Annotated in this window: 61 protein-coding genes, 1 tRNA gene and 16 pseudogenes; 49 read left to right on the forward strand and 29 right to left on the reverse strand. The window is 44.5% G+C overall.

What is annotated here, in order from left to right; genetic code table 11:
- From V3224_RS10250 to V3224_RS10260, 3 genes and pseudogenes are all read left to right on the forward strand, one after another.
- Window positions 1-674, forward strand: a pseudogene (locus V3224_RS10250) (hypothetical protein); the annotation flags it as partial.
- A 9-nt stretch (window positions 675-683) separates the two neighbouring features.
- The gene (locus V3224_RS10255) at window positions 684-2,033 is read left to right on the forward strand and encodes a DNA circularization protein (RefSeq protein WP_334469518.1); all 1,350 of its coding nucleotides are present in this window, start codon (window positions 684-686) and stop codon (window positions 2,031-2,033) included.
- Window positions 2,026-3,141, forward strand: coding sequence for a phage baseplate assembly protein (locus V3224_RS10260; RefSeq protein ID WP_334469516.1), 1,116 nt, complete (start codon window positions 2,026-2,028; stop codon window positions 3,139-3,141). Before V3224_RS10255 ends, V3224_RS10260 begins: the two co-directional genes overlap by 8 nt.
- Here V3224_RS10260 and V3224_RS10265 read toward each other — a convergent pair.
- Entirely contained in the window at window positions 3,113-3,310 is a 198-nt protein-coding gene (locus V3224_RS10265; protein ID WP_334470380.1) for a hypothetical protein, read from the reverse strand. The genes V3224_RS10260 and V3224_RS10265 overlap by 29 nt on opposite strands.
- On the opposite strand from V3224_RS10265, the gene V3224_RS10270 reads away from it, so the two are divergent.
- The 24 genes and pseudogenes from V3224_RS10270 to V3224_RS10385 all read left to right on the forward strand — a co-directional run.
- Window positions 3,230-3,739, forward strand: coding sequence for a phage baseplate assembly protein V (locus tag V3224_RS10270; RefSeq protein ID WP_334470336.1), 510 nt, complete (start codon window positions 3,230-3,232; stop codon window positions 3,737-3,739). The genes V3224_RS10265 and V3224_RS10270 overlap by 81 nt on opposite strands.
- On the forward strand, window positions 3,736-4,173 hold the full coding sequence (locus tag V3224_RS10275) for a phage GP46 family protein (RefSeq protein ID WP_334469514.1): 438 nt from the start codon (window positions 3,736-3,738) through the stop codon (window positions 4,171-4,173). The genes V3224_RS10270 and V3224_RS10275 overlap by 4 nt, the downstream gene beginning before the upstream one ends.
- Window positions 4,174-5,253, forward strand: a complete 1,080-nt coding sequence (locus tag V3224_RS10280; protein WP_334469513.1) for a baseplate J/gp47 family protein — start codon at window positions 4,174-4,176, stop codon at window positions 5,251-5,253. It abuts the gene before it with no gap.
- The gene (locus V3224_RS10285) at window positions 5,244-5,795 is read left to right on the forward strand and encodes a YmfQ family protein (RefSeq protein ID WP_334469511.1); all 552 of its coding nucleotides are present in this window, start codon (window positions 5,244-5,246) and stop codon (window positions 5,793-5,795) included. The genes V3224_RS10280 and V3224_RS10285 overlap by 10 nt, the downstream gene beginning before the upstream one ends.
- Complete coding sequence (locus tag V3224_RS10290; protein WP_334470386.1) at window positions 5,795-6,442, forward strand: phage tail protein; 648 nt, start codon at window positions 5,795-5,797, stop codon at window positions 6,440-6,442. Before V3224_RS10285 ends, V3224_RS10290 begins: the two co-directional genes overlap by 1 nt.
- Window positions 6,443-6,511: 69 nt before the next feature.
- Entirely contained in the window at window positions 6,512-7,102 is a 591-nt protein-coding gene (locus V3224_RS10295; RefSeq protein WP_334470387.1) for a recombinase family protein, read from the forward strand.
- A 43-nt stretch (window positions 7,103-7,145) separates the two neighbouring features.
- Entirely contained in the window at window positions 7,146-8,408 is a 1,263-nt protein-coding gene (locus V3224_RS10300; RefSeq protein ID WP_334470871.1) for a phage major capsid protein, read from the forward strand.
- Between the two features lie 63 nt (window positions 8,409-8,471).
- Window positions 8,472-8,789, forward strand: coding sequence for a head-tail connector protein (locus V3224_RS10305; protein WP_334470388.1), 318 nt, complete (start codon window positions 8,472-8,474; stop codon window positions 8,787-8,789).
- The gene (locus V3224_RS10310) at window positions 8,786-9,169 is read left to right on the forward strand and encodes a phage head closure protein (protein ID WP_334470389.1); all 384 of its coding nucleotides are present in this window, start codon (window positions 8,786-8,788) and stop codon (window positions 9,167-9,169) included. Before V3224_RS10305 ends, V3224_RS10310 begins: the two co-directional genes overlap by 4 nt.
- Before the next feature lie 186 nt (window positions 9,170-9,355).
- Window positions 9,356-9,655, forward strand: a pseudogene (locus V3224_RS10315) (hypothetical protein); the annotation flags it as partial.
- 107 nt (window positions 9,656-9,762) lie between these two features.
- A complete protein-coding gene (locus V3224_RS10320; RefSeq protein ID WP_334467716.1) occupies window positions 9,763-10,635 on the forward strand; it encodes an IS982 family transposase in 873 nt (290 codons plus the stop codon).
- An 88-nt stretch (window positions 10,636-10,723) separates the two neighbouring features.
- Window positions 10,724-10,900, forward strand: coding sequence for a hypothetical protein (locus V3224_RS10325; protein WP_334470390.1), 177 nt, complete (start codon window positions 10,724-10,726; stop codon window positions 10,898-10,900).
- Entirely contained in the window at window positions 10,897-11,340 is a 444-nt protein-coding gene (locus V3224_RS10330; RefSeq protein ID WP_442890196.1) for a phage tail terminator protein, read from the forward strand. Before V3224_RS10325 ends, V3224_RS10330 begins: the two co-directional genes overlap by 4 nt.
- 134 nt (window positions 11,341-11,474) lie before the next feature.
- The gene (locus tag V3224_RS10335) at window positions 11,475-11,633 is read left to right on the forward strand and encodes a hypothetical protein (protein WP_334470391.1); all 159 of its coding nucleotides are present in this window, start codon (window positions 11,475-11,477) and stop codon (window positions 11,631-11,633) included.
- The gene (locus tag V3224_RS10340) at window positions 11,630-11,902 is read left to right on the forward strand and encodes a DUF2635 domain-containing protein (RefSeq protein ID WP_334470392.1); all 273 of its coding nucleotides are present in this window, start codon (window positions 11,630-11,632) and stop codon (window positions 11,900-11,902) included. The genes V3224_RS10335 and V3224_RS10340 overlap by 4 nt, the downstream gene beginning before the upstream one ends.
- A complete protein-coding gene (locus V3224_RS10345; RefSeq protein WP_334470393.1) occupies window positions 11,899-13,398 on the forward strand; it encodes a phage tail sheath subtilisin-like domain-containing protein in 1,500 nt (499 codons plus the stop codon). The genes V3224_RS10340 and V3224_RS10345 overlap by 4 nt, the downstream gene beginning before the upstream one ends.
- Window positions 13,398-13,763, forward strand: coding sequence for a phage tail tube protein (locus V3224_RS10350; protein WP_334469492.1), 366 nt, complete (start codon window positions 13,398-13,400; stop codon window positions 13,761-13,763). The genes V3224_RS10345 and V3224_RS10350 overlap by 1 nt, the downstream gene beginning before the upstream one ends.
- Window positions 13,760-14,083: a phage tail assembly protein gene (locus tag V3224_RS10355; protein ID WP_334469490.1), complete on the forward strand. Its 324-nt coding sequence runs from the start codon at window positions 13,760-13,762 to the stop codon at window positions 14,081-14,083. The genes V3224_RS10350 and V3224_RS10355 overlap by 4 nt, the downstream gene beginning before the upstream one ends.
- 84 nt (window positions 14,084-14,167) lie before the next feature.
- Window positions 14,168-16,051 carry a phage tail tape measure protein gene (locus V3224_RS10360; RefSeq protein WP_334470394.1) on the forward strand — a complete coding sequence of 628 codons (1,884 nt, stop codon included), beginning with the start codon at window positions 14,168-14,170 and terminating at the stop codon, window positions 16,049-16,051.
- Between the two features lie 22 nt (window positions 16,052-16,073).
- Complete coding sequence (locus tag V3224_RS10365) at window positions 16,074-16,346, forward strand: hypothetical protein (protein ID WP_334470395.1); 273 nt, start codon at window positions 16,074-16,076, stop codon at window positions 16,344-16,346.
- Window positions 16,347-16,351: 5 nt separating this feature from the next.
- On the forward strand, window positions 16,352-16,603 hold the full coding sequence (locus V3224_RS10370; protein ID WP_334470396.1) for a hypothetical protein: 252 nt from the start codon (window positions 16,352-16,354) through the stop codon (window positions 16,601-16,603).
- Window positions 16,604-16,779: 176 nt separating this feature from the next.
- Window positions 16,780-16,947: pseudogene (locus V3224_RS29900) on the forward strand (DNA circularization N-terminal domain-containing protein); the annotation flags it as partial.
- Between the two features lie 146 nt (window positions 16,948-17,093).
- The gene (locus tag V3224_RS10380; protein WP_334470397.1) at window positions 17,094-18,167 is read left to right on the forward strand and encodes a DNA circularization protein; all 1,074 of its coding nucleotides are present in this window, start codon (window positions 17,094-17,096) and stop codon (window positions 18,165-18,167) included.
- Window positions 18,164-18,328, forward strand: a pseudogene (locus V3224_RS10385) (phage baseplate assembly protein); the annotation flags it as partial. The gene V3224_RS10380 and the pseudogene V3224_RS10385, both read left to right, overlap by 4 nt.
- Before the next feature lie 29 nt (window positions 18,329-18,357).
- Here the strand turns inward: V3224_RS10385 and V3224_RS10390 are convergent.
- Window positions 18,358-19,230, reverse strand: coding sequence for an IS982 family transposase (locus tag V3224_RS10390; protein WP_334467716.1), 873 nt, complete (start codon window positions 19,228-19,230; stop codon window positions 18,358-18,360).
- Between the two features lie 112 nt (window positions 19,231-19,342).
- Between V3224_RS10390 and V3224_RS10395 the strand changes: the two are divergent.
- Window positions 19,343-20,245, forward strand: a pseudogene (locus V3224_RS10395) (phage baseplate assembly protein); the annotation flags it as partial.
- Window positions 20,246-20,559: 314 nt separating this feature from the next.
- Here V3224_RS10395 and V3224_RS10400 read toward each other — a convergent pair.
- On the reverse strand, window positions 20,560-21,585 hold the full coding sequence (locus V3224_RS10400; protein ID WP_334470398.1) for a hypothetical protein: 1,026 nt from the start codon (window positions 21,583-21,585) through the stop codon (window positions 20,560-20,562).
- 869 nt (window positions 21,586-22,454) lie between these two features.
- On the opposite strand from V3224_RS10400, the gene V3224_RS10405 reads away from it, so the two are divergent.
- The 5 genes and pseudogenes from V3224_RS10405 (at window position 22,455) to V3224_RS10425 (ending at window position 26,139) form a co-directional block, all read left to right on the forward strand.
- Window positions 22,455-23,024 (forward strand): phage baseplate assembly protein V, encoded by a 570-nt coding sequence (locus V3224_RS10405; protein ID WP_334470399.1) that lies wholly within the window; start codon window positions 22,455-22,457, stop codon window positions 23,022-23,024.
- 1 nt (window position 23,025) lies between these two features.
- A complete protein-coding gene (locus tag V3224_RS10410) occupies window positions 23,026-23,421 on the forward strand; it encodes a phage GP46 family protein (RefSeq protein ID WP_334470400.1) in 396 nt (131 codons plus the stop codon).
- A pseudogene (locus V3224_RS10415) lies at window positions 23,411-24,476 on the forward strand (baseplate J/gp47 family protein). The gene V3224_RS10410 and the pseudogene V3224_RS10415 overlap by 11 nt, the downstream one beginning before the upstream one ends.
- Window positions 24,477-24,488: 12 nt before the next feature.
- Window positions 24,489-25,079 carry a YmfQ family protein gene (locus V3224_RS10420; protein ID WP_334470401.1) on the forward strand — a complete coding sequence of 197 codons (591 nt, stop codon included), beginning with the start codon at window positions 24,489-24,491 and terminating at the stop codon, window positions 25,077-25,079.
- Window positions 25,066-26,139 (forward strand): glycine-rich domain-containing protein, encoded by a 1,074-nt coding sequence (locus V3224_RS10425; RefSeq protein WP_334470402.1) that lies wholly within the window; start codon window positions 25,066-25,068, stop codon window positions 26,137-26,139. Before V3224_RS10420 ends, V3224_RS10425 begins: the two co-directional genes overlap by 14 nt.
- Window positions 26,140-26,447: 308 nt before the next feature.
- On the opposite strand, the pseudogene V3224_RS29905 reads toward V3224_RS10425, so the two are convergent.
- Window positions 26,448-26,670, reverse strand: a pseudogene (locus V3224_RS29905) (phage tail protein); the annotation flags it as partial.
- Window positions 26,671-26,743: 73 nt separating this feature from the next.
- Here V3224_RS29905 and V3224_RS29910 point away from each other — a divergent pair.
- Window positions 26,744-26,966: pseudogene (locus V3224_RS29910) on the forward strand (phage tail protein); the annotation flags it as partial.
- 226 nt (window positions 26,967-27,192) lie between these two features.
- Here V3224_RS29910 and V3224_RS10450 read toward each other — a convergent pair.
- On the reverse strand, window positions 27,193-27,618 hold the full coding sequence (locus V3224_RS10450; RefSeq protein WP_334470405.1) for a tail fiber assembly protein: 426 nt from the start codon (window positions 27,616-27,618) through the stop codon (window positions 27,193-27,195).
- An 11-nt stretch (window positions 27,619-27,629) separates the two neighbouring features.
- A complete protein-coding gene (locus V3224_RS10455) occupies window positions 27,630-28,292 on the reverse strand; it encodes a gp53-like domain-containing protein (RefSeq protein WP_334470406.1) in 663 nt (220 codons plus the stop codon).
- Between the two features lie 92 nt (window positions 28,293-28,384).
- On the opposite strand from V3224_RS10455, the pseudogene V3224_RS10460 reads away from it, so the two are divergent.
- The 3 genes and pseudogenes from V3224_RS10460 to V3224_RS10470 form a co-directional block, all read left to right on the forward strand.
- A pseudogene (locus V3224_RS10460) lies at window positions 28,385-28,792 on the forward strand (recombinase family protein); the annotation flags it as partial.
- Window positions 28,793-28,794: 2 nt separating this feature from the next.
- Window positions 28,795-28,983, forward strand: a pseudogene (locus V3224_RS10465) (ATP-binding protein); the annotation flags it as partial.
- Between the two features lie 69 nt (window positions 28,984-29,052).
- A complete protein-coding gene (locus V3224_RS10470) occupies window positions 29,053-29,622 on the forward strand; it encodes a plasmid pRiA4b ORF-3 family protein (RefSeq protein ID WP_334467940.1) in 570 nt (189 codons plus the stop codon).
- A 782-nt stretch (window positions 29,623-30,404) separates the two neighbouring features.
- Here V3224_RS10470 and V3224_RS10480 read toward each other — a convergent pair.
- The 8 genes and pseudogenes from V3224_RS10480 to V3224_RS10515 all read right to left on the reverse strand — a co-directional run bounded on the left by V3224_RS10480 (window position 30,405) and on the right by V3224_RS10515 (window position 34,644).
- On the reverse strand, window positions 30,405-30,596 hold the full coding sequence (locus tag V3224_RS10480) for a hypothetical protein (RefSeq protein ID WP_334470407.1): 192 nt from the start codon (window positions 30,594-30,596) through the stop codon (window positions 30,405-30,407).
- Window positions 30,596-30,988, reverse strand: a complete 393-nt coding sequence (locus V3224_RS10485; protein WP_334470408.1) for a DNA-packaging protein — start codon at window positions 30,986-30,988, stop codon at window positions 30,596-30,598. Before V3224_RS10485 ends, V3224_RS10480 begins: the two co-directional genes overlap by 1 nt.
- Window positions 30,969-31,220 (reverse strand): annotated as a pseudogene (locus V3224_RS10490) (RusA family crossover junction endodeoxyribonuclease); the annotation flags it as partial. The gene V3224_RS10485 and the pseudogene V3224_RS10490, both read right to left, overlap by 20 nt.
- 137 nt (window positions 31,221-31,357) lie before the next feature.
- Entirely contained in the window at window positions 31,358-31,570 is a 213-nt protein-coding gene (locus V3224_RS10495; RefSeq protein ID WP_334470410.1) for a hypothetical protein, read from the reverse strand.
- A gap of 265 nt (window positions 31,571-31,835) precedes the next feature.
- Window positions 31,836-32,258, reverse strand: a pseudogene (locus V3224_RS10500) (DnaB-like helicase C-terminal domain-containing protein); the annotation flags it as partial.
- Window positions 32,259-32,425: 167 nt separating this feature from the next.
- Window positions 32,426-33,433: a replicative DNA helicase gene (locus V3224_RS10505; RefSeq protein ID WP_334470411.1), complete on the reverse strand. Its 1,008-nt coding sequence runs from the start codon at window positions 33,431-33,433 to the stop codon at window positions 32,426-32,428.
- The gene (locus V3224_RS10510; protein ID WP_334470412.1) at window positions 33,414-34,484 is read right to left on the reverse strand and encodes a hypothetical protein; all 1,071 of its coding nucleotides are present in this window, start codon (window positions 34,482-34,484) and stop codon (window positions 33,414-33,416) included. The genes V3224_RS10505 and V3224_RS10510 overlap by 20 nt, the downstream gene beginning before the upstream one ends.
- Window positions 34,477-34,644 carry a hypothetical protein gene (locus V3224_RS10515; protein WP_334470413.1) on the reverse strand — a complete coding sequence of 56 codons (168 nt, stop codon included), beginning with the start codon at window positions 34,642-34,644 and terminating at the stop codon, window positions 34,477-34,479. The genes V3224_RS10510 and V3224_RS10515 overlap by 8 nt, the downstream gene beginning before the upstream one ends.
- Before the next feature lie 602 nt (window positions 34,645-35,246).
- Between V3224_RS10515 and V3224_RS10520 the strand changes: the two genes are divergently transcribed.
- Window positions 35,247-35,843 (forward strand): helix-turn-helix domain-containing protein, encoded by a 597-nt coding sequence (locus V3224_RS10520; protein ID WP_334470414.1) that lies wholly within the window; start codon window positions 35,247-35,249, stop codon window positions 35,841-35,843.
- A 15-nt stretch (window positions 35,844-35,858) separates the two neighbouring features.
- Complete coding sequence (locus V3224_RS10525) at window positions 35,859-36,062, forward strand: hypothetical protein (protein ID WP_334470415.1); 204 nt, start codon at window positions 35,859-35,861, stop codon at window positions 36,060-36,062.
- A gap of 13 nt (window positions 36,063-36,075) precedes the next feature.
- On the opposite strand, the gene V3224_RS10530 is transcribed toward V3224_RS10525, so the two are convergent.
- Both V3224_RS10530 and V3224_RS10535 read right to left on the reverse strand, forming a co-directional pair.
- Window positions 36,076-36,151 (reverse strand) — tRNA-Lys (locus tag V3224_RS10530).
- Between the two features lie 10 nt (window positions 36,152-36,161).
- Window positions 36,162-36,548: a hypothetical protein gene (locus V3224_RS10535; protein WP_334470416.1), complete on the reverse strand. Its 387-nt coding sequence runs from the start codon at window positions 36,546-36,548 to the stop codon at window positions 36,162-36,164.
- A gap of 390 nt (window positions 36,549-36,938) precedes the next feature.
- On the opposite strand from V3224_RS10535, the gene V3224_RS10540 reads away from it, so the two are divergent.
- Window positions 36,939-37,625, forward strand: a complete 687-nt coding sequence (locus tag V3224_RS10540) for a Rha family transcriptional regulator (RefSeq protein WP_334470417.1) — start codon at window positions 36,939-36,941, stop codon at window positions 37,623-37,625.
- A gap of 623 nt (window positions 37,626-38,248) precedes the next feature.
- Window positions 38,249-39,169 carry a PD-(D/E)XK nuclease-like domain-containing protein gene (locus V3224_RS10545; RefSeq protein WP_334470418.1) on the forward strand — a complete coding sequence of 307 codons (921 nt, stop codon included), beginning with the start codon at window positions 38,249-38,251 and terminating at the stop codon, window positions 39,167-39,169.
- Between the two features lie 34 nt (window positions 39,170-39,203).
- On the opposite strand, the gene V3224_RS10550 is transcribed toward V3224_RS10545, so the two are convergent.
- Window positions 39,204-39,344, reverse strand: a complete 141-nt coding sequence (locus V3224_RS10550) for a hypothetical protein (RefSeq protein WP_334470419.1) — start codon at window positions 39,342-39,344, stop codon at window positions 39,204-39,206.
- A gap of 75 nt (window positions 39,345-39,419) precedes the next feature.
- Between V3224_RS10550 and istA the strand changes: the two are divergent.
- Together istA and istB are read left to right on the forward strand one after the other, a co-directional pair.
- Window positions 39,420-40,458, forward strand: a pseudogene (istA, locus tag V3224_RS10555) (IS21 family transposase).
- Window positions 40,445-41,206 carry an IS21-like element helper ATPase IstB gene (gene istB, locus V3224_RS10560; RefSeq protein WP_334470420.1) on the forward strand — a complete coding sequence of 254 codons (762 nt, stop codon included), beginning with the start codon at window positions 40,445-40,447 and terminating at the stop codon, window positions 41,204-41,206. Before istA ends, istB begins: the two are co-directional and overlap by 14 nt.
- 69 nt (window positions 41,207-41,275) lie before the next feature.
- Here istB and V3224_RS10565 read toward each other — a convergent pair whose 3' ends face one another.
- Complete coding sequence (locus tag V3224_RS10565) at window positions 41,276-41,569, reverse strand: hypothetical protein (RefSeq protein WP_334470421.1); 294 nt, start codon at window positions 41,567-41,569, stop codon at window positions 41,276-41,278.
- Between the two features lies 1 nt (window position 41,570).
- Window positions 41,571-41,855 carry a hypothetical protein gene (locus V3224_RS10570; protein ID WP_334470422.1) on the reverse strand — a complete coding sequence of 95 codons (285 nt, stop codon included), beginning with the start codon at window positions 41,853-41,855 and terminating at the stop codon, window positions 41,571-41,573.
- Window positions 41,856-42,256: 401 nt separating this feature from the next.
- Between V3224_RS10570 and V3224_RS10575 the strand changes: the two are divergent.
- Window positions 42,257-42,940: pseudogene (locus V3224_RS10575) on the forward strand (IS701 family transposase); the annotation flags it as partial.
- A 197-nt stretch (window positions 42,941-43,137) separates the two neighbouring features.
- Window positions 43,138-43,428: pseudogene (locus V3224_RS10580) on the forward strand (transposase); the annotation flags it as partial.
- On the opposite strand, the gene V3224_RS10585 reads toward V3224_RS10580, so the two are convergent.
- The 7 genes from V3224_RS10585 to V3224_RS10615 all read right to left on the reverse strand — a co-directional run bounded on the left by V3224_RS10585 (window position 43,425) and on the right by V3224_RS10615 (window position 47,420).
- A complete protein-coding gene (locus tag V3224_RS10585; protein WP_334470424.1) occupies window positions 43,425-44,123 on the reverse strand; it encodes a KilA-N domain-containing protein in 699 nt (232 codons plus the stop codon). The pseudogene V3224_RS10580 and the gene V3224_RS10585 overlap by 4 nt on opposite strands.
- 54 nt (window positions 44,124-44,177) lie before the next feature.
- Window positions 44,178-44,546: a hypothetical protein gene (locus tag V3224_RS10590; protein WP_334470425.1), complete on the reverse strand. Its 369-nt coding sequence runs from the start codon at window positions 44,544-44,546 to the stop codon at window positions 44,178-44,180.
- 169 nt (window positions 44,547-44,715) lie between these two features.
- Window positions 44,716-44,976 (reverse strand): hypothetical protein, encoded by a 261-nt coding sequence (locus tag V3224_RS10595; RefSeq protein ID WP_334470426.1) that lies wholly within the window; start codon window positions 44,974-44,976, stop codon window positions 44,716-44,718.
- Complete coding sequence (locus V3224_RS10600; RefSeq protein WP_334470427.1) at window positions 44,973-45,635, reverse strand: ATP-binding protein; 663 nt, start codon at window positions 45,633-45,635, stop codon at window positions 44,973-44,975. Before V3224_RS10600 ends, V3224_RS10595 begins: the two co-directional genes overlap by 4 nt.
- Before the next feature lie 3 nt (window positions 45,636-45,638).
- Entirely contained in the window at window positions 45,639-46,265 is a 627-nt protein-coding gene (locus tag V3224_RS10605; protein WP_334470428.1) for a YqaJ viral recombinase family protein, read from the reverse strand.
- Window positions 46,265-46,552: a hypothetical protein gene (locus V3224_RS10610; RefSeq protein WP_334470429.1), complete on the reverse strand. Its 288-nt coding sequence runs from the start codon at window positions 46,550-46,552 to the stop codon at window positions 46,265-46,267. Before V3224_RS10610 ends, V3224_RS10605 begins: the two co-directional genes overlap by 1 nt.
- 562 nt (window positions 46,553-47,114) lie before the next feature.
- Window positions 47,115-47,420 carry a Cox family DNA-binding protein gene (locus V3224_RS10615; RefSeq protein ID WP_334470430.1) on the reverse strand — a complete coding sequence of 102 codons (306 nt, stop codon included), beginning with the start codon at window positions 47,418-47,420 and terminating at the stop codon, window positions 47,115-47,117.
- 194 nt (window positions 47,421-47,614) lie between these two features.
- Between V3224_RS10615 and V3224_RS10620 the strand changes: the two genes are divergently transcribed.
- Both V3224_RS10620 and V3224_RS10625 read left to right on the forward strand, forming a co-directional pair.
- Window positions 47,615-47,947, forward strand: coding sequence for a helix-turn-helix domain-containing protein (locus V3224_RS10620; RefSeq protein WP_334470431.1), 333 nt, complete (start codon window positions 47,615-47,617; stop codon window positions 47,945-47,947).
- Between the two features lie 137 nt (window positions 47,948-48,084).
- Window positions 48,085-48,957, forward strand: coding sequence for an IS982 family transposase (locus V3224_RS10625; RefSeq protein ID WP_334467716.1), 873 nt, complete (start codon window positions 48,085-48,087; stop codon window positions 48,955-48,957).
- 232 nt (window positions 48,958-49,189) lie between these two features.
- On the opposite strand, the gene V3224_RS10630 is transcribed toward V3224_RS10625, so the two are convergent.
- The gene (locus V3224_RS10630) at window positions 49,190-50,095 is read right to left on the reverse strand and encodes an Rpn family recombination-promoting nuclease/putative transposase (RefSeq protein WP_334470432.1); all 906 of its coding nucleotides are present in this window, start codon (window positions 50,093-50,095) and stop codon (window positions 49,190-49,192) included.
- A gap of 206 nt (window positions 50,096-50,301) precedes the next feature.
- Here V3224_RS10630 and V3224_RS10635 point away from each other — a divergent pair, with 206 nt between their 5' ends.
- Window positions 50,302-50,880 carry a metal-dependent hydrolase gene (locus V3224_RS10635; protein ID WP_334470433.1) on the forward strand — a complete coding sequence of 193 codons (579 nt, stop codon included), beginning with the start codon at window positions 50,302-50,304 and terminating at the stop codon, window positions 50,878-50,880.
- 87 nt (window positions 50,881-50,967) lie between these two features.
- Here V3224_RS10635 and V3224_RS10640 read toward each other — a convergent pair whose 3' ends face one another.
- A complete protein-coding gene (locus V3224_RS10640; protein WP_334470435.1) occupies window positions 50,968-52,356 on the reverse strand; it encodes an MFS transporter in 1,389 nt (462 codons plus the stop codon).
- 110 nt (window positions 52,357-52,466) lie between these two features.
- Window positions 52,467-53,684 carry a tyrosine-type recombinase/integrase gene (locus V3224_RS10645; RefSeq protein WP_334470436.1) on the reverse strand — a complete coding sequence of 406 codons (1,218 nt, stop codon included), beginning with the start codon at window positions 53,682-53,684 and terminating at the stop codon, window positions 52,467-52,469.
- Between the two features lie 360 nt (window positions 53,685-54,044).
- On the opposite strand from V3224_RS10645, the pseudogene V3224_RS10650 reads away from it, so the two are divergent.
- Window positions 54,045-55,254, forward strand: a pseudogene (locus V3224_RS10650) (tyrosine-type recombinase/integrase).
- The last annotated feature ends 114 nt before the right edge of the window (window positions 55,255-55,368 follow it).

The raw sequence follows: 55,368 nt of genomic DNA on the forward strand, positions 1-55,368 counted from the left end.
TGCCGCGCTCCCGTCTGGGGCGGGCGGCCTCCGCCGTCTCAGGCTTCTTTGGCGGCCTGGTCAATCGTGCAGGCACCCTGCTTGGCAGCGTGCCGGGTGTGGCTCGTGCAGGCCGGTTTATGGCCTCCATTGGCCGCCGCGCCGGCGGCTGGTTGAGTCAGGTGGGCGAGCGGGCCAGCGGCCTGTTCGGCGGCGCAATGCAGACACTGTCGGGCGCGACCGGCTGGCTGAGTAATAAGGCCGGCGCACTCGGTCGCGGTGCCCTGCGGTTTGGCAGTCGGCTCGGCGGCCCGTTACTCACGGCTTTGTCGGTTGCCCCTACGCTGCTCGATAAAGACGCGACAGCCGAAGATAAAGGCGGCGCACTGGGGTCGGCAACCGGGGCGACGGCGGGCGGACTCGTCGGCGCTATCGGCGGCCCGATTGGCGCGGTGGCCGGCTCGATGCTGGGTAGCGTACTCGGCGAAAAACTCGGCGGCTGGCTGGGCGATATCTACGCCCGGTGGGACAAGCAGGACGAGCAACAGGCAATACCGCAGGCAGTGAAAGCCCAGGCCGACATGCGTATCGCCCTGGCCCCGGGCCTGGTGCTGCAAAACAGCGCCGTCACCGACAGCAACGCCTTTGGCTTACAGCTCGATGTGTATAACGGCGACAACTACCGTATTTATTGAGGTGCGCAGATGAAAAGTACCGGTCAGGGCCGCTTTCGCGGCGTGCCTTTCTGGGTTTACAAAGAGCAGCGCAGTCGCGGCGGTCGCCGGGTGGTGCGGCGTGATTACCCGCTGCGCGAACACGGCGGGGCAGACGATTTAGGAAAAAAACTGCCTGAGCACACCTTCACCCTGTCACTGACCGGCGATGATGTGCAGGCGCAGCGGGTACGGCTGACGCAGGCGCTGAATGCGCCGGGACCGGGCGAGGTGTTGCACCCTGACTGGGGTACGCTGTCGGTGCTGGTTGAACATTTTGAAAGCCGCTACAGCGTCGATAACCAGCGTCTGGTGGAGTTTACCGTCACGGTGGTGCCGGTGGCCGATGAGACCGCCCCTGCGGTGGCGCAAGATACGGCTGGGGTGGTCAATCGCCAGGGCGACAGCACACTGGCCGCACTCTTTTCAACGCTGGCTGATGGCTGGCAGGCCTCGCTGCATGACGCGCAGGCGTTGATGGATACCGTTAGCGAGCAGGCCAACACGCTGGAAAGCGCCCTCACGGGTCTGGGGCTGCTGGCCGATATGCAGAGCTTTAGTGCCTCGTTTACCGCCCTGCGCGGCAATATCCAGGGGCTTATCAGCACCCCCGACCGCCTGGCGCTGGCCTTCAAGGGCATTTTTCAGGGCATACAGCGCCTGCCGGCTTACCCCCAACCTGAGCAGATAAAAAACCGGGCACGCGCGCCGGTCTCCCCGCAGCCCGGCGCTCTCCAACACCAGATAGTCCAGCTGGCCGACCGGCTGGACAGCGCTTTGGTCCGTCAGGATCGCCTGCGCGATAGGCAGGGGCTGCAACCTGCCACCCGCGCCACGCTGCAACTGCTGCACAATACGCTGCGCCTGGCGGTGGCGGTGGTGCAGGTACAGATGTTGTCGTCCCTGCTTACCGCCAGTCTGGCCGCGGTCGGCCAAAACGCACCGGCGCAGGTGTTGCCACACACGGTCTCGCCCGCCCCGCTGCCGCTCAGTGACAGCGCCAGCGTCTGGCTGGAAAGTACGCCGGATGTGGTGCGCGTCAGCCAGCAGGTCGCGCGCCGACTGGATGCGTGTGCCCTGACCAGCTCGGCGCTGGGCTATCAGAGCCTGGCCTTGCAGGTGCGGGCGTTAAGCCGCGCCTTTGTGGCGGATTTATCCCATCGCGGCGTGGCGTTACCCGGCCTGATCCAGGCCGCAGTGACAATCACCGAGCCGGCGCTGGTGACCCTGTACCGCATCACCGGCGATGCGCGTGACACGGCGCGCTTTATTCGTCGCAACCGGCTGCGTCATCCGCTGTTTGTGCCGGGGGGCGAGCGCGTGGAGGTGCTCGGTGGCTGAGGTGGCGTTGCGCATCGACAACCGGATTTTCACCCACTGGCTCTCGGTCAGTATTACCCGCGGGCTGTCGCGTCTGGCCGGGGATTTTACCCTCGGGATCATGATGCCCGGCCAGGCGTTGCCCGACAGCCTGCGCGCCGGCGGAACGCTCGCGCTGACCCTTGACGGGCAACCGGTCATCACCGGCTACCTGGACAGCGTATCGCACAAGATGGCGGCCGACGCGGCACAGGTGACGATAAAGGGCCGGGATAAAACCGGCGATCTGGTGGACTGTTCGGCGGTCTATCCGGGCGGGCAATGGCGTCAGCGCACCCTGCAACAGATTGCGCAAGACCTGTGCAGCCCTTTTGGCATTGCGGTGCGCTGGGCGGTGTCTGACCCCGAGGCCGCCAAACCCTTTACCTCCTTTACCCTTGAACTGTCTGAAAGCGTAGCGGATGTGCTGAGCCGGGCGGCGCGTTACCGGGGGGTTTTGGTGACCAGTGATGCCGATGGCGATCTGGTGTTTACCCAGGCGGCGAACACCGCCACTGACACCCTGCGTCTGGGTGAAAATCTGTTGTCCGCCGAGTACACCGAGGACTGGCGCGACCGCCACAGTCAGTATCGGGTTAAAGGCCACGGCGGCGGCGGTGGGCACGCCGGCGACGCCAACACCAACGCACTGCGCGCTGCCCCCAAGGGAGAAAGCGACGACCCCGCGATGGGGCGTTACCGCCCCAAAGTGATTCTGGCTGACAGCACACTGACCCCCGCCACCGCACGGGCGCGCGCCCTGCGGGAAAGTCGACGGGCATTGGCCCAGTCAGAACGCTTTACCACCGTGGTCAAGGGCTGGCGGCGCGAAAGCGGTGAACTGTGGCAGACCAATCGGCTGACCCGCGTCATTGCGCCGCGTCTGTCGATGGTCAGCCGTGACCTGTTGATTAGCCAGGTGCAGTTTGATCTCGATGCGGACCAGGGGGAACGCACAACGTTAACACTGGCCCCGCGCGAGGCGTTTATTGTGCCGGCGGAGGCCGAGCGTCAGGCGGGCGGTACTGACGGCGGCGTCGACGGTCTGGTGCGGGCCTGGCTTAACCAGGGGAATAAACTCGATGAGTAATATCGCACTGCAACGGCTGCTTGCCCCGGTGATACGCGGGATCCGGCTGTTGTTTGGGCGTGGCGTTCTGACCGGGGTCAATGACAGCCTGAAAGCGCAAAACGTCCAGTTGACGGCGCTGGACGGCGAAACCTTCGATGAGGTCGAGCGCCCGCAGCAATACGGGCATATCAGCGTGCCGTTGCCGGGGGCTGAGGTGGTGTTTGCCTGCCTGGGCGGCAGTCGTGACCAGGCGACCGTGCTAGTGGTAGAAGACCGCCGTTATCGACCCACCGGACTGCCCGCCGGGGATAGCGGCCTGTATCACTATGAGGGGCATCGTCTGCGTCTGACCCGGGACGGGCGCTGCATCATCACCTGTAAAACACTGGAAGTGGTCGCCGAGCAGGAGGCGGTGTTTAACACTCCGACAGCGCGCTTTACCGGTGATGTGGAAATAGCAAAGAGCGTGAGCGTGAAACAGAACATCACGATTGAGGGCAGTGCTGAATCTAAAGGCACCTTAACCGCACCGGAAGCCGTTATCGGCGGTGTCAAACAGAGTGCTCACCGCCATCAGGAAAATGGCCGGGGCAGTCTGACCGGGGGGCCGCAATGAGCGACGCGGCGCTACGCTGGATGAATGGCGAGGGGATGCTGGTACAAGAGGGCGCGGATTTACTCGCCGACGACAGCCTGACGACCACGGTGCTGCTGTGCCTGTTTACCGACCGGCGTGCCGAGGTCTCCGACTGTTTGCCGGATGGCGGCCATGACCGGCGCGGATGGTGGGCGGACAGTTACCGCGACCGCCCGGTTGGCGCGCGGCTGTGGCTGCTGTCACGGGAAAAGGCGCTGCCTGCGGTATTGGCGCGGGCGGAAGCCTACGCCCATGAGGCGCTGCGTGGCCTGCTGGACGCCGGGATGATAAGCCAGTTGCATTGCCAGGCGAGTGCGCCGCTGCCGGGCTGGCTGCGACTGACCGTGCGCCTGACGCTCAAGGACGGCAGTGCGCGCCCGTTTACCTTTAAAGCCCGTTTGGAGGGGATGTAAATGCCGTATCAGATACCCACGCTCGGCGAGCTTATCAGCCAGACGCAGCAGGATGTGGCGCAACGCCTGCCGGGCGCGCTACCGGCCCAGGACAGTCTGCTGGGTGCCATGGCGATGGCGCAGGCCGGGCTGTCGGCGCTGGAGCATGAGCACCTGGGCTGGATAGCCCGGCAAATCATTCCGAGCGACGCCGACGAAAGCGAACTGCTCAAACACTGTGCGTTCTGGGGCGTGGTGCGCAAACAGGCCGCACGGGCCAGCGGCCCGGTCAGGCTGTCGCTGTATGATGCCGCCAGTGTGCCGGTCGGCACACGTTTGCAACGGGCTGACGGCGCGCTTTACCGCCTGACAGACGCCGCCGAGGGCAAGGCCGGCAGCGTAACGGTCAACGTTGAGGCCGACCAGCCGGGGCTGGCGGGTGACTGCGGTGCGGGACAGTCCCTCGGTTTTGTGACCCCGGTTGCCGGGGTGGCCCAGCAGGCGCTGACGGAAGCACCGGGTATTCGGGGCGGCGCTGACCGCGAGCGCGTGGAGGAATTGCTGTCGCGCCTGCTGTATCGGGTGCAGTTTCCGCCGGGCGGCGGCACGCGCTGGGATTACGAACGCTGGGCGCGCGAGGTGCCGGGCGTCACGCGTAGCTGGTGTCTGCCCACCTGGAACGGGGCGGGCACGGTGGGCGTGACCTTCGTGATGGACCATCACCCGGATATCTTCCCCGGCCCGACCGATATTGCGCGGGTGACCGACTATCTCGCGCGCCACCGGGACCCGGCCACCGGCGAGTGGGTCGGCCAACCGGAGGGGCCGACGGTGACGGTGTTTGCGCCAGGGGCAAAAAAGGTCGATATCACGCTGCGTATCGCCCCCAATACCCCGGATAACCAGGCCCGTATCCGCGAGGCGCTCAGGCAACTGTTTTACACCGCGGCCAAACCAGGCGAAACCCTGTTGCCTTCGGCATTCTGGCGTGTGCTGTCCGGGATAAGCGGGCTGGATGATTACGCCCTGAAAAACCCGCTGACGCCGGTCAGTAGCGGAAAAACCGAGCTACTGGTGATGGGGGATATCACATGGCTTTAAAAGCACACCAGCGCGCACTGCTGCAACTGCTGCCTAATGGCCTGGCCTGGAACAAAGCGCCGGATACGCTGCTGGCGTCGCTGGCCGACGGCCTGGCCCGCAGCACAGCACGCGTCACCGAACGCGCCGAGCAATTGTTGGCCGAGCGTTTTCCGCTGACCGCCACACTGTTGCTGGCTGACTGGGAGCGTTTTTTAGGGCTACCGGACTGTGATATCGGCGACGATGCCGGTATCGATGAGCGCCAGCGCTATGCGGCCAACAAACTGCGCATGAAACCGAGCCTCAACCGGCAGTTTTACATTGACCTGGCGCGGTCTTACGGCTTTACGGTGAACATGAGCACCTTACCGGATAATCAGTGGGTCACGATGGTGACGATTGAGACCGACGTGGACTATCGCCCGATGCATGTGCTTGACCCGATCACCACGCCGCTGCGTATTTATTATGCAGGAATACTGGAATGCCTGTTAAACCGCTATAAGCCGGCGCATCAGGACTTTCGCTATGTGTATGCTGACAAAAAGGAGAAAGGCTAATGTATTTTTTAGATAACAACAGCGGCATTGCCACCATGCCGCCGCTGAAAGAAACCCAGAGCACCACGCCGTTATGGTTTACCGAGGGCGACGGCCACAAGGGCATCAGCTGGCCGGGGGAAGACTGGTTCAATATCCAGCAAGCTGAACAACTGGCCTTGCTGGACGCCGCGGGCATCCGCCCGGATAAGGGCAAGTTAAATCAGCTGACGCTGGCTATCCGGGCGATTATCGGTCAGGAGGCGTTACTGAAAACCCAGGCATTGACGGAGATTGCGGCAGCGGGTAAGACGGCGCAGGAAAAGGCCCGCACGCATCTGGGGCTGGGCAAACTGGCGACCCAGGACGGTATTCAGGAAGCCACGGTGCACCGCAAAGGGATTGTGCAGTTAAACAGTTCCCCTCGCAGCGCGGACGACACTACCGCCGCGACACCCAAGGCGGTCAATGACCGGGTGAATGCGGTTGTTGATAAAGCGCCGTCCGATTTAGATACGCTGAACAAGCTGGCCCAGGCCATCAGCAATAACCCCAAATTTGCTGAAAACGTCATGCAACTGTTGAGTCAAAAACTGGCAAAAAATGAGAATGGGGCGGACATCCTGGACAAAAATCAATTTATAAAAAACCTTGGTTTTATTAAATAGAGAATTTAGCTAATATTTTGCCCAAAACCAGCAATGACAAGGCTTTCAGAGGGAGAATAAGAGGCTAAAATGGCAAAAATAGGCTATATGAGGGTGTCAAAAAATGACCAAAACACCGATTTACAGCAAAAATCACTCATTTGTACAAATTGTGAGCAGATTTTTGAGGATAAAATCAGCGGAAAAACAGACCAGAGACCCGGATTAAAACGCGCGCTAAATGCACTGAAATCGGGTGACACCTTAGTCGTCTGGAAGCTGGATAGACTGGGTCGCAGCATTAAACATTTGATTACTTTAATATCCAAACTGGAAGATGAAGGTATTCATTTTCATAGTTTGACGGATGCCATTGATACCTCTACGTCCGCTGGCCGTTTTTTCTTTCATGTGATGAGTGCGTTGGCACAGATGGAGCGAGAACTGATTGTTGAGCGTACTAAGGCAGGTTTGGCAGCGGCAAGAAGTAGGGGGCGTATTGGCGGCAGACCTCAGTCGCTATCTTTTGCACAGCAACAGGAAGCTCAAAAATTATTGGCGAATGGTCATAGCAGAAAACAGCTTGCATTACTGTATGGGATTTCATTGACCAGCATCTACAAATATTGTCCCGCTGATCGTGCCACTCAAACAGACCAAAGTGCCTCCGATGAAAAATGACAGTGTAATTTCGTTGCACTGATGGAAACAAAAGTAGCCTGCCATTTATCGCACGTTTTGGCTTCAAATATCGCACGCCGCATCAGCCAGCAGCAAATATAGCGCTCAGGCAGAGAAAACCCTGAAGGAAGCGCAAAAATCGGGTGAGCTTTCCGCTGAAACCAAAGCGGTCGTTGATAAAATGGCGGTTGAACTGAACGCCTTACGCGAAGCAGAAAAAACCCTGAAAGCCCAGGTAGGCGAAGTTGAACAACATCTTGCCCAAATGCCGATCGCCAATGCGTTGAACGTGGTGAGTTCTATCGGTCAACAGGTGGTTGGCATGGAGGTCGTGCAGGCTTTAGGCTCGGGCATGGAATCCAGTAAGCGGGTGATAGCCCCGATTAACGCCGCACTTATTTCATCGGATGTCGCCGGAACGATTGTCGCCCCCGACCGTCAATCAGATATCTTGACCAAGCCGAAGCAACGGTTGTTTATTCGTGATTTGATTGCCAGCGGAAAGAGGCAAAGCAACACGATTTATTACGTGAAGCAGAAAGGATTTACCAATAATGCCAAGACGGTTGCGGAAAATACTGCTAAGCCATATAGCACGATTGAATTTGAAGAAGCAACAGTACCTGTTCGTACGATTGCCCATATGTTTAAGGCCTCCAAGCGAATTTTAGATGATTTTTCGCAACTGGCCTCCCTTATCGATATGGAGCTACGTTATGGCCTGAAATACGTTGAAGAGCAGCAAATTCTCTTCGGTGACGGTACCGGTTCAAACCTGAACGGGATCTTTACTCAGGCCACAACATTCAAAGCGGAATTAACACCGGCACATCGAACCGCGATTGATGATCTGCGGCTTGCCATGCTACAAGCGCAACTGGCACAGATCCCTGCGACAGGCCATGTGTTGCACTTTACTAACTGGGCACAGATTGAACTTATCAAGGATACGCTGGGGCGTTATCTCCTCTCCAATCCGGCAGCCCTGACGACACCGACATTGTGGGGCTTACCCGTTGTTGTCACAGAAGCCGCTGAGTTTAAAGATAAATTCCTGGTGGGGGCTTTCAATTTAGGTGCGCAACTGTTTGACCGTGAAGAAGCCAACGTGGTGATTAGCACCGAAAATACCGATGATTTTGAGAAGAACATGATCTCGATTCGTTGTGAAGAGCGTCTGGCACTCGCAGTTTACCGCCCCGAAGCGTTTATCAAAGGGGATTTAACCAAAATAGCGGTGTCGCCTGCCGCACCGTCAAATGCAGGGGGGGCTGGGAAAGGCGGTCAATCAGGTAGTGGTGGCTAGTCATCAACATTAAACTCGATGGCCTACCGATGTAGGCCATTTTTTTACTGGAAATAAACCAACATGTTTATTGACAAAGAACAGGTCAAACGACAATGCAGGATTGAATTAAACGATAACAGTGAAGATGTGCTGCTTGATAGTTATATCGCCGCCGTAGAGCAAAAAACCATCGCACATCTTAACCGTAATCTCTACAAAGCCTCCGTACCTAAAACTGACCCTAACGGCCTGGTTATCAATGCGGCGATTATTCAGGGTATGTTGCTATTGGTGACGGGGTTATATGAACATCGTGGGGGTATATCCGATATGGAACAGTGGTCTATTTTTCCGTTTTTTAAGTTTTTAGTTGATGACTACAGGCTTAGCGGATTATGAAACTGCATTATAGCAGACCGTATTCCCGTTTCCCCGATCCCGGGGAGTTAAATAAGCGCGTGTTGTTTTATACGCGACAGGATGAACCGATAGGCGGCAGCGGGATACAGACAGCAAATCTAGACGAGCATACCGTCTGGGGAAAATTGATCCCCGTGAGTGACACACTTCGCCTCCATTCTTTTCAAATCAACAAAACCATCACGCATAAAATCATTGTGAGATACAGACAATCGCTTTACTCAAGTGATCAAGCACTGATTAACAGTGTCGTCTACCTCATACGGGGCGTTATTGATATCGACAGTGCGGGGCGTTTTCTGTCTTTTTCCTGTGAAGAAATGAGCAGTCAACCAGAAAGGGGAAATGATTTTGGATAATCTCCATATTGACACGAGTTTCGCACAGGCATATAAAGTTCTAGAAATGGCTTAAAAGCAATGGTTAATCTGCAAGTTACTAAAACACATAAATTTTATTAAATTACAATAAGTTGTATTTAATTTATAAGGTTTTGTCTATTTATATATCATGCTGAATTAAACTTAAAAATAGCGCGTTTTTTTATTGGTGCGAAACTCGTGATTGATTTTCATCAACCCAAAGAATTTGTCTTTAATCGCGCCAGGATTCGTCGTGCTTTTGTGAAAATCGGTCAAATGCATCTGAAAGCAGCACGTCGTCAACTGATGAAGCGGGGTGGCCGTTCACGACCCGGTGAAACTCCACGATGGCAAACCGGACAATTAGCGCGATCTATCGGTTATTACGTCCCTCGCGCTTCCTCACGGCGACCTGGGTTAATGGTTAAGATCGCCCCCAATCAGAAACGGGGTGTCGGTAGTCGGCCTATTGAACCTGAGTTCGGGATAAGAAATAAAGAGAAAGTCTTGATATTCAAATAGTTGAATGAGCCTGTTTTGTTAAAATACTCTAACAGTCTGGTTAAAGAGTAGAGCATTGTTAAACAATTATGGAAAATCTTACTGAACTTTATTGCCTGATGGATGATTTTTGCAAAGACTTCGAGCCAAAAATGCATGAATATTTGCTGACTAACGGTACTAAGCGTCGTAGACGGTCTACTCAGCTTTCGTTGGCGGAAATGATGACACTGGTTGTGTTGTTTCATCAACTCCGATTCAGGCAATTCAAGGTATTTTATCTCTATTATGTCCGCTTATATCTCCGGAAGGAATTTCCTAACTTGCCATCCTATTCACGCTGTGTAGAGTTACTTCCGCGTAGTGCCTTAGCGTTAACGGCACTGTTTGAGTCAATTAAGGGAAAATGCACGGGGCTATCGGTTGCCGATTCTACTCCGATAGCGGTGTGTGATAACTTACGGATCCGCAGACATAAAGTCTTCAATGGGATAGCTGAACGGGGAAAAAATTCAACAGGTTGGTTCTTTGGTTTCAAGCTTCATGTAATTATCAATCATTTGGGGGAAATACTCAGTTTTCGACTCACACCAGGAAACACCGATGATCGGAAACCATTGCCTGAGCTGACAAAGGATCTTTCTGGTTGTTTGTACGCAGATAAAGGGTATTTATCGGCTTCACTGAAACAGCAACTCAAAACGATGGGAATTAGCCTTATAACGAATATCAAGAAGAAAATGAAGCCTATTAAACAGACTTGTTTCGACAAAGCCATCTTGCGTCATCGTTCTGTCATTGAAACGGTATTTGATGAGTTAAAAAATCTTTGTCAAATAGAGCATACGCGACATCGCTCTCCGGCTAACTTTGTAGTGAATTTATTAGGCGGACTGGTTGCATATTGTTTAATGCCATCTAAACCAAAGATACCTGTTGCAGGTACGTATCTTCAAGTATAATTGATAATGCTTATCCCGAACTCAGGTTATTGAAGGCAATTTCTACCCTGTTTTTCTGCATTACGGGGTACGTAGCGCTTCTCGCGGCATGTCTAAACAGCACAAACGACAAAAACGTCACCACCAACGCGGGGGTTGGCGCATTGAAAAACGTCAAAATTACATGGTTACCACGTTAACGCGGCTGAAAAGTTGGACGTCCTACACCCTAAAAAGAGCACTGCGTCAATCACTGCGGGCAGCGCGAAGGAAAGGAAAATCATGAAACTTAGTCCCATTATTGCGGCATTACGAACCTTGTGCCCCCGTTTTGAAAACAGAGTGGGCAGTGTCTCTCAATATGAGGATTTACCCAATTGCGGCAAACTGGCTTTACCCGCTGCTTACGTTATTCCGGGAGAAGATGTTGTCGGTGAACAACGGTCACAAACGGATTATTGGCAATCATTAACCGAAAGTTTTTATGTCGTGGTGATTTTAAATAATGCACGTAATCAACAGGGACACTATCCCTCTGTCGACACATTAAATGAAGTCAGGTCTGAAATCTGGCGGGCATTACTGGGTTGGCAGCCAGAGCCGGGTTGTGGTGCAATTAATTATGCCGGTGCAGAGGACGCCGATTCAAACCGCGCCGAATATCACTACCTCACGAGTTTCGCACCAATAAAAAAACGCTCTATTTTTAAGTTTAATTCAGCATAATATATAAATAGAAAAAATCTCATAAATTAAAAATAACTTATTGTAATTTAAGTAAATTTATACGTCTTAGCAAGTTACAGATTAATTATTGTTCTGAAGCCATTTCTAGAATTTTATATGCCGGTGCGAAACTCGTGTACCTGTTTAAATTTAATACTGAAACAGACATCAACGCCGAAGATACCCGCCACGATGCTGACCTGAACAATTTACCCGATTTGCATACCGTTGCTATTGATCTAAACGAACAGTCAGGCAACGTAAAATCGCATCTGGAGATGAAGATAAAATGATGGGGACACAACCAGAAATTGTTTTTATTAAGCCTAAGTACGGGCGAAAAGTGCCTATTCCTCAATATATGCGCGATACCCAAGAATATTTTGGGAAATATCTGCCCGAAGAAGGTTTGCAGGTTCAAAAAACGCTTTTTTGGATCAGAAGAAAACAGGACGATGATATTGAAGAAGTGAGTCAATCTGATAATCCCCCAATCGTGCAAGAAACGACTGATCCCGCAAGAACCAAATTCAAAAAAGCTAAAGAGGAGACGCAAGAATGACGATTAGCTTTAATACCGTAAACGCTAATCTGCGTGTGCCTGGTTTTTATCCCGAAATGGATAACAGCGCTGCCAATACGATGCAAACAAGTGGGCCTGCCTTGCTCATTGGTTATGCATTACCCACTGCACAAATGACTTTGAATTCACCGATGATCATGCCCTCGGCAGAAATGATGCAACAATTAGCCGGTCGTGGCAGTCAGTTACACCGCATGGTGCGAGCATATCGCCGGATTGATACTATCGGTGAACTGTTTGTCATTGCTGTACCTGAAACAACGGGCACTGAAGCAAAAGGCGACATCACGATTAGCGGGACAGCAACCGATTCTGGTGTCGTCACGCTGTATATCGGCAATCAACGTATTTTAGCTGCCGTCAAGAAATCGGATACGGCGAATACGGTTGCCGCCGCGCTTGGCAAGGCCATTAACGATAACGAGGACTTACCCGTCACCGTGACGATAGATGCTGACAAAATCAGCTTGACGGCAAAACATAAAGGGTTAACCGGCAACGATATTCCCTTGATGATGAATTACTATTCGCCGACAGGCGGGGAGACTACGCCTCACGGTCTCAATATTACCATCACTGCCATGAGTGGCGGCGCTGGCTCACCCGATATGGATAGCGTTATCAGCGCAATGGGTGACTTATTATTTGATTTTATTGGGCTGCCTTTCTCTGATGCTGCCTCTTTGCAAAAGATGGGCGCGGCGATGAACGACAAGAACGGGCGCTGGAGTCCCTATCAGCAGTTGTACGGTCATGTTTATACCGCAAAAAAAGGGACGGTCGGTGAACTGGTCGCTTTTGGCGACACGCTTAATGATCCGCATCTCACCATTGCAGGCTATGAGAAAGCGACCCAAACTGCGCTGGATGAACTGGTTGCGGCACGACTGGCACGGTGCGCGATATTTTTGCGTAATGATCCGGCCAGACCCACCCATACAGGTGAGTTAAACGGGGTGTTACCCGCACCGTCGGGCAAACGCTTCACCTTGACAGAGCAGCAATCACTGCTTTCACACGGTATCGCCACCGCCAATGTCGAAGGTGGCGTATTACGCATTCAGCGCGATGTAACGACGTATCAGAAAAACAGTTACGGCGTCGCCGATAACAGCTATCTGGACAGTGAAACACTCTATACCAGTGCCTATGTTTTGCGGCGATTAAAATCCGTCATCACCAGCAAATACGGGCGGCAAAAACTGGCTAGTGATGGTACTCGATTTGGGTCAGGGCAAGCGATTGCGACGCCAGCCGTGATTAAAGGCGAACTCTGTGCGGTTTATCGTCAGTTGGAAAAAGAAGGCATTGTCGAGAATTTTGATGCTTTTCGTAAAAATCTTATCGTTGAACGTAACGGAAATGACGCTAATCGAATTGATGTCGTCTTTCCGGCGGATTATATCAATCAATTACGTGTATTTGCGTTGGCGAATCAATTCAGGCTGCAATATAACCAAGGTGAGGTAGTGTGATGACGGGCAAAAGAAGAATAGGCGGCGTCGTGTATTTTAAGACAGATGGTAATCAATTATCAGTAAACGGTAATCTGGAAGTGCCGATGAATACCGTCATTCGAGAGGACATTGTCGGCGCTGATGGCAGTGTACATTACAAAGAAACGCACAAGGCACCGTATATTAAGGCTGAATTCAAAGTAGAACACAGTTTTCCAATCCAAAAATTAACCTCTGCTGATGAAATGACCATTACCGCCGAATTAGCTAACGGCATGGTGTACGTATTGTCTGGCGCATGGTTGTCAGGTGAATCTACCTATAACCCACTTGAAGGCACTGTCGAAATGGAGTTTCACGGAGATGAAGGATTTTATCAATGAAATCAATTACACTCAGTAAGCCAATTAAGGTACAGAACAAAGAAGTATCGGTATTGGATATTCAGGAACCTACGTTTGATCAGGTAGAAAAATTTGGTATTCCGTTTAGTTATTCCGAGCGAGGCGATACACGCCTGGATACGCGCTCAGCACTCGCTTATCTTCCTGAGCTGGCTAATATCCCACGCTCTTCAGCGCAACAGTTATCGTTACATGATGTATTTGTCGCCTCGATGACCATCGTGAGTTTTTTTACCAGTGCCCAGAACTTGGATCTCTCAGACGACGATTTTACAACGTTGCCTGGTTCTGGCGCATAAACCCCTTTGAATTACGCCAGCATCCGCTAAGCCAGTTCTTTGATCTGGAAGCGGAGGCTGTTCGCATCAACGAGGAGCGACAGGGTGGCTAATAGTTTTGAGTTAAAAGCAATCATCACTGCCGTCGATAAACTCTCTGCCCCGTTAAAGGGGATGCGGCGTGAAATGAAGTCCTTCAAGAAGGAGTTTAGCGCAGGACTGGCAGGGGCTGCTGCATTAGGGGCTGGCGTTGTTACCGCAATGGCTGGCCCTATCAAGCAAGCGATAGACTTTGAATCAACGATGGCCGATGTCCGCAAGGTGGTTGATTTTGATACGCCTGCGCAGTTTAAACAGATGTCGGAAGATATTCTTAAGCTGTCGGCAGCATTGCCGATGGCCGCAGATGGCATTGGTCAGATTGTGGCCGCAGGCGGTCAGGCAGGGATAGCGAAAGAAGAATTAATGTCCTTCGCACAATCCGCCGTAAAAATGGGTATCGCCTTTGACCAGATAGCTGAGCAATCTGGGCAGATGATGGCACAGTGGCGTACCGCCTTCCGGTTAACGCAAAATGATGTCGTCTCGCTGGCCGATAAAATCAACTACCTTGGCAATAACGGGCCAGCCAATGCCGCCAAAATCTCTGAAATTGTGACCCGCATTGGCCCGCTGGGTGAAGTAGCCGGTCTTGCCTCCGGTGAGATTGCCGCGCTGGGCGCGACCATTGCTGGGATGGGGGTTGAATCAGACGTGGCGGCAACCAGTATCAAAAACTTTATGCTGGCGTTAACCAAGGGGAAATCAGCGACAAAAGCACAAAAAATCGCACTACACACCTTAAAAATCAGTCCCAAAAAACTGGCCGCACAGATGCAGAAAGACGCGAAAGGTGCCATGTTGATGGTGCTGAAAGCCATTAAAAAAGTCCCTAAAAAAGATCAGACCGCATTATTAAATGATTTGTTTGGCTCTGAATCACTTGGAGCCATTGCCCCCCTGCTTACCAACCTTAAATTACTGGAAGTTAACCTAGATCGCGTCGCCGATAAACAAAAGTACGGCGGTTCTATGCAAAAGGAATACGCTAGCCGTGCGGCAACCACGGCAAATGCTATCCAACTGTTTAAAAATCAGATGCATGTTGCCAGCGTGAGTATTGGTAGTATTTTTCTACCTTCAATTGTTGAAGCGACAGAGAAAATCCAGCCGTTGATTGAGCAATTTCGCACCTGGTCAAAAGCCAATCCAGAACTGATTAAATCCTTCGCCAAGTGGGGCCTTTATCTATTGGGAACCGCGACAGCAGTCGGTGTTGTTACCCGTGCTTTCAGGCTTTTTAACAGTGTGATGAAAATGTCGACGCTGGGTAAGCTGGTCTCGTTAATGGTCATAGGTGGTGGACTTATCGTCGATAACTGGGAAACTATCGGCCCGATTATTAAAGCAGTCTGGCAAGATATTGATGGCGTTATTCAGGCAATCGGCGGTTGGAAAACCGTGCTCGCAGGCATTCTAATTTTTGTGACGACGAAATGGGCTGTCGATATGGTGAAATCGATTCGGCATGTCACCCGTGAGATGAAAACATTGGCTAAAAACAGTCCATCGGGTATCAAGGGCGTACTGGGAAAAGCGGGGATGATTGGGGGGATATCCATGGGCGTCGAACCGCTTGTCGACAAGGGTCTTAATGCGGTGTTTGGCGGTAATGAATGGTTTCAAAACCTCCGGACAGCGCGTGATTGGAGCGAGTTTGGTCGTTCAATGATTGGCAACAGTCATTTACTTAAAGATGACAAGGGTAACTGGCAATTTAAAGAAGAACCCAAAAATACCCTGGATTCATTCAGCAAAACTGAGCCACGAGACGGTGAAGTCAGGCTTATCTTTGAAAATACCCCACCAAGCATGCGTGTCGCCCTAGTGGGTAATGCCCTACCCTGGCTGAGTTTCGATGTCGGCTATAACCGATTTGCCAAGCAGTAAGTAAAAACAAAGGAAAAGTAATATGAGTTTTTTAACAATAGACGTTGATAATTACGACAATGGCGATGCCTACGAACCAACAAAAACGATAGGGATTAATTTTGAATCTATATATGAAATAGAAAAAGGAAGTGAGCAATATATTCAATCTGACAGGCCAAATGGTCCATACATAAGAATATCTAATGAAATTAAATATTTTAAAACAATAAAGGAACGTGATGATTATTTCGAGTATGTAGCCAGTAAATTAGAGGTAATTGATTTATCACCAAAAGAAAATAACAAGGGGTAAACATCATGAAATTTATAAGAATAAAATATCGTGAAGATAATAAAAACAAAGATGTTATTATAAGTTTATCTAAACTGAGATCTATAGATAAATATTATCCTAATAAACTAAATCCTAATCCCCCTTTTCAAATTTTGATTGATGTACGTGGCAATCTAAGGCGAATTTCCTTTTATAATAAATCCGATGCAGATAATTATTTTAATTATATAATGGAAAAACTTCGCACCGTTGAACTGAAAAACAAGCCCTGGTAATACAATAACATTTGTTGATTAAAATCACATTTATTTAAATATAGAGGGTTAGATGACGAGCTGGAAAGATAACCTGCGTCCAGCGTCTTTTCGCGGCGTACCGTTTCAGGTAGAAGGGGACGTTCGGACGGCGTGTACAGGTTCACGAATACCCGAATCGGGATAAGCCGTATACAGAAGATTTAGGACGAGCAACCCGGCGTTTTAACATTGGTGCTTATCTGGTCAGTGATGATTTTTTCGAGGCCAGAGATCGGCTTATTGCGGCTATCGACACGCCAGGGCCTGGAACGTTGGTGCATCCCTATTACGCACGAGTTTCGCACGGGCATATAAAATTCTAGAAATGGCTTCAGAACAATAATTAATCTGTAACTTGCTAAGACGTATAAATTTACTTAAATTACAATAAGTTATTTTTAATTTATGAGATTTTTTCTATTTATATATTATGCTGAATTAAACTTAAAAATAGAGCGTTTTTTTATTGGTGCGAAACTCGTGTTACGGTGAAATCGCGGTCTGTATCGATGGTGAAGTGAGAGTGAGCCATAGCGGACGTGAAGGCCGCATGTGCCGCGTCAGTTTTAGCGTGGTCGAAGCCGGTGAATTATCTTTCCCGACTGCGGGTATCGCCACGAGTCACACACTGATTTCTTCCAGTTCCACGCTCAATGATCGCATTGGGGCTGTTTTTGCTGATTTAGGGTTAAAAGGATTGGCAGATTTTAGCCAGAATGGTGTGTTAAATCAGGCTAAATCCATGATCAGCCATGTCACCAACGCTTTTGACACTATCGATAGCGGCATTACCGCAGCATCAAGACTGCTACACGGTGATATTTCGGTACTCTTAAAATCTGGCTCATCCGGTAAATGTGTTGTAGAAGCGATACAGCGTATGTGGCGTTCTGGCAGACGTACTATTCAGGATGCCGCAACACTGGCACAGCAAATCAAGACGCTATCCGGTGTAACGCTGGGGCATGATTTAGCGCCACGGGGAATATGGAAAAGCGACAGACCCAGTATTCAGTCTGAACGCATGCGCAGTAATCGTATTGCCGCTTTGTTGCGTACCACGGCCATCCATGAGGCGACGTGGCGATTAACACAACTCCCCCCACCACGTACCGCTATGTTACCGATTAATCAACGTGAGAAACGTCAAATACACGTCAATATTTCCCATCCCGCATTACACGCGTTTTCTCATACGGCAGGCAGCCATCTTGAAGGACTGGCGGCGGTAACGTGGGATAGTTTGGTCTCCGTGCGAGAAACGCTGAATCAGGCTATCGAGCACGAACAGGCGTCAACGCTTGACGATGCACTGTTCCTTGCCTTGCAACAGGTGAAAACCGATGCTAACAGGGATATTGCAACACGACTGGCGCAAGTTGAAAAAACGGTAACACGCACGCCCGAGGCAGTGCTACCGGCGCTGGTTCTGGCCGCTAAGTGGTATGACAATGCGGCACGGGAAACCGATATCACCCGCCGAAATGCCTTTAATCATCCTGGCTTTATGCCAGTGAAACCTTTGAGAGTACCTGCAAGATGAGTAATCACGTGATATTGCGCGTCAACGGGCGCGAATGGGGGGGCTGGACGCGGGTACAGATTTCAGCAGGCATAGAGCGACTCTCACGCAATTTCAATGTCGAAATCACTCGCCAATGGCCTGGTGAATCAGGAAGCGTACCACTACAGCCCAGAATTAAAAAACCTGAGTTCGGGATAAGCATTATCAATTATACTTGAAGATACGTACCTGCAACAGGTATCTTTGGTTTAGATGGCATTAAACAATATGCAACCAGTCCGCCTAATAAATTCACTACAAAGTTAGCCGGAGAGCGATGTCGCGTATGCTCTATTTGACAAAGATTTTTTAACTCATCAAATACCGTTTCAATGACAGAACGATGACGCAAGATGGCTTTGTCGAAACAAGTCTGTTTAATAGGCTTCATTTTCTTCTTGATATTCGTTATAAGGCTAATTCCCATCGTTTTGAGTTGCTGTTTCAGTGAAGCCGATAAATACCCTTTATCTGCGTACAAACAACCAGAAAGATCCTTTGTCAGCTCAGGCAATGGTTTCCGATCATCGGTGTTTCCTGGTGTGAGTCGAAAACTGAGTATTTCCCCCAAATGATTGATAATTACATGAAGCTTGAAACCAAAGAACCAACCTGTTGAATTTTTTCCCCGTTCAGCTATCCCATTGAAGACTTTATGTCTGCGGATCCGTAAGTTATCACACACCGCTATCGGAGTAGAATCGGCAACCGATAGCCCCGTGCATTTTCCCTTAATTGACTCAAACAGTGCCGTTAACGCTAAGGCACTACGCGGAAGTAACTCTACACAGCGTGAATAGGATGGCAAGTTAGGAAATTCCTTCCGGAGATATAAGCGGACATAATAGAGATAAAATACCTTGAATTGCCTGAATCGGAGTTGATGAAACAACACAACCAGTGTCATCATTTCCGCCAACGAAAGCTGAGTAGACCGTCTACGACGCTTAGTACCGTTAGTCAGCAAATATTCATGCATTTTTGGCTCGAAGTCTTTGCAAAAATCATCCATCAGGCAATAAAGTTCAGTAAGATTTTCCATAATTGTTTAACAATGCTCTACTCTTTAACCAGACTGTTAGAGTATTTTAACAAAACAGGCTCATTCAACTATTTGAATATCAAGACTTTCTCTTTATTTCTTATCCCGAACTCAGGTTAAAAAAGGTGAACTTGTCGAAGTCCTGATGGGTCAGGATAAAGTCCTCACCGGCTGGACTGAAGCCACCCCGATACGTTATGACGCTAAAAGTATCCAGGTTGGTATCAGTGGCCGGAGCAAGACAGCCGATTTGATTGATTGCGCCGCAAACTCGACGGTATTTACAGGGAAAACGCTTTATCAAATCGCGTCAGCACTGACAAAACCCTTTGGTATTAAGGTCATTAGCCAAAAGGCCCCAAAAACCCCTCTACAGGCTTTTCAGGCCGATTATGGCGAAACAGTACACGAAGTATTAAACAAGGCGCTAGGCAGCCAACAGGCGCTCGCCTGGGATGACGAAGATGGCAATTTGTTAATTGGTTTGGTTGGCAATGATAAAGCCACCACCGCGCTGGTCTGGGGTGAAAATATTCTGAGCTGTGACACCGAGCAGAGTATTCGTGAACGATTTTCAGAATATCAGGTGGCGGGCCAGCGGGCTGGAGACGATGTTGATTTCGGCGAGGCCACGTTAACGGCACTGCGCGCCAGAGCCATGGATAGCCAAATCACGCGCTATCGTCCGCAACATATCCAGCAATCCGGTAATGCCACTGGCGCGAGTTGTCGAGCGCGTAGCGAATTTGAAGCCAAGCAGCGAGCAGCAAGAACCGAAGAAACCACCTATACCGTGCAGGGTTGGCGGCAAGGTAACGGCAGCCTGTGGAAACCTAACCAACGAGTTATCGTCTTTGACCCCGTGTTAGGTTTTAACAATCGGGAACTGGTCATTAGCGAGGTTGTTTATACGCAGGATGAGAGTGGTACGTTATGCGAATTACGTGTTGCACCTGAGGCCGCGTATATTCCGCCATTTGCGGAGTTGGAGCAGAAAGATGGCGATGATTATTAAATTTAATCTTAATACGCTCGCGAATTAAAGAAGCTTAAAAGCTGCAATAGTCAGGCCGAACAGCGTTACCATGATCGCCCCTAGTTTAAATATTTCCCTATCATTCTAATGTCTTTACGGACATTCAATATTTGAGCTTCAACTTTTTTAAAGTGATGCTCTATATCCTTAGGAACATCGTGGCGCTATTGAATAAATAGATTTTATGTTGTCAACCCAGTGAAATAACTACTCCCAGCAAAGTAAAATCATACAGTTAGGCTTCATGACAAAATGACACATCTGAGGTGACAAGGTTGCGGTAGGGATAACAGTTACCGGCTCAGATATTCACTAAATTCAGCCGTATCATCATTCTCATTTTCCCCATTTTCTTCAGGAAATTTAATACCTACAATAGGGATTATTTTGTTAATTCTATCAAAGAATGCTCGTTGATATAATAAAGCTGCGTTTAGCGAAGCTGTATTTTCTTTTGTGTAAAAAATAGCCATTACTGGCAGTTTCTCCGGATATTTTGAATCCCATGCTGAGATCAATAATTCGTTATTCCAGTAATGCAACTTTTGGTTATTTTTTTCCAGATATCTACGAATACCAGATAGTAAATTAAATGAAGCAGTATTGGTTTTGCTGTCTACCATAGGATAAGAGCAAGTGTATAAAGTTAATAACCGTAATTTATCCAAGTACTTCCTTTTTTTGTGAAAATCAACCCATTTATTTACCGTATCCAAATGATAGTCTAAACAATTTCCACTGTTATTTTCATAAGTTATATTTTCTATTTCTCTTTTTGATTCGCTAGATAAAAGAGAATATGAATATGGACCACACCCCATATTGTGATCTTTTCTATCATCGGTCCGACCGTCCATAGGATAAGCGCATAGTACAGAGTATTTTTCCTTTCCTGCTGGTAAGTTATCTAGAGGATAAAAAACTATTCCACTGTCATAGTGATAGTAAACGGGAGAAGAGAATTTGTGATCTGTTCTCAGATATGAAAAAGCAACACTTTTATTTTCATCGATAGGTCTATGTGACCACGGTGACTCCTGTTCATCGAGTTTAAGACCATGAATTAATAATCCTGAACACTGATAAGCAGGTGAGCGTGATTTACCGCATGATTTAGCTTCATCCTTGTATAATTTTTGCATATAACTGTCGATCCCTGTTCTGTATCTCGTTAATCCATTGCTTATGGTAGTATTGTTTAAAACATCATGTGGTATCTTACTTTCATCTTTACTTATATAAGAATAAGCGCGATTAAATGTTGTTATTGTAATAGTTATTGATATTAATAAATAAACTTTTGCCCTAAAACTTTTCATATTAATTTCCTCATTTAGGATTTAAGTTATAAATTGTACTGCCTACTTTCAAAGATGGTCACCTACAGCAACGACTTGTCACCGTTTCCCAGTCTTAAGAAACCAGTTTACCTTAAAGTCTATACTCAATTAACGGCTTTGTTGAATAAATAGATTTTATGCTGCGCAGCCCAGTGAAACGACAGATCCTCGCAACGCAAAATCATGCAGTTAGGCCTCATGAGAAAACTGTACACCTGAGGTGACAAGCATTTTCTACCAAAACTGGCTTGGCAAAACAGCATGACTCACTATTATTCAACAAAGCCTCAATTAATTTGAAGATGCAGGGATAGGAAGCGAAATGGCCTTACTGCGTAACATCAGAGTACTAAATCTAAAAATACCCCCGCACCTTTACAAGATATTTTTGACAATAATGTCTTAGGGGCTGTCGTCACAAGATGAAAATACCGAGAATAGTATATTTAACACCCAAATTATGGTCAAAATTCATTCAGAATCATACCGGTATGATAAGTGACTTAATCAAACTTAAGGTGTGATGCTACCTTTTTTCATTTGTTTTTGCCTAAAAAACGAACAATAAATGCCCGTCTTTAACTCGTGACGACAGTCCCTAAAATGGCATGCAGAAAATTTTAAAGATTTTTGGGAATGGCTTGAGACAACATTTTTATTCCGATATTAAAAATAATCTAACTGTTTTATTTTTAATGTTTTTTAACTTTCTATATATCAAATGTTATCACTTTAGCCTGTTCTCTATTTAAGCCAAAATTTTCAACAAATCCTTACGTATTAAATGCAATCTGAGCTATTGGTGTGCATCCTGTTTTTCTCTAGTCTAACCTACTAATAGGTGATTAATGCGAAAGATTATTTCTATATTGCATCGCAGTCTTGCGCGCCTATGGTCGCGAGCGGTAATACAACGTCTGAATAACACGAGCGCTTGCCAACAGGTTGATATATCCATGATGGCGGGCGAAACGAAAGACGGTATGGAATACCTGGAGCCTTACGGCTTTACCTCGACCGCGCATTCTGGCGCAGAAGGTGTCGCGCTATTCGTTTCCGGTGACCGTTCTCACGGCATTGTGATTAGCGTCGCTGACCGGCGCTATCGGCTTAAGGGGCTGAAAGAAGGAGAGGTGGCTATCTATACCGATGAAGGCGATAGCATCGTGCTCAAACGCGGACGGTTGATAGAGGCGACGACGGAGACGTTCATCCTGAATGCTAAAAACAAGGTGGTACTTAATACCGCATTAATTGAAACACCCGCTGCAATCAAGGCGGAGAAATCGATCACATCTGCCGCAGAGGTACAAGATAAAGTGGGTTCATTAAGTACGATGAGGAAACAGTACAACAGCCACGCTCACTCGGGCGATAGTGGCGGCATGACCGGAACACCCACTCAAGGTATGAAATAACATGACAGGCATTCCCATTCAACATGATGACCGATTAAGCCGTGCCGTGATTATCTCGCTATTCACCTGGCGACGGGCCGAACCGGATGATGACACCGATACGCCGTTCGGATGGTGGGGCGATACGTGGCCAACTGTGCAAAATGACCGTATTGGCTCCCGCTTGTATCTACTGCGGCGCAGTACACTCACGAACCAGACGGCGCAAAAGGCGAAGGAATATATCGCTCAAGCACTCAGATGGATGACAGACGACGGTATAGCGCTTCGGGTTGATATTGAGGTAGTACGCTCAGGCATCGATAGATTAATGGCAACTGTCATCCTGACGTTACCTGACCATAATATAAAAACGATGACTCTCAACAACCTGTGGAGCGTAATCCATGCAAACTAGCGGCTTTTCGCGCCCGACACTGCCACAACTGATAGACACCATTCGCAGTAATTTGATTGCGCGGTTTAATGAAGATAGCGTGTTACGCCGTCTCGATGCAGAGGTGTACGCAAGAGTACAGGCCGCCGCTATTCATACCCTATACGGCTATATCGATTATTTAGCGCGTAATATCTTGCCGGATTTAGCCGATGAAGACTGGTTGACCCGACACGGTAATATCAAGCGTTGTCCCCGCAAAGGGGCAACCAGGGCGAACGGATTTGTTCGCTGGGAAGGTGTACAAAATGCCCTATCGATGCCCGCTGACACTGAAATACACCGTGATGATGGTCAAATCTACACCACAACGGCCACAACACCATCAGCAAAGGGTGTCCTTCGCGTGCCCATCGTTGCAAAAAGCAGCGGTCAGGTTGGCAATTGTGAGGACGGCATTGCGCTACGACTTGCTACGCCTATTTCTGGTTTATCATCGACCGGCTATGCCGATAGCATCAGGACGGGAACCGATATTGAAGACCTGGATAGTTGGCGACAACGCATCATGGCGCGCTGGTACGATACGCCACAAGGCGGTGCGGATAGTGATTATGTTCGCTGGGCGAAAGAAGTTTTAGGCATAAGTCGCGCATGGACACATCGACATAAAAACGGTATCGGCACAGTTGGGGTGATGGTGGCGAGTGATGATGTAGACCATCCTGCACCCACACAGGAAATCTTAACCAAAGTCAGAGAGCATATCTTACCACTTGCTCCTGTTGCCGGAAGTGGCTTAACTATTTTCCCCGTTACAGCAAAAACCGTTGCTATTTCGATAGCCTTATCAACGGATACGCCAGAAATACGGGCAGCGGTTATCGCAGATAATCAAAGCCTCCTTACAGCGAGAAGGCAAGCCTGGCAGCAAGCTTTTTCTTTCAAGATTCGCTGAAGCCATCAGTCTTGCAGCAGGTGAGGTCGCCCATCGTCTTATTGCGCCAACGGTAGATATTGAATTAGCCCAGACGGAAGTGCCGGTATTGGGTGAGGTCATGTGGGCAAAATATTAAGGAGTGAGCATCATGACAAATCTGGACGACGAATATACGCAATTGTTGCGAACGTTATTACCGCCTGGCCCCGCATGGGATGAAGAAGATCCGCTCATTAAAGGGCTAGCCCCTTCACTGGCACAAGCCCATCAACATGCTGATAGCCTGATGATTGAAATTAACCCGGCCCAATCGGTTGAATTAATTAACCGTTACGAAAAATTATGCGGACTGCCGGATAAATGCCTCGCTAATAGAGCGCAAACGCTAGAAGAAAGGCAACAAGTGCTTGATGCCAAAGTGAATAATGTTGGCGGTATTAATGCGGCTTTTTTCAAAAAGCAGTTGGAAATATTGGGCTATCCAACAGCAACAATAGAACAATTTCAACATCTTGATAGTACGCCAGATCTGACTTGGGACGATAAGTGGCGCTATTACTGGCGGGTGAATATTCCTGCTGAAGCGAATGTACGCTGGATTAGCTGTACCAGTGCTTGCAATGAGTCGATTAGGACGTGGGGAGATAGCGCCGTGGAATGTGTTATTGAGCGCCTGTGTCCTTCACATACCCAAGTACTTTTTGCCTACATTAAAGGAGAAAATGATGCATCGAATTGATACCTCTACCGCCCAAAAAGATAAATTCGGGCAGGGAAAAAACGGGTTTACCAACGGCGATCCGACTACCGGCACACCGTCAACAAAATTGAATAGTGATCTTTATGATGCACTACAAGAGGAAGTGTGTACCGTTATCGAACGCTCAGGTATTCGTCTTAATAAAAGCCAGCATGACCAGCTGTATCAGGCGGTGAAAAAATTGTCTGAGGCAGAAGCGAATAAAGCAAAAAACGCGCTGATTGATGGCTCCGCAGTAGATTTGAATAGGCTAAACAAACTTGCAAAAGCTCTTGGCAATGATGCGAAATTTTCGGAAACGGTGACTAATTTATTAAATCAAAAATTAGCAAAAAATCAAAATGGGGCCGACATCCCCGACAAAAATCTTTTTCTGAAAAACCTTGGTTTGTTAGAACCTCGCTTTTCTACCTTTTTTAACGGTGGTGTGTTTGCCGTTCCAGAAAGCATTACGACCGTTTATGTTTCAGGCTGTGGAGCAGGGGGCGGTGGTGGCGGTGGACTTGGCTATCTGAATGGTTATACCTCTGGCGGAGGTGGCGGAGGTGGCGGTGGTGCGGGAAAAACGGTTATACGTGAAGCTGTGAAAGTAACACCAGGTGAACAGATAACCATTACGATAGGTCGTGGTGGCAAAGGCGGTGCAGGAGGAGCGTCGAATAATTCAGGAATAAAAGGCGGAAACGGTGGCCTGACGGCGCTAGGCGATTTACTCACGTTACCCGGAGGTGATGGTGGGCCACCTGGTATAGGAGGAACAAATGGCTACGGTGGTGCCGGTTATCCCTATGGCGAGACGGCTGTTGGCGGCAACTTGAATGCCATGAGCACTTTTTATATGGTAGCGGCTAGCGGCGCATCCTGCGCTTTTGGTGGAGGTGGCCCAGGTGGCCATGTCGGGTCACAAGGAGCGCACCATGCCCGACCTGCTTACGGCTATGGTGCTGGAGGGGGTGGTGGCGGTGGAACACGCATCTCTGGGACGGCTGGCGGTAACGGTAGCGATGGTGCCAATGGTTGGTTAACGATTGAGTGGTAATGAAAAATACCGCGTGCTGCTAAACCGTGTCGATATCAGCAAAACGCTGGATATTGCGTGACCGGAAGCTCCGAAAAGATAAAAACTTTATGCTGCCCTGACAATGTAGTTAAACGCGACATTTCGCGGCCTTGTTTCTGACGCGGTTCTCAAACCAGATTGAAAACTGGCTGAGCAATCAACAGCGAATACGCCGCTGGTTCCAGAACCAATACTGCTGCCGCCTGTTCGACTACCCATTTTGAAAATCCCACTGGCTGATGATTGACCGACAAATTGAATGCCGGTTATGTTTCCAGTGAAATTTTGAAGGGAATCACCTTGTACGCTTAATATTTTGCGTCCGTTATCCACTTTTCGTCCTGCATCCCAGCCCCGAATAAATTCGCCGCGTAAATCAGGGAGCTTTCCCGACGGGTAAGCCAGCGCTAAAAGTGGACACTGTTTTTTATCGAAGCGCTCACCATTACAGATACGCCAACCTACCGGCGGTTTTTCAGTAGGCCAAAGAAGAGGAACGCCGACAGGGATTTCTACACGTAATACTTCGGGACTAACCGCAACCGATGTTCATGCTGTTAGTCCCGAAGTATTACGTGTAGAAATCCCTGTCGGCGTTCCTCTTCTTTGGCCTACTGAAAAACCGCCGGTAGGTTGGCGTATCTGTAATGGTGAGCGCTTCGATAAAAAACAGTGTCCACTTTTAGCGCTGGCTTACCCGTCGGGAAAGCTCCCTGATTTACGCGGCGAATTTATTCGGGGCTGGGATGCAGGACGAAAAGTGGATAACGGACGCAAAATATTAAGCGTACAAGGTGATTCCCTTCAAAATTTCACTGGAAACATAACCGGCATTCAATTTGTCGGTCAATCATCAGCCAGTGGGATTTTCAAAATGGGAAGAAGAATGGTCAGTAATAGCATTAATGGAGGAACCAGCGGCGTATTCGCTGTTGATTGCTCAGCCAGTTTTCAGTCTGGTTTGAGAGCCGCTTCAGAAACAAGGCCGCGAAATGTCGCGTTTAACTACATTGTCAGGGCAGCATAAAGTTTTTATCTTTTCGGCGCTTCCGGCCACGCAATATCCGGCGCCTTGCTTATATCCACCCGGTTAAGTAGCACCCGGTAGGTTTTCCACGCGACAAGCTGCGCCCTTTCTGCCTCCGTTGCCATATCGAGATCTACTGCATCCTGTAGTGGAGCAATAGCGGCGGAGGCTTTTTGCATCAACGTGGCTTTTTTCCTCTCCGCCTCATCCATGCGCTGTTGAGGTCTGGACGGAGGAATATCTACCCACACAGGCAGACCCGCTTCGCCCACGGCGCGCTCCTTGCCGTCCGGCGGCGGGTTGCCCGCAAATTCCAGCCAGACATCATCACTCACTTCAATCGCATCCTCCGGGAAACTTCCTGCGTCAATATACGACTGTTTCAATTCCGCCGGGCAGAATGTGTTTTCCTTCGCGCTGTAGTAATACATTTTATCCTCTCTCAAAAACCAATCGCCAGAACCACAGTTTCAGGACCGCCATCCACTGTCACCCTGATGGTCGCGTTATCGACCAGATGGGCTGAATTGGATGCGCGATCTTCATCATAGGGTATCGCAGCGCCGGCGTAGCCGATACAGAACAGTCCCGCTTTGGGAAACCTTATTGGCAACGGGAAATCATAGGTTCCAACCTGGCCTTTTCCGTATATCCCCCACTGAAGAATCAATCCTGTGTCCCCGCATTTCCACCATCCGTTGACCTCGCGCTTCGCCGTATTGGGCTTGCTGTAGTCCCCTTTGGGCTGGAAGGTATTTTTCAGGTAAACATCCAGCCACTGATTTCCCCATTTGCTGCCGACAACATTGCCGTCAGCGGCCATTCTTGCCGCTCCTGCATACACGGAAGAAGGGGCACGAAAACCGCCATCTTTATGGAAAACGTACTCACCACCACCGTCAATACCGTTATTGATGTGTATTCCATCACCGCCCTTATCTTTCCAGATATAGGCGCGCACTTTGCCATCAGCATTCGCGAGAATAAAATGCTTGCGGTTATCCCCCTTCAGTCCGATTTGGGTACCCTGTGACATAATGTCGCCCTTGACGGTGCCGCCAGTACGTTTGTCCAGCGCATTTTTTGCACAATCTACCGTTTCCAACAAACCAAGGTTTTATTGAATTCAGAATTTAGCTAATATTTTGACCAAAACCAGGCATAATAAGTCTTTTAGAGGAAGGTTAAGGGGCTAAAATGGCAAAAATAGGCTATATGAGGGTGTCAAAAAATGACCAAAACACCGATTTATAGCAAAAATCCTTGATTTGCGCAAATTGTGAACAGATTTTTGAGGATAAAATCAGCGGAAAAACAGACCAGAGACCCGGATTAAAACGTGCTCTAAACGCACTGAAATCGGGTGACACATTGGTGGTCTGGAAGCTGGATAGACTGGGTCGCAGCATTAAACATTTGATTACTTTAATATCCAAACTTGAAGATGAAGGCATTCATTTTCATAGTTTAACGGATTCTATCGACACCTCTTCGTCAGCAGGTCGTTTTTTCTTTCATGTGATGAGTGCCTTGGCGCAAATGGAGCGGGAGCTTATTGTTGAACGTACTCAGGCAGGTTTGGCTGCAGCGAGAAGCAGAGGACGAAGAAAAAAAACCGCTTTACCACGACGGCTGAACTTATGTTGCAACTCTCAACTGCAAAACGACAAAATAAGCTCAAACAATATCTATCACGTTCGGTGATGGCCCCGAAGTTATTGATCATAGATTAGATTGCATATCTACCGTTTGGGCGAGAGGAAGCAAACCTATTTTTCAATGTGATTGCCAAACGTTAGCAAAGACTTGAAAAATTTAGTGGAGTGTGAGACTAAAGAGACTGTATTTATTTAAGGGGGATAATAATGAGTGAATTTTCGGGAAAGGATTTATATCAAATAAAAATCACACTAATTGATAGTAAACCACTAATTTGGCGACGTTTGATCGTTCTGAAGACAATACCTCTTGATGAACTACACATGGTTATACAATTAGCTATGGGTTGGACAAATGATCATTTGTACAGTTTTGAAAAAGGAGATTTGCGATATGGAATGATTATGGACGATTTTAAAGAAACATATCTGCAAGATAGTACAGGTGTGCCTTTGAGCAAACTCCTTCGTAAGAAAGGAGAAAAAATGGTTTACTTATACGATTTCGGAGACAACTGGGATCATTGCATTTTGCTTGAAGAATCATCATTGCCTGATCAGGAATTACTCCAGCTCCCCATCTGTATAAAGGGAGCGGAAGCCTGCCCATCTGAAGACTCTGGGGGGCTTTGGGGATATTACCAAAAGCTCAAAGATATTCAAGATGTTGATAATCCAGAGCGTGAAGAATTACACGAGTGGCTAATGTGCGACATAGCTGAACGAGCATATGACCTTAAAACTATCAATCAGCGGTTGATTAATTTTTACTCTTGAAATATACACATGGAGTGTCCATAGTTCAAAAGGTAGCATTTTAAGTGCTACCTCTGAGACTAAGGTGAGAACATGAGTGCTCTATTGACGAGCAGTTTGGTTAATAAATATTCGCTATCTTGCCCTCGCTGGGACACAGCATCAAGAATTTAATCGGTTTAATCTCTGAATTGAAAGATAAAGGGATTCATTTTCATAGTTTGACAGATTCTATCAACATCTATTCGTAAGTAGGGCGTTCTTTTATGTGATGAACGCTTTGGGGCTAATGGAGCTTACAGCGGCGAGAAGCAGAGAGAGCGTATCGGCGGTAGGTCTTGCTCATTTATCTTATGTATAACCTGAGTTCGGGATAAGGAATATAAATTTTTTCATTATATATTCAATTACTTAAATTAAAATTATTACATAAAACAGTGCTAAATTTTGGCTTTTTTCATGATTTTAGCAGAGAAAATAGCTTATTTTTTAACCTACAACCAACTAAAAATATTCCTTTTTTTATCATTTTATTGATTTTAAAAGGTTTTTATTGATAAATGAGCTATTTTTATTTTCTCATAACTAACGCTTATCCCGAACTCAGGTTATGTATAGGAACAGTAGGCTCAAGAATTACTTGAGTCCTGCCATAGTAGAAAAAAGCTTGTATTACTTTATCTAGTTTCATCGGCCATCATCTACAAATATTGTCCCGTTGATCGTACCACTAGAACAGACCAAAGTGCCTCCGATGAAAAATAACAGTGTAATTCCGTTGCACTGATGGAAACAAGAGTAGCTCACCATTTATCGCACGTTTTGGCTTCAAATATCGCACGCCGCATCAAAAGAAAATCTTTTTGCCATTTATCAGGACCGTCAAACCCTTTAAGCTCACCCTCACCCCATGCAAAAGCATACATAACAAAACTCAATGGATCATAGAAAAAACGTCCCATATCCTCAGCAAGCATCGCTTCAAATTCTGACATCAATCCCCTCGTGCCCGCTTTCTAGCCGCATAGATGAGATCAATAAGACCCAGTTCACCCGAATGTTCGATTTCCTGTTTGTCTGAATACCCGTGCTTTGTCAATATGAGTTTAGTAACCGAAGCGTTAAAATCGCCAATTAATCCTTTGTTAATTAATTTGTTCTCTTGCAAAGACAGGATTGCTTCTAAAATGTCCGAAAACTCTAGGTTAATTTTTTGATACTCATAGAGTGTTGAGCGTGCAATACCCAGATAACAGGCCAATCCAGCCAAACTAGGAATGACATCACCGACTAATTCATAACCTCCATACAAATACTTATTTGCCTTAGCAATGAGTGCGTGGGTCAGCTTGCTAGGGCAACCAATTTTATTTGTTTGTTGTCCCATTTTTTATCTTACCGTTTATCCGTGTTTCTGGTGACATCACCATTATCTTTCCACCTGTTCCCCATACTTTTGAAACCGTCACATGCCAAACTTTGCAATCATCCTTAAAAACAGCATCCATCAATGCTTTTAGCAGATTATCAACATCCGGTTTTTGCTGATGGGGCTTACCATTCATTTCAACGTGTTTTTTCTTGCTCCAGCTTTTAGGCACGGGCAATTGAAACACAACCACGAGTTTCGCACAGGCCTATAAAATTCTAGAAATGGCTTAAAAGTAATGATTAATCTGCAAGTTACTGAAATGCATAAATTTACTTAATTTACAATAAGTTATATTTAATTTATAAGGTTTTATCTATTTACATATTATTCTGAATTAAACTTAAAAATAGAGCGTTTTTTTATTGGTGCGAAACTCGTGACAACGATAGAATCTGATTCAGGTAATACTAACCCTGCATTTCTTACTGCATCACAGAATGTTCGATACCTAACTACCACCTGACACTTTTCCCAGACATCACGCTGAGTCATACGTGGTTTCGGTACGGGTACAATCGGGTATTCCAAACAATCCATAAAACCCCCTATAAGGGTTAATTTATCATTAATAATAAACTAATTGGTTATTATTTAGGTGTGAAAAAATCGTATATTGGCAAATAATAGTAATAGCCTCTAAAACGCGCTGTATCGCTCTGTATTCAATTTTAATCATCAAGCTATGTATTATCATCTTTCATGTCAAAATGCTCTCTACGTTTATTTGACTCACTATTTTAATGAAAAATAATCCTATTTGGTTTTATTTTTATTACTTCCCTCTCTCAACTAACTTTTTGAGTTAAAAATTTTTGGGGCTTGGGGCTGGATAATGATAATTTTTTGTTTTTTCTACAGCGTTTGGTTGGCCATTACTAAATAGCGTTAAACCTCTTTGCTTGACATAAACGGTTCCTGTATTTCCATGACGATTTAATCGCATTATCAATTCTGTTAAGGTTTTATCCGAATTTTCATTATAGACTGAATCTCTATATACACCTAACCAATAGTCGCAGTCTTGCTCTATTTGACCTGTATCACGGCTATCACTGGGCATGGGGCGCTTGTTCGCTCTATCTTCCAACTTGCGGTTAAGCTGTGTTAATAGCACAACGACGGTATTTAATTCTTTTGCTAACTGTTTAAGTCCCTTTGTAATTTGTCCAAATGCAAGATCATTGCGTTCAGCTTTACCAGCTTTCATCAACGTTAAATAATCAACACGAGTTTCGCACCAATAAAAAAACGCTCTATTTTTAAGTTTAATTCAGCATAATATGTAAATAGATAAAACCTTATAAATTAAATATAACTTATTGTAAATTAAGTAAATTTATGCATTTCAGTAACTTGCAGATTAATCATTACTTTTAAGCCATTTCTAGAATTTTATAGGCCTGTGCGAAACTCGTGATCAATACCGATAAATCCTATTTCGCCTACTTTTTGTTTTAATTTCCTGCATTCACTTTGAATATGTGATAGCGTCATTCCAGATGTATCATCAACCCAAATGTTGTTTTCATCTTTCAAATCATTAATTGCCTTACCAATCAAATGCCATTCGTATTCATCATTTGTTCCACCATAAAGCGTTGATGTATCAACCCCTGATTGCTGGCTTATCATGCGTTCAGCCATTTGATTATTTGTCATCTCCATACTAAAAAGTGCAACAGGTAATCCATTACGAGATACATTTTTTGCCAACTCAGTTAAAACGGTTGTTTTACCCATTTTTGGCCTAGCACCGATAACAAACAATGAACCTTTCACGATATATTTTGGCGCTAACATCTCATCAAGGAAATTCATTCCCGTTTTCAATCCAGTATGTTTATCCGGATGATTAAACCTGTCATCAACATCATTGAACCAATCAATCAGAATATCACTAATGTTAGTCAACCCAGATTTTCCATTATTTTTTGAATTATCAATAAATTGAGTAAACAGCATTTGGGCGATATTTATTTTTTCATCTAAGCCAATATTGCCTGGTGTCGTAAATAACCGCTGTATTTCTGCTGTTTTATTGATCGCTAATCGCTCAACCCCTTTGTCACGCACCATCCTTGCATAAGCATTGATATTTGCAGCACTCGGGGTTCGATGACTAATTTCAGCCAAATAAGCAAATCCTCCTGCCGTATTAATATCGCCAGATTTTTCGATTTCACTTGTTACCGTGATGATATCAATGGGTAAGCCCTGACTGTTTAACGTTTTTATTTTTTCAAAAATAATTCGATGAGCGCGTTGATAAAATACGTCCGGAGATAAGTTTACAATAACCTGCTGACAATTATCACCTTGAGGGTCAACGAGTAGAGAACCAATTACACTCTGTTCAGCCTCGATGTTATGCGGGACTTGGTTAAATGTTATTGCGGTCATTTGCACGATCCTCCTTGACTGATACATAGCACTTGTCAGTGATCAAATAATCCAGATTTTTTGCTCGCCAGTAGCCGCCATTACCATTGGGTCTATCTTCCGTCATCCAGCGACAGTAATTTGCTATGTAGGTCAAATAGCCCTTCCAATTCTCAAGCGTGAACGGTTTGTTATGGTTTCTAAGATATTCCCGATTACATTTTTGCCAGAATGTCCGCATTTTGATTTTACGACTATCTCTAAGCACCGTGACTTTAGACATCTCTGGTAGTATTTCATGATAGGCATCAATCATGGCCTGGTAGGGAACCGGTTTTGATTTTTTAGATTGTGATTTCTCGATTGAGAGTGATGGGTTGTTTTCGTCAGAAAACTCACCAACTACATCTTTAGATGTAGTTATTATATATTCTTGTTTAATAACTTCTTGTTCATGTCCTTCGCGGATAGCTTCGCGTTTTACTTCGCTAGTACACTCTAAAGCCTTATGATTACTGGCTTTTAAGCCTTCGCGCTTTACTTCGCACTTTACTTCGCGCGGAGGATTATTTTTAATTACTTCGCGTTTTATTTCGCTAGTACACTCTAAAGCCTCGTCACTACTGGGATTTAAACCTACGCACTTTCCTTCGGGGGCGATATTTTGATACAGTGCATAATTTGTAATCGTGATTACGGTACCGTTACGATCGCCAGAAAAAGTTAACATTCCTTCTGATTTAAAAAATTCTAATAATCTTCTGACCTGTGACTCACTTTTCGGTTTATTATGACTGTCTCTCAGTTCACCCCCTAAAATCTTAAATTTTGTAACAAGCTGACCCACACCTAAATACCATTCTCTACCACCAAAATTAACAGTAGTCGGCTTATAAGAGGCTTTTGATAACAATCTTAACCACAAGGCTAACTTAGTCTCGTTGAGTGACCACTGGGATGATAAGAGGCTACGAAATATTGCAATATGACCCTTTGTGCCATTGCTCACGGTTGAATCTCTTTGGTTTAATTTTCTACTATTGCTAAAATCAGCATAAGCAACATTACTCATGACGATCACCTCCAGTAATCCCTCTGCGATGTTCAAGACGCAATTTCGCATCTTCTAACGCTTTCCTCAGTTTTTTGATTCCCAATACGGTAAAAGAACGATTAACGCTGTCGCGTAAGATATTTTTATGTACAGCACTACAATAAAATTGATTTTTCATGTATAATCACTCCGTTATTACTTCTTTATTAAGCTCATAATTCCAGCCTCATTGGTGGCTCCCTTTGAGGCTTTGTTTATTGCAATAACAAAACCTGAATGAGCATTTTGTATTCTGTTTTTTTTGCTGATTATCTTCATCCTTATCCCTATTTATCGCCTAGGTGTTGAGTAGAATCGGGAAGAAAAAAATAATAAACTAAATATGCATTATTGTTTAATAATGTAATCAAAAAAATAAATTCAATAAAATTAAACAATTATTTTACAAAATAATTGGCAACTTGCTCGAATATCACCTTTTCCCCAAACTTGTTACATGCCTTATGTAATTTCATTATTGTCGGTAATCTCTGACCTTTCCTTGCATACCTCAAATGAACAGCAATATATTGCTCACTCAAACCCGCACTCTTAGAAAAGGCTTCTCGTTCTGCTTTGCTTAGATTATTCCAAAATAATTTAAAGTTAAAAGACATCATACATCCTCAAAATAATAAACATAAGCAATATTATAAACATTTTTTGCATTTACCGTAAAGGTCATATCGCATTTAATTAACATAAACATATTAAACATTGATTTACGAGAGAAAATGAACGATGAAAAGTATTCGTGATATACGCCGTGACAACTTAGTCTATATTCTGGAAAAATATTATGAGGGAAAACAAAATCGACTATCTGAAAAATTAGAATGCGCCCCTAATGTTATTTCCCGCTATTTATCCTCTTCAGACTTAAAGAGCCATCGGGATATTAGCGATCCAATCGCACGGAAAATAGAATATATCACCCGTCTTCCTAAATACTGGATGGATTCTGATCATCTTGCTGGAAATCTTGAAGAAACGGGTTCAGAGCGAGCAAACACCGTTATCGGTAAAATCGTTAGCGATAATCTCACCACATTTATGATGATTGATGGTGTAAAATCTCAAGCACAACTTTCCGTAAAATCCAAACTGGGACAATCAACCATCAACCGTATCGTTAAAAATGAATCGAGTGCAACCATAGATAGTCTTGAAGCCATAGCAAAAGCTTTAGGGCGTAAACCTTATGAGTTAATGTTACCCCCTAATGATAACAACGTCCTCAAATATGACCATAAAAAATTTGCTGAATTACCCTGGTCAGCAAAAGAAGAAATTCAAGATTTTATCGAATTTGTCATTCATAAATATCACGGGAAATAACACAGGATCGATAATATGTTTAGTCTCTCAGTCAATAAAATTAAGCGGATTACTAACGATAATAGGATGGATGCTGAAGAATGCAATGAAATGTATCGTGATAAATCCTTTTACAGTAACAAACAGACTGAATTTATTCGGTACAATAAGAAATCAATAAATAACTTTGAGAAGCTCCCTGCTGCTCAGGAAAAAACACCAACGAGCGAGAACGGATGAATAAAATATTGCGTGGTGGGCTATGCAGGGCTCGAACCTGCGACCGATGGATTAAGAGTCCACTGCTCTACCAACTGAGCTAATAACCCATAATATCTTTTACAACGCAGGCATCAAAAAAGCTTTTACCACAAGAGAAAGGATACCCAAAATACCCGCCCCTAACATCCAGCGAATTAACTTTTGCTCAGCACGAATACCGGACATTTCGAGTTGTAGGTCTTTGCGGACTAAGGATATTTGTGTGGTTAAATCTTTACGAACATCGTCTAAATCGCGTTTGACCATTGAGATCTCAGCAGATAAATCCTTGCGGACATCTGCAATATCACGCTTAACTTCAGTAATATCTGCCTTGGTAGCAAGGTCAGCGACTTCATGTGATTTACGTATCACAAGAGATATTGCCTTTGCCTGATTTCTTGGCAACCCTTCTTTTTCTAAAGCTTCAACAAATTCTTGTGTATCAAATGCGACCTGTCCCATGAATGCACCTCCTGTTTTAGCTAGTATAACGTAATAAGCAATCTTTTTCATTACCAAAATGATATACTAACTTATCTGTTTATCTCCTTCCAAATACATAAACAAAATGGTATATTTACTTTTCCAAAATGATGCGCCATAGTTAATATACACCAGCTAATTTGGTGTCGGGATTGACACCCCGCCGAGATTCACCGCGACAATAATACACGCCGCGAGCGTGTTTTTTGTTGTATAATTTCCGCACATCATAATCAATGGTGGGCTGAATGGGGCAGCCATAAGGCTGGCCGGAAGGTGAACCCGGTAGTGTCAACCCTGTTCAGTTCACCGCCAACGAGTTTGACACCTCAAGGTGGTGAGTAATTTAGTTCACTATCGGAGGTCATCATGACACTTCAAATATCCGCTATCCCCCCTAAAGTTACTGTTCATAACGGCAAAGCCATCACCACGTCTCAAAACGTTGCTGATTACTTTGCTAAGCTACATAAGAATGTTATTCGTAGTATTCAATTATTAGATTGTTCTCCAGAATTTAACCGGCTCAATTTTGAGCCCGTTAATTACATCGATAGTAAAGGTGAAAAGCGTCTTATGTATGAAATGACTAAAGATGGTTTTTTCTTCCTAGGCATGGGATTTACAGGCAAAAAAGCAGCTCAATTCAAGGAAGCCTATATTGCTGAATTTAATCGCATGGAAGCAGAGCTCATAGCTAGACGTTATCGGAGTATTAACAATCTATCTAGTTCAGAAGATCTCATCGCATTAGTGGATAAATTACAGAAAGTCATCCATGAAGGGGAGTTTATTCCTTCTGGTCAGACCATTCATGAATATAACCTACCTAAAACAGGTAAAACGCTCTCCAATATCATCAATGACTTTATCAACTATCCCAAGAAAGACACGCTTCATATCCTTTTAGCCTGGCTAAAAAAAGATGGCCATAACGTTGAAGAAGCAGAACGGGTATTAGAGTATATCCGCACAGAAATGAAAAACATAACGTTAGCCATTGCTAAGTTACGTACCCATGCTCAGTATATCGAGCATGTAGTCAGTCAACTTTAAAGCACAGAGCACCGGACTTCCGGTGCTTTTTAATAAATATAACAAATATGTTTATTTTTTTCGCTAAAACCCATTGACAATGATCTTTTATGGTTTATTATTTATCATATAATAATCAAAGTGGTTAACTTTACAGTCGAACGGCGCGACTATAAACCCTGCGTCGGGTGCTCGGCGGGTTCAATGATGAACGGCAATGATGCGCAAACTAACAAAGTACTAATTATAGGTCATTCGCAGAGTGACCTATGGTGAGTATATAACGACCTCTTCAAAAGAGGTTTTTTTAATGCAAAAATAAATAACCAATTAGTTTATTAACAATAATTTATTATATCAAAAATGGTATTTGTGTATTTATCGTATCAGGTAAAAAGCAGTCTTTACATCATTTAAAGCAGGTATTTCTTGGGCATATACAACAAAACTTGCTATCAGAACAGATAACTTAATAGGTAACCAACATGATCAGTCATCAATGTCAATCAATAAGCAATCAAAATGAATATACCGCTTCAATTAATACTACCAATAATAATAAACAAAATGTTTATATTGACCCAGGGAGATAAACACATATTTCAAACAACGTTTACCATGCTTCAAACGGAATTAGCAGTACAATGTTGAAAGATGTACGTATCAGCTTAATGTATTATCATCGTCGTCATATTAAAAAAGAGATAAAATTTGAACGCTCAGAAGCGTTAGATTTCGGTAATTTATTCCACACCCTTGTATTAGAGCCTGAAAAAATCAAGACTGAATTCAGTTTACCACCAATAATACCGGATAATGCCTTTACTAATACGGATTCATTAAAAGCGTTTATTCGGGAATATAACGCCGACAAACAAAAATCCGCACAACTTAAATTAACAGGCAAAAAAGAAGAACTCATCGAAACTATCAAATCTGTTAAACCTGATGCCGTATTCGCTGATGAATTAATACAAGCATGGACAAATGATAGCTCACGCATCCGCATTACTGCCGATCAATACCAACTGGCAAGCCCTATGCAACAAGCTGTATTAAAGCATCCAGAAGCCAATAAGATCATTAGTCATCCTAATCGTTCTATCGAACTCAGTTACTACGGTATTGATGAGGATACCGGATTAGAAATCCGAGTACGTCCTGATCTTGAAATTCAATTATCTCATGATCATCGTATTGGCTTTGATTTGAAATCAGCTTCATTAGGCCGATTCAAACAAGAAATGATAGAAGCCATGATCAAGCGCGAGATTATTCATCGGGATTATCATATCAGTGCAGCAATGTACTGTGATATCGCCATGTTAGATCAGTTTTTCTGGATATTTGTTAACAAGGATGAAAATTATCATTGGGTGGCAATTGTAGAGGCCTCACCAGAACTTTTAGAGCTTGGTCGCCTTGAATACAAGAAAACGCTTCGTGACATCAACCAGGCAATGAAAACCAATTATTGGCCGGAGCCGATTACCTCCACTTTCATTGTCAATCTAAGTGATTTTGAGCAACGAAAATTAGAAAAACTACAGCTAAATGCCGCCTAATACATTCAGGATTCTTATTTTCATTCAAATATACTTATTTAAATTCAGGAATATTTATTATGTCAGAAATAGCAACCGCAAATACCCATAATGCTAATCTATCAATATTTAACGCGGACAGCATCAGTAAAATGATACAATTTGCTGAAGTCATGGCTAAAGTGTCACCAATCATGCAAAACTGATCCACTAACGATCATCTAAAACTGATCCACTTGGTATTATTCGCACATTTTTGTACGGACAATTTATGTTAACCAAGGAGATATTTGTGGATATTCATGTTCGCTTTGCACAAGGACAAAGCCTTCGAAAAATTGCCCGTGAATTGGGCATATCCCGTAACACCGTAAAACATCATTTACAACAACAGACAATGCCAACTTATGCTAAAAGAAGTCAACAACCGACTAAATTAGCACCCTTTAAACCTTATTTGCTTCAGCGAATTGAACTGGCTAAACCTGATTGGATCCCTGCAACAGTCTTATTTGATGAAGTAGTTGAAAGCGGCTATCAAGGCGGTATTGCTCAATTACGCCGATTTGTTTGTCAATTTAAACCAAGCATTGTTCCCGAAGCTGTCGTCCGTTTTGAAACACAGCCAGGTCAACAAATGCAAATCGACTTCACCAGCATCCGGCGAGGTAAAAAATCACTAAAAGCGTTTGGTGCAACGCTAGGCTATTCGCGTGCGAGTTATGTAAAGTTCTTTGATAATGAACGAGCAGAATCCTGGCAACAAGGTTTACGAGAAGCTTTCGACTATTTTGGTGGTGTACCACAGGAAATATTGTGTGATAACGCAAAATCCCTCATCATCGAACGGGATGCTTATGCAGAAGGTGAACATAAATTACATGTCGAAATGCTTCAAATGTCGAAAGATTACGGGTTTAAATTGTGTGCTTGCAAGCCCTACAGGGCAAAAACTAAAGGGAAAGTAGAGCGCTTTAACCACTATTTAAAAAACAGCTTTATCGTACCATTAAATACCGACCTTCGTGCTCATAATCTTGAACTGGATATTGAGATAGCTAATGCAAGAGTGGGGCCCTGGTTACAACGCTGCCCATCAGCGGATTCATGGAACAACGTTAGAGAAGCCAGCAGATAGACTAGCTAAGGAAGTTAAGTATCTTCTACCCTTACCAGCAAGGGTTTGCCAATCTATCCCGCAGACTGATACGCTTAATATCCGTATCGTACCGCCCCTTGAATCTGTCAGTTTGCAACACTCAATCAACGTATACGAAGCATTGCTGGGAGGTGAACATGTTATTGCATGAACAAATTGAACACCTGTGTGAGTCATTGAAATTAAATTCTATTCCGACTCATTGGTCATCACTTGCCGAACAATGCATTGCCCAAGACAAAAGCTACGGAGAGTTTTTACTGTGCCTATTAAAATGTGAGCAACAACAACGAGATGAACGAACCCGTAATCTTTTGAGTCGGATGGCAGGATTCCCAGCACATAAAGAACTTAATACGTTCGATTTTAAGTTTGCAACGGGGATCCCCAAACAACACATACAGGAATTAAGCGCATTAACGTTTATTGAACGTAATGAAAATGTCGTGTTGCTTGGCCCAAGCGGTGTAGGCAAAACGCATTTAGCTATTGGGTTAGGATTAAAAGCAGTACAGGCCAAGAAGAAAACCCGCTTTACCACGGCAGCTGAACTGATGTTGCAACTCTCAACTGCCAAACGACAAAATAAGCTCAAACAATATCTATCACGTTCGGTGATGGCCCCGAAATTGTTGATTATCGATGAGATTGGATACCTGCCGTTTGGGCGAGAAGAAGCAAACCTGTTTTTCAATGTGATTGCCAAGCGTTATGAGCATGGCAGTGTCATATTGACGAGTAACTTATCATTTGGGCAATGGCCAAATGCTTTTGCTGATGACGCAACATTAACTGCCGCTATGCTTGCTCGTTTACTTCATCATTCGCATGTACTGCAATTAAGCGGTGAAAGCTATCGATTGAAAGATAAGCGGCGCTCAGGAGCAATGACTGAGTAAAAGTGGATCAATTTTGATTGATCGGATTTAGCTAAAAAGTGGATCAGTTTTCGGTGATCGTTGACAACGTTAGTCATGACGAGGCTGCTGCAAATCACTTTCTTTAATTAAATCGACTTTTAATAAACTATCTCTCAACTCCCATTCGTCGATTTCCTTAAAAATGCAGCTAATGTCTTCTCGTAAATAGTCAATAATTTCAGGAAGCCAAGGCATTGGCTCATGTTCACACGAATGTTTGTTTATGTGCTCGTAAATATATCCCGCTACTTCCATCGCTCTAATAAGCCTAATTCGGCTTTTATAACTAATTTCTGGTCTTATTTTTTCCTGCTGTGCAGTCGAGGTATCAACAATTCTCATGTTAATTTACCCCCATACCAGTACGTACAGGTTGACGACCGGCCCAGATTAGGCGGCTGTCTTTGAACATGGAGTTGAAAGTGCGGCGATCTTGGCGGGTAAGTGACACTTTGCCGTAAGGGGTAGTGGTGTATTCTGGGATAATCCAGTAGGTATCAATAAATTCAGGGCGAGTTTGGGTGGTAGCAACCATAGTGGTAGCCTCTTGATTAGGTTTTTCAAACCTCACCAACCCGATTCCAAACGGGGTGGCCAGACGTAACGGAGTTGGAATACCGGCAATCAAGAAACCCGGCGAGCCTTACGGCTCCCCCGCTACGTCCCACCATAATTTAGGGGTGCAACTTTGGTTTAACGGAAGCAAAAAAACCGCTTATAGCGGCTAACGTCCGCTTGATTACTTGGGATTCCAAACCCGGCACCCGTTTTGTTAAGGTGCTGAGTACAATATAGCGCATGTTTTGCTCTTTCGTCAATGCGTACATGGGGTTATGCCGCAATTCCGTTCATCATGACGCTTAAGAGCTTAGGAAACAGGCTATCGTAGAAGTGTGGCTGCGTCTGGCGCGGGTTATTGTTGTCTGTCAGGTTCTTACCGAACTGCAAACCTTTCTCAGTCACGAGTTTCGCAATCTCCAAAAAAGAAGTATAAATTTAAAAACAAGAAAAAATCAGGGTGTTCATATTTTGTCGGGTTATCCATGTATTAAAGATATCTATAAAACATTCTTACAAGTAAGCAGTTTAAGATACTCTGGTTTAGCGTTATCAGAAGTAAGCCCATCGCCTTTATCTCATGACACTGTTAGCCGATGGCTAAAAAGTAGATGTATTAGACCTAAAGACCTATGGCGATTAGTTGAACCTTCTATAGACAAAAAAAGCCCTTGCGTACTAATTGCCGATGATACATTGATTGCCAAAACACGTAGTAAAAAAATAGAGATGGTCCATTATCAATATTCAGGTAATGAACATGAGGTTATTGCTGGCATAGGTTTAGTTAATTTGCTTTGGCATGATCTGACGAAGGTTGAATCAATTCCTATCAATTATCGTATTTATGATAAAGATTCTGATGGAAAAACAAAAAACACGCACTTTTCCGAAATGCTCACTCTTGCTAAAAAAAGAGGGATCATGCCAGAAGCGGTAGTGATGGATGCTTGGTATTCTAGCCTGGATAACCTGAAATCAATTCGCTCTCATGGTTGGATCTGGGTAACCACGCTGAGGAAAAATAGGATTGTTAACCATAACAAACAACTGAACAAGTTAGACATCTCAGAAGAAGGAACGTCAATACACTTGCGAGGATATGGTTGGGTAACCGTTTTCAAATTTACAGCCAAAAACGGCCGTATTGATTACATACACGAGTTTCGCACCGGCATATAAAATTCTAGAAATGGCTTCAGAACAATAATTAATCTGTAACTTGCTAAGACGTATAAATTTACTTAAATTACAATAAGTTATTTTTAATTTATGAGATTTTTTCTATTTATATATTATGCTGAATTAAACTTAAAAATAGAGCGTTTTTTTATTGGTGCGAAACTCGTGACATAGTAACAAACAAAGAGAATCCCACCCGTCAATACGTCAAATCTATCATGGATGCCCGTTGGTCTGTTGAAGTTTATCATCGAGAAGTTAAACAAAACTGTGGTATTGAACGCTGTCAGGCTCGCACGAGCCGAGCGCAAAGAAATCATATTTTTCTCGCTATTTCTGCGTGGTTTGAACAACATAAACGTCGTATATCTGAAAAAATAACCCTTTATCAACAAAATTGGGACGTAATCAAAAGTGCTATTACTGAGCAAATCCGTGTTTTATTAGCGTACCCAAATTAGTTTTGTGCGAAACTCGTGTCAGTTAACGACCAGAACAGTTTTTCTTTATCAGGATGCTTGCTACTGGGTCTTGATTTACGTTCAGCGAGTCCGAGCAATTGCAGCCGCCGATAGCCAGATTGGGCTGTGTAGGGTTTCCCGTGTAGCAGTAAAAGCTCAGTGAGCGAATGGGTGACTTCACTTGATCCTGTTACATTGCCCTCTGGTGCGTCTACCGTGTAGGCTGGTAGAATATCTGGCATGCCAAGGGACGATTGGAGTTTTTTCATTGCTCCCAACATGGCGGAAGGTGCTATGCGTAGCTCTTGCTTGTAGAAAGCGAGCATTGCCAGTCCAGCCTGTACTTTTTCGACCAGTATGCCGTTGCTGGATTTCACAGAATTACGAAATTGCTCATATACCTGAACTTCAAATGCTGGTTCAATCCATGCCGCATAGCGAATAGCCACAAGTTCATCTGCCCAAGTCCCTGATTCGGTACCACCTTTAATGACATTAACCGAAACCCTTTTTTGGGCTTCGCTCAAAGATTGTACAAATGCAGCTATACCATCAGAACGCATAAATTTTGAAGGACGCTGAGAATCAGTCGCTTTACCTTGAGCAACGGCAGCACGATGTAAATCATTCAAACAATAACGCCCGAAAGCGTCCTGATGGACGACGGTATTTTCAATTACAATTAACTTGGTCATAATAATTTTTTCATTGTTAAATGAATTTGGTTGAAATGCATTGATGGGGAACTTTTAAATTCGCGTTGGCATAACGATAACGAATGTCTTTTTGTTTAACTCGACAGTTGCGGCATTGTCATTACCGTTAGGTTTAATTTTTATTGATTGGTATTTGGGGTTATAAATTTTTGCGGCCTTCTCGATATCTGCAAGATAGCTGGCATTGAAGCCAATTTCTGAAACGGGCTTGTTTTCCTTGGGTATTATTCGGCTAATATCAGGGTATTTCCCGTCAATAACCTCACAAATTGCTACACCAACCCTTATACCGAAACAATCAAGGTAAGTGACAATACCCAATTCGGTGTCTATTTTTGCCTTATCAAATTTGACGAACTTAGGCCCTTTGATAGCAACGATAACGTTTTCTTTCAGATCCACGAGTTTCGCACAGGCCTATAAAATTCTAGAAATGGCTTAAAAGTAATGATTAATCTGCAAGTTACTGAAATGCATAAATTCACTTAATTTACAATAAGTTATATTTAATTTATAAGGTTTTATCTATTTACATATTATGCTGAATTAAACTTAAAAATAGAGCGTTTTTTTATTGGTGCGAAACTCGTGTCATATTGACACCGAATTTATTTGGCGTACCGTCTTTTTTCTTCGTGTATACATTCAGATAATTTGCTTTCTTGCCATCATCTGCTTCAACCGAAAATTCAATTGATTCAGCGCCGCCGCTACTGGTCATATATTTTGCTTCCTGAATCGTGACCACATAAGCGCCGGATTCATTGATAAATGCACTTTGACCGGCGGCTAATGCAGCCTCTTGATTGTACGTGAATGTTATATTATTCATTGATTAACTCTCTTCGTTTTATTAATTCCATAGTAAGCGCAGATGGTGTCATCAACATATTTCAGGTCATTTTCAATCAGCGTGTCGCTAAACATACCCATAGGACTTTTGCAGCAGTCCATGCCGTTAGTTTGCGTAGAAAAGAGATAATTTCCGTTATTGACGGTTGCCCGTAAAACGATGGTGAAAAAACTTTCAGGGATAATCACTTGGTCAACCATCTTTCCAACCGTTTTCATTCTAATGTTACCAAAATCATCGGTTTGGGTATGAGCGAGAATATAAATCCGTCTGTTTTCTGCCAGCTTTCCAGCCGTATTGAGTATTAACCACGTGTGCTTACCGATATCAGTAAACTTGTCGTAGCTTTTTTCACTGGAACGACTCATTAACTCGTTGACAAGAACATGTTGATAATCATCAATAATGAAAACTTCACGAGAGGAATGCTTCATGATGTATTCAATTTTTAACGGATTATCTTCTTTAATAACACTGCCATCTTCGTTTAATTTATTTCTTACTTTCCAATGCGTTGATTGAAACGGTAATGGCTTGTCTATACATTGGATTAGGAGAGTTTTTTGTGGATCAAGATTGCGCAGGCTGGTTGATTTTCCCCCTCCCGAATCACCCAGAATTAATGTTGCAATGCTCACGGGTTATCCTCGTTGAATGATGCACATGGTTTCATCGATTAAATGAATAAAATCCTCTCGTCTAGTGCGAAGAGTGGAAATGTCTTCTTCATAATCGCCTCTCAGTAGGCGATAAATGATTAACTGTTTGTTTTCAGGAAAATCAGCGCAATAACTAACAAAATCAACCCAATCTCTGCCCGTGCAATCAAGATGTCCGATAAGCTGCCATTTGTAGGCCGGGTCAAAAGAGCCTCGTTGCAAGGGGGCAAAATGCACAGCAGCGGTAACGGATTTTATTTCTATCACGCCATCATTTCCAACTAATCCGTCTGGACTATCGCCATAATCACCGAGGTCGAAAAATCCGCCATTGGTGACATCAACATTTCTCTCAATCTCATAGAGCATTCTGGCCATCGGCTCTTGTTCATGACCGCGCTGCATGTGCCAATTTGTATAGCTGGAATCAGAATCCGATTTTTTCCCGTTGATGATTTCAAGTGCAATCTGTATTGCATATCGCTTTGCCGGTTCACCAAAAGCCCTCCCAGCGTTTGCCATCAAGCAACCAAATTGAGACGCAGTCACTTTTCCTGTTCTCAGTTCATTCCACACTTCGGTATTTTGTTCTACATTATGCCACTGCATTATGCTGGCACCTCGTAGTAAGCATCACGGCATCGCATCAGATACAGAATTTGCGCCGCTGTCTGCATAACGTCATACAGCGCGTCATTAAAGCTATCAGTAGTTTCTAGTGCCAGCAATAAAGCATCATATTTTTCACCTGACTTTGAACTAGAAAATAGTTGAGCAATATAGGGATTAGTCAAGATCTCGTATAAGTATTCACCCTCTGGTACACATGCCTCTACTTCCTCGATTGTTAAGTGTTTCCTCGCTCGAAGAATTTCATTATCAGTTTGAATGTCCATACTGCTTCCTTCTTCGGCGATAGCGGTTCTTGACCGTATAGAGATACGTTTTTACTAGACAGCGGTTGTTAATACTGTCTGTCGGGTATCTATCTACTTGATTTTTAAATGACGCGAGAAGGTTTACGACATCGTGTTCTTGCGTGTGATGTTCGGCGGGTTCCCGCCATATATTATTAATGATTTCTTCGGTTGAGCGTTTTTTTAGTAAACTTAATCTTATTGTGCGTATTCGAGATTGGTCGCGATAATACATTTGACGCCGTTCACGGCAACGTTGGCGAGCATTCATTGATGAATATCTCCTCCATAAGAAGATTTATGCTAAGCACGAAACGTACTTACTACAAATCCACCTATTGGTTATTCAGTGTTTGTGTACACCTGTATCGGCATACCCCGATCGGAAAGTCCCTACGTAAAGTAGGCTCAACTTCGCTTCACATAAACTTCATGCTTAGCTATCAGCAAATTACAGGCACAACTTCCCTGCCATCCGTTTCACAGATTTTGTTTACTGATACCGTTTTGTTAAAGAGCAGGTCACAGCCCTACACGCTGGCTATGAGCTTTCGTTCAGACTTTTTGCTTGGTCATTCAACCCAAGCCACTTAAGCCAAGCATCACGTTCTTCTGCGGGACGATTAAAGTAGGCTTCTCGTACTATGCGATTGAATTCAGGCAGGTATATCCACCTTTCCCCAACTCTGGCGTTGGGTTTGTTTGGATCGCGCAAGTTAATGACGGGTAACTTTTGGTTTTCAACCATTTCATTGACTGCACTAGGAGTTTTACCGAGCAATTCAGCAAATTTTTTTATGTTCACTGCGTCTATCGGATATCTGATTTCGTAGTCGTCGTTGCTCACTTCGCCCCCTCATTAATCCTTTCCAACCGCTTTATACCGCTTCTAACCGCTTAAAAACCAAAAATCTGGTATGCTTAACACTGGGTGCATTTGCCTCGATTTACGCAGTTTTAGTTTGGTTTTGTGGCATTTGTATGGATTTAAGTTATTCTGATATGAACAACACTAGATAAGGTTATTCGGATATGAACAACATGTCAAGTCTTGGAGAAAAAATTAGAAAAATAAGAGAAGCAGAGGGAATTAATAGAAGAGATTTATCAATCATGCTTAACATACCGTATTCTTCACTAAACAACTATGAGGCTGGAAGGATACAAGTAACTGAAAATATTATGGTTAGAATAACCAATCATCCTCTTTTTAAAAAATATACGTTATGGCTAATGACAGGCGATATCGCTCCGTCTGCCGGCCAAATCGAGCCGGCTCTCACACATAGTGGGTTGGATCAATCAGAAGTTACAAGTCGAGCAAAAACGATAGCCAAAATAAAATCATCTCAATTCGACCAGAAGATTGGGTGATGCTGTACGAGTTCTATTTAACCTGAGTTCGGGATAAGAAATAAAGAGAAAGTCTTGATATTCAAATAGTTGAATGAGCCTGTTTTGTTAAAATACTCTAACAGTCTGGTTAAAGAGTAGAGCATTGTTAAACAATTATGGAAAATCTTACTGAACTTTATTGCCTGATGGATGATTTTTGCAAAGACTTCGAGCCAAAAATGCATGAATATTTGCTGACTAACGGTACTAAGCGTCGTAGACGGTCTACTCAGCTTTCGTTGGCGGAAATGATGACACTGGTTGTGTTGTTTCATCAACTCCGATTCAGGCAATTCAAGGTATTTTATCTCTATTATGTCCGCTTATATCTCCGGAAGGAATTTCCTAACTTGCCATCCTATTCACGCTGTGTAGAGTTACTTCCGCGTAGTGCCTTAGCGTTAACGGCACTGTTTGAGTCAATTAAGGGAAAATGCACGGGGCTATCGGTTGCCGATTCTACTCCGATAGCGGTGTGTGATAACTTACGGATCCGCAGACATAAAGTCTTCAATGGGATAGCTGAACGGGGAAAAAATTCAACAGGTTGGTTCTTTGGTTTCAAGCTTCATGTAATTATCAATCATTTGGGGGAAATACTCAGTTTTCGACTCACACCAGGAAACACCGATGATCGGAAACCATTGCCTGAGCTGACAAAGGATCTTTCTGGTTGTTTGTACGCAGATAAAGGGTATTTATCGGCTTCACTGAAACAGCAACTCAAAACGATGGGAATTAGCCTTATAACGAATATCAAGAAGAAAATGAAGCCTATTAAACAGACTTGTTTCGACAAAGCCATCTTGCGTCATCGTTCTGTCATTGAAACGGTATTTGATGAGTTAAAAAATCTTTGTCAAATAGAGCATACGCGACATCGCTCTCCGGCTAACTTTGTAGTGAATTTATTAGGCGGACTGGTTGCATATTGTTTAATGCCATCTAAACCAAAGATACCTGTTGCAGGTACGTATCTTCAAGTATAATTGATAATGCTTATCCCGAACTCAGGTTATTTAGAATGGAAAAAAAAGCACTAAGTGTCGGTATGCAATTAGATAAAATATAACGTTATCTTTATAATTAGTAGGTTAATTAAGACATTTCATTCAAAAAGTGAGGAGCTACTGAAAGGAGAAGATAGCTGGTTAACATAAATAGTTTATTGTATATTAAAGGGGTTTTACATCTAAGCTAGAGGCAAGCTAGCTTCTTGCCTCATAGTTTATCTAGTTCATTATCTGAAAGGCCAGTGGCAATCTTCACTAGATTACGCTCTGCACCATTGGCTAAAAGTTGTCGAGCTATCTTCGTTGAAGCATCCTTCTGGCCTAGCTGGTAGCCTTCATGTTTGCCTTTTTCGCGGCCTTTAGCCTCAAGCTGTTCTGCAATAGTCATAAAATCCTCCCGGTAAGTCGGTGCTTTTTCTGCAAGGGTACGTATGAATCCCTCGCCGTCAATCGTATTTCCTGCTTTAGCTATATAATATAATAAACTCTTGCATTGTTCTTTGGAATATTGCCATTTTTCTATTAGATTAGCTAATTCCACGGCAAGTTCCAACATATCGCGCGTTCTGATGTGTTTTTGTACTAGTTGCAGGAGAGCTACTCGGCGGTGCGTCAGGATCTCTTCATCCGGTATTGTGGTGATATCAACCAGCGGGAACGCTTGTTGGTCCACCGTAGCTGCCAGTTCTGGATCGGCAAAACAGTCCAGAAAGTGCGTGCTATAAGGATAAGGTGACGTAACGCCCTGATAGAACAAGATCGGTATGACTACCGGCAAGGTGTCGTTGCCTTGTTCAAGGTGCCGCTGCATGGCTGCTACGCTGTACCGTAGAAGCCTGAATGCCATAAGCTTTTCAGGGCGGCTCTGGTGCTCGACTACTGTGTATATATAACCTTTCCCCGAATTCGTCTGCACGGAGTAAAGCATATCTGAACACTGGGTACGAAGGTCGTCTTCGATAAAGCTGCCTGATTCCATTGCAAGAGTGCTGAAATCGCAGCGCTCTCGAAGATGAGATGGCAAATGTACTTCCAGAAAGTCCCTCGCTATAGCGATATCGCCAAGGAACTTTTTGAATAGCGAGTCATGTTGGGATAGTGATGATTTTGTCATGGGTGTAGTATATCGCGTTAAGGGGATAGTCTACCATTGAAATTACTGAACCTTTAATAAGCCGGATCGCTTTTGATGAATATCACTAACAGCTATCTAGCATGGACCGTTTTTTTAACTTAGTAAACTGTTGATTGTTGAATTATTTTAGATGCATAATGCACGCAAAAAATAATTATATCAAAATATAACTATGTGTGGTGACTATGACTGCTGGCGGGCATTTCATCTTTGCTTTAGCAAGCGCTATTTTTGCGAAGAAATTGGCGTTATCACCAGCATTAGCTCAAGGGAACTGGGGGCATATCATTATTGGCGGAATATTAACCTGCCTACTACCAGACATCGATCACCCCAAGTCTTTTTTAGGCCAACGATTAAAATGGCTTTCGATACCCATTGCCAAAGTGTTCGGTCATAGAGGCATTACTCACAGTTTTCTGGCTATTGTAGGGTGCAGCATATTTCTTTCTTCAGACTTATTGTCACGAATTATCATTCCGATACCGGTAGATTTTGTCCATGCCATGGTCGTTGGTTATATTAGCCACGTTGTATCTGATATGTTAACACCAGCAGGAATACCGTTACTATGGCCATATCGTCGACGTTTCTGTATGCCAATATTGAACCCCAGTAAATATCCTAAGTGGGAACGAATATTTTGTGTATTGGTACTGGTATGTGCTGTTCTGTATCCCTTTGACATATTAATAAGTAATAAATTATGGGTTACTGATTTTATACAGAATATATGGCAATGGGCATCTAACAATTTGATTTGAAACCGAATTTTACATAAAATATTGCTTTTAAGTGATCAAATTCATATCTATGAATACTAACGAATCTGAGTCATAGATTGATATCAATTACATAGCCTCAAGCTGGATATTACGGGTTTCACGAGCAAACAGATAAACAATAGAACCGATAAAAAAAATAAACGCAAATATGAGGAAAGGTACGAACACGACATTTTCAGAAAAATTTTTGCCATCGATTAGACCGCCGAGAAAAACAGGACCAACAATTTTAGCGGTAGCACCTACACCATAACCGAGTCCAAGACAGGTCGAGCGTACCTGATTAGAAAACATTTCTCCACCAAATGTATTAATAATTCCAAATGCCCCATCGCCAAACATCATAGCGATAAGAATGCCAAAAAAGAAAATCCAGCTTGAAGATAGCATATTCAAATTTAAAAAATGCACGATTGTGCTGATCTGTATAGACAATGCTGCAATTATACATCCAAAAGCACCAATAAGACCGAATAAAAAGAGAGTTCGACGCCTTCCAAGATAATCGGAAATCCATGCTGAAAATAATCGGCCAACTAAATCCCCTAAAGACAGTATCATGAATAAATTTGCCACAACATTAATACTAAAATGGAAAACCTGATTCAATAATACCTGTCCCCATGACTGAATAGCGAAACTTCCTAGTATAAAAGAAAATGAACCAATAGCGACAATAGTCAGTTGTTTTGGGTAGTGCCTTATTATATTTAGATAAGACCTTTTGCTAATCGATACATATTCAGGTAAATGCCCCACTTTAGTTACAGGGATATTCATCGCCCAGGCGTAAGCTTCACGGGCATCCTGAAAACGTCCTTTAGAGAGTAAATATCGTGGTGATTCTGGAATGAATTTTCTCCATGCCAATAAAATAGCAGGAAGACAACCAATAATTAAAAGTCCTCTCCAACCAAGCGGTTCAGCCAGATAACGAGTTACGAATGATCCAATAAATAGACCCAATGGTACAAATGCTGAAGTCAGACCAGTAAATAACCCTCTTTTTTTAGAAGGTACAAATTCTTGAACATAAGGCACAGAAGTCACATTAAGCCCGCCAACGGCTATACCTACGCAAACTCGCATGATTGACAAAAAGAGCCAATTATTTTCAGGCGTTAGTGCAGCCAGTCCGGTAAATATTACAAGTAATAAAATACATGAGAAAAATGATTTCTTACGGCCATATTTATCAGCAAGCCACCCCCAAAAAATTGCGCCGATGACAGTTCCAAGTCCTGCCCCAGCAAGGATAAAACCAGACTGTATTGTGCCTAATGACCACCGTTGATCTTGCATAAGCAGGGTAATGACAAAACCGACTAGAAATAAATCAAAAAATTCGAGAATATTTCCAATAGTAAGCATACATATAAGGGATTTTTGATTTTTTGTTAGGGGAGCTGAATCCAGTTGTTGTATAGCAGTGATACCTACTTTTACTGATTGCATACTTGCTCCTTTTGTATCCGCAAAAGAGTATTCCTAGCGGTAGAAGGCCCTATATTTATAATCTATTAGCCGTTCAGAGCTATTAGCTAATTTATGTAAAATTATATCCATCATAAAGCAAGTAATTTTTTTTCCCACTGTTCAATTATTTCTCGTTTTTCTCTTAGATAATCATACCTATCGTAATGTTTCGCTGACACACCTGGCCTCTTGTGATTTTGAAGTCTATCACGCATTTCCGCACTAATGCCCATATCCCCTGCCAGAGTTTTAAAGGTACGGCGAATATCTTTGGGGGTGAATTTATTAAAACCGGTTAATTTACAGAATTTACGGAGTTGTTTACTGTACTCAGCGGACAGCAAATGCCCTTCTTTTGTATTGCCCGGAAAAAGAAACAGCGCGTCTGGATATTTTTTTCTCTGCCGTTTCAGAATCTCAGTGGCGCTTTGATTCAGAGGGATAATGTGGAAATCACTATTTTTTGATATGTGAGGCGGTACTGTAAGGGTTTTATTTTTTTCATCCCAGTGATCACGAGTATTGGTCATTATTTCCCAAGGGCGCTGCCCGCCACTAAAGATACACAGCAGGGTCAATTGAGCGAAGTCTGGATGAATGGGGCAAGCTGATTCCGTTACTGAGAGCAATCTTAATAGCTCGCTGAGTTCGTCCCATGACAAAAAACGATCAAGTGCTTTATCTACCCGTTTTTGTGGTGGAATGACACTAACTGGATTTCGGTCAAGCCCGTAAATGATTTTTCCGTTAATGTTGGCCGGATCGTTGTCCGCAAATAACCCAAAATTGAATACGGCATGAAGGTTAGCTCTAATTTTATTTGCCCCAGCGTTTGCCCCACGTTCTATAAACTCGGCAAGAACACGCTTAATCTGAACGGGTGTTATTTCCTTAGCGGGTGTAGCAGGATCAATGTACTTACTGGTTAACACTTGGTTGAGTCTATTTTTTGTTTTGTCATAAGAGCGATTACCTTGTTTTTTTTGAGTGGTGATGTAATCGTCAAACAATTGTTTTATAGTGGCGTGTTCAGCAATAGACGTTTCTGGCGCGGTGATATTGGCAGCGGCGGTGAGGGCTTTTGCGGTTGCTTCTGCGAGGGTTACTGTGGGATAATCTCCCAGTGAAAGGAATTTTCGAGCACCCTCTTTATGATACTTGTAAACAAAAATCTTTCTGCCGGAAGGGTAAATTTTCAGACCCAAGCGTCCTGTACCTCTGGTGGCTGATGATTGCCACAGGTAATATGCTTGCTCTTTGGGTTTGATGCCCTTTATCTTGCTGTCAGTGAGTAGTGTTCCTGCCATTACGGGTGCTCTTACGGGTGTCGTTATGGTGAAATACTATGTTATAATATGAAATCAGGCAACATGTAAAAATCTTTTTATTACAGTAAGTTGAAAGCGAATGAAATCATCTGTTATGACTTAAAATCAGAAGTTATCGCCCTTCTAAGCCGTAGGTCACAGGTTCGAATCCTGTAGGGCGTACCATTTTCAAGTCAATACAGCTCTACTGAATTCGCTTTTTATCCTTTATACTTCCTGAAATCACTGAATTTTTCTGTCACGAGCTCTACCGAGGTCAACTCAGTTATACCCAAATCAAGGGGTATCTGGGGGCCTTTGGGGGGCTCATATCGTTCAATGGAAATTAGGGGCCCCTTTATGCCACTAAATGCACGACAGATTGATACTGCAAAACCCAAAGAAAAAGAATACAAGCTGACTGACGGTGGGGGCCTGTATCTGCTGGTAAAGCCTAACGGTGCGAAGTACTGGCGCTTGAAGTATCGTTTTTTAGGGAAAGAGAAAAAGCTCTCTATCGGTGTTTATCCTGATATCTCTCTGGCTGATGCTCGCCTGAAGCGTGAGGAGGCACGGAAGATCATCGTCTTAGGCGGTGATCCTGGAGAAGAAAAGAAAGCTGAAAAGTTGGCTAAAAAAGCCAATGCCGAAAATACCTTTAAAGCTATTGCAGTGGAATGGCATGGGTACAAACGACCTAACTGGTCGAAAGGCTATGCTGACGATCTGATGGAGGCCTTCGAGAACGATATCTTCCCTGACATTGGTAAGCGTCCCATTGCTGAGATCAAGCCTCTTGAAGTGCTGAGCACGCTACGTAAACTCGAAAAGCGAGGTGTGCTCGATAAGCTGCGTAAAATCCGCCAGGCCTGCAATCAGGTGTTCCGCTATGCCATTGTTACCGGCAGAGCCGAAACGAACCCAGCCTCAGAATTGGCGAGCGCGCTGACTGCACTTAAATCTACCCATTACCCCCATCTGCTAGCTCATAAACTCCCTGACTTCTTACAAGCCCTTGCCGCTTATTCTGGTAGTCCGATCACCCGACTGGCTACTCGAATTCTGATGCTGACTGGGGTTCGTACTATCGAGCTCCGCCAGGCTGAATGGAAAGAGTTTGATTTCGATAAGCGTGTTTGGGAAGTCCCGGTCGAAAGAATGAAGCTGCGTCGTCCGCATCTGGTCCCTCTATCCGATCAAGTTATGGCATCACTTCGTGAGATCCAAGCGGTAACGGGCCGTTACCCCCTAGTTTTCCCCGGCCGTAACGACATAACCAAGCCGATGAGCGAAGCGAGTATCAATCAGGTACTTGAAAAGGATTGGTTACCACGGAAAGGCGACGGGGCACGGTTTCCGGCACACGATGAGTACCATCCTGCATGAACAGGGCTATAACACGGCTTGGGTCGAGTTACAGCTTGCGCATGTGGATAAGAACACTATTCGTGGCACTTACAACCATGCACAGTATCTGGAGCAACTCCGGGAGATGATCCAGTGGTATGGGGAATATGTGGATGGGTTGGCGGCTAGGGGAATCGCAGTAAATATTCGTAAAAAGGTATAAATTTTCTGCAGCTGCAGGATGAGCATCTATCGCTATAAGCAATGCTGTAGCTCGACGTAAATTGGGTCGCAGCTTGCACATGTGGATTAAAACGCGGTTCGTGGGGCTTACAAC

The organism is Arsenophonus sp. PmNCSU2021_1 (assembly GCF_036919435.1).
Taxonomy (GTDB): Bacteria; Pseudomonadota; Gammaproteobacteria; order Enterobacterales; family Enterobacteriaceae; genus Arsenophonus; species Arsenophonus nilaparvatae.

What these genes read in the sequence shown, in the direction of transcription:
- V3224_RS10255 (WP_334469518.1), top strand. Translation starts at nt 684, where the DNA reads ATGAAAAGTACCGGTCAGGGCCGCTTTCGCGGCGTGCCTTTCTGGGTT.
- V3224_RS10265 (WP_334470380.1), bottom strand. Translation starts at nt 3,310, where the DNA reads ATGCCCGTATTGCTGCGGGCGCTCGACCTCATCGAAGGTTTCGCCGTC.
- V3224_RS10275 (WP_334469514.1), top strand. Translation starts at nt 3,736, where the DNA reads ATGAGCGACGCGGCGCTACGCTGGATGAATGGCGAGGGGATGCTGGTA.
- V3224_RS10280 (WP_334469513.1), top strand. Translation starts at nt 4,174, where the DNA reads ATGCCGTATCAGATACCCACGCTCGGCGAGCTTATCAGCCAGACGCAG.
- V3224_RS10285 (WP_334469511.1), top strand. Translation starts at nt 5,244, where the DNA reads ATGGCTTTAAAAGCACACCAGCGCGCACTGCTGCAACTGCTGCCTAAT.
- V3224_RS10290 (WP_334470386.1), top strand. Translation starts at nt 5,795, where the DNA reads ATGTATTTTTTAGATAACAACAGCGGCATTGCCACCATGCCGCCGCTG.
- V3224_RS10295 (WP_334470387.1), top strand. Translation starts at nt 6,512, where the DNA reads ATGGCAAAAATAGGCTATATGAGGGTGTCAAAAAATGACCAAAACACC.
- V3224_RS10305 (WP_334470388.1), top strand. Translation starts at nt 8,472, where the DNA reads ATGTTTATTGACAAAGAACAGGTCAAACGACAATGCAGGATTGAATTA.
- V3224_RS10310 (WP_334470389.1), top strand. Translation starts at nt 8,786, where the DNA reads ATGAAACTGCATTATAGCAGACCGTATTCCCGTTTCCCCGATCCCGGG.
- V3224_RS10320 (WP_334467716.1), top strand. Translation starts at nt 9,763, where the DNA reads ATGGAAAATCTTACTGAACTTTATTGCCTGATGGATGATTTTTGCAAA.
- V3224_RS10325 (WP_334470390.1), top strand. Translation starts at nt 10,724, where the DNA reads ATGTCTAAACAGCACAAACGACAAAAACGTCACCACCAACGCGGGGGT.
- V3224_RS10330 (WP_442890196.1), top strand. Translation starts at nt 10,897, where the DNA reads ATGAAACTTAGTCCCATTATTGCGGCATTACGAACCTTGTGCCCCCGT.
- V3224_RS10340 (WP_334470392.1), top strand. Translation starts at nt 11,630, where the DNA reads ATGATGGGGACACAACCAGAAATTGTTTTTATTAAGCCTAAGTACGGG.
- V3224_RS10345 (WP_334470393.1), top strand. Translation starts at nt 11,899, where the DNA reads ATGACGATTAGCTTTAATACCGTAAACGCTAATCTGCGTGTGCCTGGT.
- V3224_RS10350 (WP_334469492.1), top strand. Translation starts at nt 13,398, where the DNA reads ATGACGGGCAAAAGAAGAATAGGCGGCGTCGTGTATTTTAAGACAGAT.
- V3224_RS10355 (WP_334469490.1), top strand. Translation starts at nt 13,760, where the DNA reads ATGAAATCAATTACACTCAGTAAGCCAATTAAGGTACAGAACAAAGAA.
- V3224_RS10365 (WP_334470395.1), top strand. Translation starts at nt 16,074, where the DNA reads ATGAGTTTTTTAACAATAGACGTTGATAATTACGACAATGGCGATGCC.
- V3224_RS10370 (WP_334470396.1), top strand. Translation starts at nt 16,352, where the DNA reads ATGAAATTTATAAGAATAAAATATCGTGAAGATAATAAAAACAAAGAT.
- V3224_RS10390 (WP_334467716.1), bottom strand. Translation starts at nt 19,230, where the DNA reads ATGGAAAATCTTACTGAACTTTATTGCCTGATGGATGATTTTTGCAAA.
- V3224_RS10400 (WP_334470398.1), bottom strand. Translation starts at nt 21,585, where the DNA reads ATGAAAAGTTTTAGGGCAAAAGTTTATTTATTAATATCAATAACTATT.
- V3224_RS10405 (WP_334470399.1), top strand. Translation starts at nt 22,455, where the DNA reads ATGCGAAAGATTATTTCTATATTGCATCGCAGTCTTGCGCGCCTATGG.
- V3224_RS10410 (WP_334470400.1), top strand. Translation starts at nt 23,026, where the DNA reads ATGACAGGCATTCCCATTCAACATGATGACCGATTAAGCCGTGCCGTG.
- V3224_RS10420 (WP_334470401.1), top strand. Translation starts at nt 24,489, where the DNA reads ATGACAAATCTGGACGACGAATATACGCAATTGTTGCGAACGTTATTA.
- V3224_RS10425 (WP_334470402.1), top strand. Translation starts at nt 25,066, where the DNA reads ATGCATCGAATTGATACCTCTACCGCCCAAAAAGATAAATTCGGGCAG.
- V3224_RS10450 (WP_334470405.1), bottom strand. Translation starts at nt 27,618, where the DNA reads ATGTATTACTACAGCGCGAAGGAAAACACATTCTGCCCGGCGGAATTG.
- V3224_RS10470 (WP_334467940.1), top strand. Translation starts at nt 29,053, where the DNA reads ATGAGTGAATTTTCGGGAAAGGATTTATATCAAATAAAAATCACACTA.
- V3224_RS10480 (WP_334470407.1), bottom strand. Translation starts at nt 30,596, where the DNA reads ATGTCAGAATTTGAAGCGATGCTTGCTGAGGATATGGGACGTTTTTTC.
- V3224_RS10485 (WP_334470408.1), bottom strand. Translation starts at nt 30,988, where the DNA reads ATGGGACAACAAACAAATAAAATTGGTTGCCCTAGCAAGCTGACCCAC.
- V3224_RS10495 (WP_334470410.1), bottom strand. Translation starts at nt 31,570, where the DNA reads ATGGATTGTTTGGAATACCCGATTGTACCCGTACCGAAACCACGTATG.
- V3224_RS10505 (WP_334470411.1), bottom strand. Translation starts at nt 33,433, where the DNA reads ATGACCGCAATAACATTTAACCAAGTCCCGCATAACATCGAGGCTGAA.
- V3224_RS10510 (WP_334470412.1), bottom strand. Translation starts at nt 34,484, where the DNA reads ATGAGTAATGTTGCTTATGCTGATTTTAGCAATAGTAGAAAATTAAAC.
- V3224_RS10515 (WP_334470413.1), bottom strand. Translation starts at nt 34,644, where the DNA reads ATGAAAAATCAATTTTATTGTAGTGCTGTACATAAAAATATCTTACGC.
- V3224_RS10520 (WP_334470414.1), top strand. Translation starts at nt 35,247, where the DNA reads ATGAAAAGTATTCGTGATATACGCCGTGACAACTTAGTCTATATTCTG.
- V3224_RS10525 (WP_334470415.1), top strand. Translation starts at nt 35,859, where the DNA reads ATGTTTAGTCTCTCAGTCAATAAAATTAAGCGGATTACTAACGATAAT.
- V3224_RS10535 (WP_334470416.1), bottom strand. Translation starts at nt 36,548, where the DNA reads ATGGGACAGGTCGCATTTGATACACAAGAATTTGTTGAAGCTTTAGAA.
- V3224_RS10540 (WP_334470417.1), top strand. Translation starts at nt 36,939, where the DNA reads ATGACACTTCAAATATCCGCTATCCCCCCTAAAGTTACTGTTCATAAC.
- V3224_RS10545 (WP_334470418.1), top strand. Translation starts at nt 38,249, where the DNA reads ATGTTGAAAGATGTACGTATCAGCTTAATGTATTATCATCGTCGTCAT.
- V3224_RS10550 (WP_334470419.1), bottom strand. Translation starts at nt 39,344, where the DNA reads ATGATTGGTGACACTTTAGCCATGACTTCAGCAAATTGTATCATTTTA.
- istB (WP_334470420.1), top strand. Translation starts at nt 40,445, where the DNA reads ATGTTATTGCATGAACAAATTGAACACCTGTGTGAGTCATTGAAATTA.
- V3224_RS10565 (WP_334470421.1), bottom strand. Translation starts at nt 41,569, where the DNA reads ATGAGAATTGTTGATACCTCGACTGCACAGCAGGAAAAAATAAGACCA.
- V3224_RS10585 (WP_334470424.1), bottom strand. Translation starts at nt 44,123, where the DNA reads ATGACCAAGTTAATTGTAATTGAAAATACCGTCGTCCATCAGGACGCT.
- V3224_RS10595 (WP_334470426.1), bottom strand. Translation starts at nt 44,976, where the DNA reads ATGAATAATATAACATTCACGTACAATCAAGAGGCTGCATTAGCCGCC.
- V3224_RS10605 (WP_334470428.1), bottom strand. Translation starts at nt 46,265, where the DNA reads ATGCAGTGGCATAATGTAGAACAAAATACCGAAGTGTGGAATGAACTG.
- V3224_RS10610 (WP_334470429.1), bottom strand. Translation starts at nt 46,552, where the DNA reads ATGGACATTCAAACTGATAATGAAATTCTTCGAGCGAGGAAACACTTA.
- V3224_RS10620 (WP_334470431.1), top strand. Translation starts at nt 47,615, where the DNA reads ATGTCAAGTCTTGGAGAAAAAATTAGAAAAATAAGAGAAGCAGAGGGA.
- V3224_RS10625 (WP_334467716.1), top strand. Translation starts at nt 48,085, where the DNA reads ATGGAAAATCTTACTGAACTTTATTGCCTGATGGATGATTTTTGCAAA.
- V3224_RS10630 (WP_334470432.1), bottom strand. Translation starts at nt 50,095, where the DNA reads ATGACAAAATCATCACTATCCCAACATGACTCGCTATTCAAAAAGTTC.
- V3224_RS10635 (WP_334470433.1), top strand. Translation starts at nt 50,302, where the DNA reads ATGACTGCTGGCGGGCATTTCATCTTTGCTTTAGCAAGCGCTATTTTT.
- V3224_RS10640 (WP_334470435.1), bottom strand. Translation starts at nt 52,356, where the DNA reads ATGCAATCAGTAAAAGTAGGTATCACTGCTATACAACAACTGGATTCA.
- V3224_RS10645 (WP_334470436.1), bottom strand. Translation starts at nt 53,684, where the DNA reads ATGGCAGGAACACTACTCACTGACAGCAAGATAAAGGGCATCAAACCC.